Source organism: Arthrobacter sp. AG1021, assembly GCF_003633665.1.
Taxonomy (GTDB): Bacteria; Actinomycetota; Actinomycetes; order Actinomycetales; family Micrococcaceae; genus Glutamicibacter; species Glutamicibacter soli.
The window spans coordinates 1-42,733 of sequence record NZ_RBLB01000013.1; the positions used below are offsets into that span (position 1 = coordinate 1).

38 protein-coding genes, 1 pseudogene, 1 CRISPR repeat array and 1 riboswitch (1 of these 41 cut by a window edge) are annotated in these 42,733 nt (G+C 64.7%); of the genes and pseudogenes, 15 read left to right on the plus strand and 24 right to left on the minus strand.

Annotated elements, in window-relative coordinates; all coding sequences use genetic code 11:
* From DFO58_RS17385 to DFO58_RS17410, 6 genes and pseudogenes are all read right to left on the minus strand, one after another.
* Positions 1–154 (minus strand): annotated as a pseudogene (locus DFO58_RS17385) (serine hydroxymethyltransferase); the annotation flags it as partial.
* Entirely contained in the window at positions 154–534 is a 381-nt protein-coding gene (gcvH, locus tag DFO58_RS17390; RefSeq protein ID WP_113608166.1) for a glycine cleavage system protein GcvH, read from the minus strand. The pseudogene DFO58_RS17385 and the gene gcvH, both read right to left, overlap by 1 nt.
* 59 nt (positions 535–593) lie before the next feature.
* Positions 594–1,715 (minus strand): glycine cleavage system aminomethyltransferase GcvT, encoded by a 1,122-nt coding sequence (gene gcvT, locus DFO58_RS17395; RefSeq protein WP_120991857.1) that lies wholly within the window; start codon positions 1,713–1,715, stop codon positions 594–596.
* 10 nt (positions 1,716–1,725) lie between these two features.
* Positions 1,726–4,572 (minus strand): aminomethyl-transferring glycine dehydrogenase, encoded by a 2,847-nt coding sequence (gene gcvP / locus DFO58_RS17400; RefSeq protein WP_183043256.1) that lies wholly within the window; start codon positions 4,570–4,572, stop codon positions 1,726–1,728.
* A gap of 165 nt (positions 4,573–4,737) precedes the next feature.
* Positions 4,738–4,835: riboswitch (glycine riboswitch) on the minus strand.
* A gap of 106 nt (positions 4,836–4,941) precedes the next feature.
* Positions 4,942–5,730 (minus strand): SGNH/GDSL hydrolase family protein, encoded by a 789-nt coding sequence (locus tag DFO58_RS17405; protein ID WP_120991858.1) that lies wholly within the window; start codon positions 5,728–5,730, stop codon positions 4,942–4,944.
* 10 nt (positions 5,731–5,740) lie between these two features.
* The gene (locus DFO58_RS17410) at positions 5,741–6,898 is read right to left on the minus strand and encodes a serine hydrolase domain-containing protein (protein WP_047119951.1); all 1,158 of its coding nucleotides are present in this window, start codon (positions 6,896–6,898) and stop codon (positions 5,741–5,743) included.
* Positions 6,899–7,161: 263 nt separating this feature from the next.
* On the opposite strand from DFO58_RS17410, the gene DFO58_RS17415 reads away from it, so the two are divergent.
* Entirely contained in the window at positions 7,162–8,604 is a 1,443-nt protein-coding gene (locus DFO58_RS17415; RefSeq protein WP_047119952.1) for an APC family permease, read from the plus strand.
* Positions 8,605–8,691: 87 nt separating this feature from the next.
* On the opposite strand, the gene DFO58_RS17420 is transcribed toward DFO58_RS17415, so the two are convergent.
* On the minus strand, positions 8,692–9,582 hold the full coding sequence (locus DFO58_RS17420) for an RNase H family protein (RefSeq protein WP_120991859.1): 891 nt from the start codon (positions 9,580–9,582) through the stop codon (positions 8,692–8,694).
* Between the two features lie 116 nt (positions 9,583–9,698).
* On the opposite strand from DFO58_RS17420, the gene DFO58_RS17425 reads away from it, so the two are divergent.
* Positions 9,699–10,010 carry a hypothetical protein gene (locus DFO58_RS17425; protein ID WP_047119954.1) on the plus strand — a complete coding sequence of 104 codons (312 nt, stop codon included), beginning with the start codon at positions 9,699–9,701 and terminating at the stop codon, positions 10,008–10,010.
* 15 nt (positions 10,011–10,025) lie between these two features.
* Here DFO58_RS17425 and DFO58_RS17430 read toward each other — a convergent pair whose 3' ends face one another.
* Complete coding sequence (locus DFO58_RS17430; RefSeq protein ID WP_120991860.1) at positions 10,026–11,144, minus strand: glutathione S-transferase C-terminal domain-containing protein; 1,119 nt, start codon at positions 11,142–11,144, stop codon at positions 10,026–10,028.
* 137 nt (positions 11,145–11,281) lie between these two features.
* Complete coding sequence (locus DFO58_RS17435) at positions 11,282–11,857, minus strand: NAD(P)H-dependent oxidoreductase (protein ID WP_053798680.1); 576 nt, start codon at positions 11,855–11,857, stop codon at positions 11,282–11,284.
* 159 nt (positions 11,858–12,016) lie between these two features.
* Between DFO58_RS17435 and DFO58_RS17440 the strand changes: the two genes are divergently transcribed.
* Positions 12,017–12,541: a MarR family winged helix-turn-helix transcriptional regulator gene (locus tag DFO58_RS17440; RefSeq protein WP_120991861.1), complete on the plus strand. Its 525-nt coding sequence runs from the start codon at positions 12,017–12,019 to the stop codon at positions 12,539–12,541.
* Here DFO58_RS17440 and DFO58_RS17445 read toward each other — a convergent pair.
* Positions 12,538–14,373 carry an ABC transporter ATP-binding protein gene (locus DFO58_RS17445; protein WP_120991862.1) on the minus strand — a complete coding sequence of 612 codons (1,836 nt, stop codon included), beginning with the start codon at positions 14,371–14,373 and terminating at the stop codon, positions 12,538–12,540. The genes DFO58_RS17440 and DFO58_RS17445 overlap by 4 nt on opposite strands.
* A gap of 111 nt (positions 14,374–14,484) precedes the next feature.
* On the opposite strand from DFO58_RS17445, the gene DFO58_RS17450 reads away from it, so the two are divergent.
* Positions 14,485–14,973, plus strand: coding sequence for a MarR family transcriptional regulator (locus DFO58_RS17450; RefSeq protein WP_120991863.1), 489 nt, complete (start codon positions 14,485–14,487; stop codon positions 14,971–14,973).
* An 87-nt stretch (positions 14,974–15,060) separates the two neighbouring features.
* Here DFO58_RS17450 and DFO58_RS17455 read toward each other — a convergent pair whose 3' ends face one another.
* Genes DFO58_RS17455 through DFO58_RS17465 form a run of 3 tightly spaced genes read right to left on the minus strand, consistent with a single transcriptional unit; the run spans position 15,061 to position 19,106 of the window.
* Positions 15,061–16,998, minus strand: coding sequence for an SIP domain-containing protein (locus tag DFO58_RS17455; protein WP_120991864.1), 1,938 nt, complete (start codon positions 16,996–16,998; stop codon positions 15,061–15,063).
* A gap of 3 nt (positions 16,999–17,001) precedes the next feature.
* Positions 17,002–18,060 carry an iron ABC transporter permease gene (locus tag DFO58_RS17460; RefSeq protein ID WP_120991865.1) on the minus strand — a complete coding sequence of 353 codons (1,059 nt, stop codon included), beginning with the start codon at positions 18,058–18,060 and terminating at the stop codon, positions 17,002–17,004.
* Positions 18,057–19,106: an iron ABC transporter permease gene (locus DFO58_RS17465; RefSeq protein ID WP_047119961.1), complete on the minus strand. Its 1,050-nt coding sequence runs from the start codon at positions 19,104–19,106 to the stop codon at positions 18,057–18,059. Before DFO58_RS17465 ends, DFO58_RS17460 begins: the two co-directional genes overlap by 4 nt.
* A gap of 20 nt (positions 19,107–19,126) precedes the next feature.
* Here DFO58_RS17465 and DFO58_RS17470 point away from each other — a divergent pair, with 20 nt between their 5' ends.
* Complete coding sequence (locus tag DFO58_RS17470) at positions 19,127–19,924, plus strand: MBL fold metallo-hydrolase (protein WP_047119962.1); 798 nt, start codon at positions 19,127–19,129, stop codon at positions 19,922–19,924.
* 3 nt (positions 19,925–19,927) lie between these two features.
* On the opposite strand, the gene DFO58_RS17475 is transcribed toward DFO58_RS17470, so the two are convergent.
* From DFO58_RS17475 to DFO58_RS17485, 3 genes are all read right to left on the minus strand, one after another.
* Entirely contained in the window at positions 19,928–20,983 is a 1,056-nt protein-coding gene (locus DFO58_RS17475) for an ABC transporter substrate-binding protein (protein WP_120991866.1), read from the minus strand.
* Positions 20,984–21,171: 188 nt separating this feature from the next.
* Entirely contained in the window at positions 21,172–22,497 is a 1,326-nt protein-coding gene (locus DFO58_RS17480) for an FtsX-like permease family protein (RefSeq protein ID WP_120991867.1), read from the minus strand.
* A complete protein-coding gene (locus DFO58_RS17485) occupies positions 22,494–23,231 on the minus strand; it encodes an ABC transporter ATP-binding protein (protein WP_047119965.1) in 738 nt (245 codons plus the stop codon). Before DFO58_RS17485 ends, DFO58_RS17480 begins: the two co-directional genes overlap by 4 nt.
* Before the next feature lie 130 nt (positions 23,232–23,361).
* On the opposite strand from DFO58_RS17485, the gene DFO58_RS17490 reads away from it, so the two are divergent.
* Both DFO58_RS17490 and DFO58_RS17495 read left to right on the plus strand, forming a co-directional pair.
* Positions 23,362–23,622: a thioredoxin family protein gene (locus DFO58_RS17490; RefSeq protein WP_120991868.1), complete on the plus strand. Its 261-nt coding sequence runs from the start codon at positions 23,362–23,364 to the stop codon at positions 23,620–23,622.
* Positions 23,623–23,686: 64 nt separating this feature from the next.
* Entirely contained in the window at positions 23,687–24,331 is a 645-nt protein-coding gene (locus DFO58_RS17495; RefSeq protein WP_231735906.1) for a YqaJ viral recombinase family protein, read from the plus strand.
* A gap of 95 nt (positions 24,332–24,426) precedes the next feature.
* On the opposite strand, the gene DFO58_RS17500 is transcribed toward DFO58_RS17495, so the two are convergent.
* Complete coding sequence (locus tag DFO58_RS17500; RefSeq protein WP_120991869.1) at positions 24,427–25,524, minus strand: mechanosensitive ion channel family protein; 1,098 nt, start codon at positions 25,522–25,524, stop codon at positions 24,427–24,429.
* A gap of 204 nt (positions 25,525–25,728) precedes the next feature.
* On the opposite strand from DFO58_RS17500, the gene DFO58_RS17505 reads away from it, so the two are divergent.
* The 3 genes from DFO58_RS17505 (at position 25,729) to DFO58_RS17515 (ending at position 28,886) form a co-directional block, all read left to right on the plus strand.
* Positions 25,729–26,268, plus strand: a complete 540-nt coding sequence (locus DFO58_RS17505) for a hypothetical protein (protein WP_286163660.1) — start codon at positions 25,729–25,731, stop codon at positions 26,266–26,268.
* Between the two features lie 94 nt (positions 26,269–26,362).
* Positions 26,363–27,361: a PhzF family phenazine biosynthesis protein gene (locus DFO58_RS17510; protein WP_231735905.1), complete on the plus strand. Its 999-nt coding sequence runs from the start codon at positions 26,363–26,365 to the stop codon at positions 27,359–27,361.
* 61 nt (positions 27,362–27,422) lie between these two features.
* The gene (locus DFO58_RS17515; protein ID WP_120991870.1) at positions 27,423–28,886 is read left to right on the plus strand and encodes an MFS transporter; all 1,464 of its coding nucleotides are present in this window, start codon (positions 27,423–27,425) and stop codon (positions 28,884–28,886) included.
* 131 nt (positions 28,887–29,017) lie between these two features.
* Here DFO58_RS17515 and DFO58_RS17520 read toward each other — a convergent pair whose 3' ends face one another.
* Both DFO58_RS17520 and DFO58_RS17525 read right to left on the minus strand, forming a co-directional pair.
* Positions 29,018–29,257 carry a hypothetical protein gene (locus tag DFO58_RS17520; RefSeq protein ID WP_120991871.1) on the minus strand — a complete coding sequence of 80 codons (240 nt, stop codon included), beginning with the start codon at positions 29,255–29,257 and terminating at the stop codon, positions 29,018–29,020.
* A gap of 101 nt (positions 29,258–29,358) precedes the next feature.
* Positions 29,359–29,793 carry a hypothetical protein gene (locus DFO58_RS17525; RefSeq protein WP_120991872.1) on the minus strand — a complete coding sequence of 145 codons (435 nt, stop codon included), beginning with the start codon at positions 29,791–29,793 and terminating at the stop codon, positions 29,359–29,361.
* A 153-nt stretch (positions 29,794–29,946) separates the two neighbouring features.
* Here DFO58_RS17525 and DFO58_RS17530 point away from each other — a divergent pair, with 153 nt between their 5' ends.
* Together DFO58_RS17530 and DFO58_RS17535 are read left to right on the plus strand one after the other, a co-directional pair.
* On the plus strand, positions 29,947–30,636 hold the full coding sequence (locus DFO58_RS17530) for a TetR family transcriptional regulator (RefSeq protein ID WP_120991873.1): 690 nt from the start codon (positions 29,947–29,949) through the stop codon (positions 30,634–30,636).
* Between the two features lie 112 nt (positions 30,637–30,748).
* Complete coding sequence (locus DFO58_RS17535; protein ID WP_053798692.1) at positions 30,749–31,981, plus strand: acyl-CoA dehydrogenase family protein; 1,233 nt, start codon at positions 30,749–30,751, stop codon at positions 31,979–31,981.
* Positions 31,982–32,041: 60 nt separating this feature from the next.
* On the opposite strand, the gene hrpB is transcribed toward DFO58_RS17535, so the two are convergent.
* Positions 32,042–34,615, minus strand: coding sequence for an ATP-dependent helicase HrpB (gene hrpB / locus DFO58_RS17540; protein WP_120991874.1), 2,574 nt, complete (start codon positions 34,613–34,615; stop codon positions 32,042–32,044).
* On the minus strand, positions 34,612–35,397 hold the full coding sequence (locus tag DFO58_RS17545; protein WP_052772588.1) for an alpha/beta hydrolase: 786 nt from the start codon (positions 35,395–35,397) through the stop codon (positions 34,612–34,614). The genes hrpB and DFO58_RS17545 overlap by 4 nt, the downstream gene beginning before the upstream one ends.
* Before the next feature lie 153 nt (positions 35,398–35,550).
* On the opposite strand from DFO58_RS17545, the gene DFO58_RS18850 reads away from it, so the two are divergent.
* The 3 genes from DFO58_RS18850 to DFO58_RS17555 all read left to right on the plus strand — a co-directional run bounded on the left by DFO58_RS18850 (position 35,551) and on the right by DFO58_RS17555 (position 38,918).
* Positions 35,551–35,673 carry a hypothetical protein gene (locus DFO58_RS18850; RefSeq protein ID WP_272926234.1) on the plus strand — a complete coding sequence of 41 codons (123 nt, stop codon included), beginning with the start codon at positions 35,551–35,553 and terminating at the stop codon, positions 35,671–35,673.
* A 529-nt stretch (positions 35,674–36,202) separates the two neighbouring features.
* Entirely contained in the window at positions 36,203–37,264 is a 1,062-nt protein-coding gene (gene mgrA / locus DFO58_RS17550) for an L-glyceraldehyde 3-phosphate reductase (protein ID WP_120991875.1), read from the plus strand.
* Positions 37,265–37,535: 271 nt separating this feature from the next.
* On the plus strand, positions 37,536–38,918 hold the full coding sequence (locus DFO58_RS17555; RefSeq protein ID WP_120991876.1) for an NAD-dependent succinate-semialdehyde dehydrogenase: 1,383 nt from the start codon (positions 37,536–37,538) through the stop codon (positions 38,916–38,918).
* A gap of 90 nt (positions 38,919–39,008) precedes the next feature.
* Here the strand turns inward: DFO58_RS17555 and DFO58_RS17560 are convergent, their stop codons facing one another.
* The 3 genes from DFO58_RS17560 to DFO58_RS17570 form a co-directional block, all read right to left on the minus strand.
* Positions 39,009–40,088 (minus strand): HTTM domain-containing protein, encoded by a 1,080-nt coding sequence (locus DFO58_RS17560; protein ID WP_113608152.1) that lies wholly within the window; start codon positions 40,086–40,088, stop codon positions 39,009–39,011.
* Complete coding sequence (locus DFO58_RS17565) at positions 40,079–40,798, minus strand: DUF5819 family protein (protein ID WP_120991877.1); 720 nt, start codon at positions 40,796–40,798, stop codon at positions 40,079–40,081. Before DFO58_RS17565 ends, DFO58_RS17560 begins: the two co-directional genes overlap by 10 nt.
* 154 nt (positions 40,799–40,952) lie before the next feature.
* Entirely contained in the window at positions 40,953–41,939 is a 987-nt protein-coding gene (locus tag DFO58_RS17570; protein ID WP_147407330.1) for a hypothetical protein, read from the minus strand.
* Positions 41,940–42,004: 65 nt separating this feature from the next.
* Positions 42,005–42,733: direct repeats of the CRISPR family, unit length 29 nt; unit sequence TGTTCACATCCGTGTTCGCATCGGTGTTC (it continues 212 nt past the right edge of the window).

The window sequence follows — 42,733 nt, forward strand, 5'->3', positions numbered from 1 at the left end:
CCTGGGCCGTGTGGTTTTCCGAGGCGATCATTTCCAGGCCGCGCTGCTGGCGGGCCAGCTCAGCATCGATCCGCTGCGCCACCTCCGGATCCAGCTCGGCCAGGGACTGGGTCAGCGATGCCGGTGCCAGTGATTCATAAGTCTTGTTGCTCATTACTCGACGTTTCCACCGTTCGCGCTTGCGTAGTCGGCTGCGGAAAGCAGCGGGCCTTCGGACTCGACCTCGACGGTGAACAGCCAGCCTGCGCCGTATGGATCCTCGTTCAGGATGGCAGGGTTGTCCGCTGCTTCCTGGTTGACCTCGACGATGGTGCCGGTGACCGGCGAGTACAGGTCGGAGACCGACTTGGTGGACTCGACTTCGCCGCAGGTCTCGCCGGCGGTGACGGTGTCTCCGACCTCTGGCAGGTCTACGTAGACAACGTCGCCCAGCGCGTCGGCAGCAATCTGGGTGATGCCGATCTTGGCTGGGGACGATGCGTCGATCCACTCGTGCTCGGCCGAGTAGCGCAACGATGACAGAACTTTACTCACGATTTTTCCTCTCCCAAGGGGAAATAGGGGGCGTTAGGCTATGCCCTCTTTGTTCAACGTTACTTGGCGCGCGTGTAGAACGGCAGTTCCACGACAACAAATGGCAAAGTCTTACCTCGCAGGTCGACTTCCAGCTCGGTGCCCACTTCGCTGAAGGCCGCATCGACGTAGCCCAGGCCGACCGGGTAGCCCAGGGTCGGCGAAGGTTGACCGGAGGTGATCTCTCCGATGACGGCGCCGTCCTTGACGATGGCGTAGCCGCCGCGGCCTGCGCGCTTGCCCAGGCCCTTCAGGCCCACCAGCTTGCGGGCAGGGGTCTGCTCGCGCACTGCCTCCAGCGCGGAGCGGCCGACGAAGTCCTCTTCCTTCTTGAAGGAGACCACCGCGCCGAGGCCCGCGTCGAACGGGGTGCGCTCCAGCGAGAGCTCGTTGCCGTACAGCGGCATGCCGGCTTCCAGTCGCAGCGAGTCGCGTGCGGCCAGGCCGCACGGAACCAGCTCATGGTCCTTGCCGATCTCCACGATGGTGTCCCACAGGCCGGCGGCGTCGGCGTTCTTGATGATCAGCTCGAAGCCATCCTCGCCGGTGTAGCCGGTGCGGGCCAGGATGGCGTCCACCCCGCCGAGCTTCGTGTAGGCGGCCGAGTAGTACTTCATCTCGGTGACGCTAGCTGCGCCGGCCTCGTCGGCGGCGAGCTTGGCCACGATGGCCTCGGCGTTCGGTCCCTGGACCGCGATCAGCGATTCATCAGCGGAAGCGTCCTGCACCTGCGCGTCGAAGCCCTCGGCGCGCTTGGCCAGCTCGGCGGCGACCACCGGGGCGTTGCCGGCGTTCGGCACCACCAGGTACTTTTCGTCTTCCATGCGGTAGACGATCAGGTCGTCGATGATCTTGCCAGCTTCGTTCAGGATCAGCGAGTACTTGGCCTTGCCGACCTTCATCAGGGCGAAGTTGCCGGCCAGCGCGGTGTTCAGCGCGCTGGCTGCCTGCGGGCCGGAAACCCAGACCTCGCCCATGTGGGACAGGTCGAACAGGCCCGCGGTGGAGCGCACCGCCTTGTGCTCTGCCAGTTCCGAACCGTACTTCAGCGGCATGTCCCAGCCGCCGAAGTCGGTGAAGCTCGCGTCCAGGGCTTCGTGCTTGCCGTGCAGCGCGGTGTGCTTGGTGATGGTTTCAGTCATTGCGATGTTCCTAGTCTTCGAAGGCTTCTGGAGCAGGGCAGGAGCAGATGAGGTTGCGGTCGCCGCCGGCGCCGTCGATGCGGCCCACAGCAGGGAAGTACTTGTCCACCTTGAGGCTGGCGACCGGGAAGGCTGCCTGCTCGACGGTGTACTTGCGGTCCCAACCGCTGTTGACCACTGCCGCCACGGTGTGCGGGGCACGGCGCAGCGGGGATTCGGCCAGCTCGTAGACGCCGGCCAGCACTTCTTCCATTTCCTGGCGGATGGTGATCATGGCTTCGATGAAGCGCTCGATCTCTGCCAGGTCCTCCGACTCGGTCGGCTCCACCATCAGGGTGCCGGCGACCGGGAAAGCCAGGGTCGGTGCGTGGAAGCCGAAGTCGATCAGTCGCTTGGCCACGTCTTCTGCGGTGACGCCGGTCTTGGCGGTGACTTCGCGCAGGTCCAGGATGCACTCGTGCGCAACCAGTTCCTTGTTGCCGGTGAACAGGATCGGGAAGTGCTCATTCAGGCGCTTGGCGATGTAGTTCGCGTTCAAGATCGCGTGCTTGGTGGCGCTGGTCAGGCCCTCGCCGCCCATCATCGCGATGTAGGCCCAGGAGATCGGCAGCACGCCGGCCGAGCCGAAGGCGGTGGCGACCACTGGCACGCCGTCGCGCTCGGAGTAGGTGCCCGAGGCGTCGCCCGGCAGGAACGGCACCAGGTGCTCGCCCACGCCGATCGGGCCGACGCCCGGACCGCCGCCGCCGTGCGGGATGCAGAAGGTCTTGTGCAGGTTCAGGTGCGAGACGTCGCCGCCGAACTTGCCCGGCTGGGCGAGACCCACCAGGGCGTTCATGTTCGCGCCGTCGATGTAGACCTGTCCCCCGGCGTCGTGGATCTTGCCGCAGACCTCGCGCACGTCGGCGTCGTACACGCCGTGGGTGGACGGGTAGGTGATCATGATCGCGGCCAGCACGTCCTTGTTGGCCTCGATCTTGGCATCCAGGTCGCCGGCGTCGATGGTGCCGTCGGCTGCGGTCTTGACGACCACAACCTTCATGCCGGCCAGCACTGCCGAGGCGGCGTTGGTGCCGTGGGCCGAGGCGGGGATCAGGCAGACGTTGCGCTGCGACTCGCCGCGCGAAGCATGGTAGTCGGAGATCGCCAGCAGGCCTGCGTACTCGCCCTGGGACCCGGCGTTCGGCTGGATGGAGACGCCGGCGTAGCCGGTGATCGCGGTCAGGCGGCCTTCCAGGTCGGTGATCAGCTCGCGCCAGCCGGCGGTCTGCGCTGCCGGGGCGTACGGGTGGATGGAGGCGAACTCAGGCCAGGTGATGGATTCCATCTCGGCGGCCGAGTTCAGCTTCATGGTGCACGAGCCCAGCGGGATCATGGTGCGGTCCAGGGCCAGGTCGCGGTCCGAGAGGCGGCGCAGGTAGCGCATCATCTGGGTCTCGGAGGAGATGGTGTTGAAGATCGGGTGGGTCAGGTAGGCGCTGGTGCGCACCTGGCCCTCGGGGATCTCGAAGCCTTCCGGTGCTGACAGTTCCACGCCGAAGACGCCGGCCAGGGCCTTGACGGTGGCGGAGGTCGTGGTCTCGTCGGTGGAGATGCCGACCTGGGTGCCGGAGACCTTGCGCAGGTTGATGCCTGCATCGTTGGCCTTTGCAATGACTTCCTCGGCGTCTTTGACGGTCACGACCACGGTGTCGAAGAAGGCCTGCGATGCCAGTTCGAAGCCGCCGGCGACCAGGGAGCTGGCCAGCACGCGGGCGTGGTTGTGGGCGCGGGTGGCGATCTGCTTCAGGCCTGCAGGGCCGTGGTAGACGGCGTACATCGAGGCGCAGATGGCCAGCAGCGCCTGGGCGGTGCAGATGTTGGAGGTGGCCTTCTCGCGGCGGATGTGCTGCTCGCGGGTCTGCAGGGCCAGGCGATAGGCGTTGGTGCCGGCGTCGTCGGTGGAGACACCCACCAGGCGGCCCGGCATGGAACGCTCAAGTCCCTTGGCCACGGCCATGTAGGCGGCGTGCGGGCCGCCGAAGAACAGCGGCACGCCGAAGCGCTGGGTGCTGCCGACCGCGATGTCGGCTCCCTGCTCGCCCGGGGCGGCGATCATGGTCAGCGAGAGCAGGTCGGCGATCACGGTGACCATCGCGCCGGCGGCCTTGGCGGCGGCGATGACCTCGGCGTGGTCGGCGATCGAGCCGTCGTTGCCCGGCTGCTGCAGCACGATGCCGGAGATGTCGCCTTCCGGCAAGCCTGCGGACAGGTCGGCGACCTCGACCTCGAAGCCCAGCGCATCGGCACGGCCCTGCACGACCTTGATGGTCTGCGGGAAGATATTGGAGTCCAGCACGGTCTTGCCGTTGGACTTCTTCTTGTTGGCGCGGCGCATCATCAGCACGGCTTCGGCGGCGGCGGAGGATTCGTCCAGCAGCGAGGCGTTGGCGATCGGCATGCCGGTCAAGTCCATGACCATGGTCTGGAAGTTCAGCAGGGCTTCGAGGCGGCCCTGGGAGATCTCAGGCTGGTACGGGGTGTAGGCGGTGTACCAGGCCGGGTTCTCGACGATGTTGCGGCGGATGACTGCCGGGGTGATGGTGTCGTAGAAACCCTGGCCGATCATCTGGGTCTTCATGACGTTCTTGGACGCCAGCTCACGCAGGTGGGCCAGTGCCTCGGTCTCGGTCAGTGCATCCGGGATGTCCAGAGCGGCATCTTGGCGGATGTCGGCGGGAACTGCCGTGTCGATCAGCTCGTCCAGGCTGTTGTAGCCAAGGGTCTGGAGCATGGTCTCGACGTCGGACTGACGCGGGCCGATATGGCGGGACACGAATTCGCTGTTCGTGTTAGCAGAAGTCTGCGTGATGGTCATGGTGCAGGTGTCTCCATGGGGATCTGTCTTGGCGCATGCCAAAGGAAGGTCGCTGTCCCTCCCCATCCCTGTTGCACAACCTGAGAGTTTTACGCAGCCGGCCTACCAAACCGGTTGCTTGCACCTTCGGTGAACCGGAACAGGCCGGTTACTTTCCAGAGTTGCCTCTTGATGGCGGTACGGGTGCCTGAGAGTTTCCTGGGGAGGAATTGCTCCTACGGCGCCCGTCCATGGTGTGAACGGGACTCTCCCGCCATCCTTCTACGGCGTCGGTTGCGGGCCAATGATCCACAACACACCTCCCATGGTACCCGCCCCGGGGCCAACTGCAAACAATCTTTCGGCCCCGGAGCCCCTGCATGACGCGCGCTAGCTGCTTTCCGCGCCCAGCCGGATGTAGTCCGGGTATTTTGCGCTCAGGCTGTCCCCCGAGGAAGTGCCTGTCAGGCGGCGTTTGACCCATGGAGCCAGGTATTCCCGGGCCCAGCCGAGGTCCTGGCGCAGCTTCTGACCGGGGGCGTTCACCGCAGCCGCTGGCAGCACCGGAACTTCGATGTCGGAGGACCAATTGCCCTCGGTGACGCCATGGGTTCCGAGCACATCCAGCACCTTGGCGGCCATGAGCGTGTGGCCGGCGGTGCCCATGTGCAGGCGGTCCACGGCCCAGTAGCGCACGTCCGAGAATTCGCGCCAACGCCAGTAGTCGGCGACCAGCGTGTTGTAGCGGTCGGCGATCTCGCGCACCTTTTCGTTGTAGATCGCGGTGCGCGGGCGGGTCTTGGAGAACAGCGGCGAGTCGACGGTGTCGAAGCCGGTGAACAGCAGCACGGTGATCCCGGCATCGGCGAAGCGCTTGACCATGCTGTCGTAGCTGCGCATCAGCGCCTCGAGGTCGGCCTTGGGCCGCAGGATGTCGTTGCCGCCGGCGTAGAGGGAGACCACGTCGGGCTTCATGGACAGCGCCTGGTCCATCTGCTGGTTGATCACCTGCCCGATCTTCTTGCCGCGGATCGCGAGGTTCGCGTATTCCCAGTCGCCGCGGGCGCACAGCACCTCGGCCACCCGGTCCGCCCAGCCGCGCACCTGGTTGGGGCGCAGCGGATCGTCGTCGCCAACGCCTTCGGTGAAGGAGTCCCCCATTGCCAGAAACTTTGCCATGCTCTTCCTCCTAGCCCTTGGCCTGCATCATTTTGCCGATAACCACCTGGCGCGCCAGCTGGCTGAGCTGCACGCCCGTGGAAATGCTCTTCTCGCCCTCGTTGCGCGACGGAATGTAGGCGAAGCCGAGCTGGTAGGCCGGATCGGCGAAGGCCAGCGAGGAGTTCGCCCCGTCGTGGCCGTAGGCGAAGATCGAACCGTAGTCGTTGCGGGCGGTGGCTTTCATGAATCCCAGGGCAAAGGCCTGGAGCAGCCCGTTGGTGCGGTCGTGCCCGTAGACGAGCTCCGCGGATACCCGGGACCAGGTGTCCTCGCTCAGGAACCCCCGGGCGGCGCCAAGTGAGGGCACCGGGCCGAAGGAGGCCGCGTAGATGGCCGCCAGCGACTGGGCATCGGCAACGCCGCCCATGGAGGCCGGGCCGAGCCTACGGACCTGCCGGGAGTTGGCCAGCTCGTGCCAGTTGTAGACCGGACCGCTGTCCAGCGCGAACCCGGAGGCCGAGTTTACTGCCAGGCCTGCCGGGGAGAAGGGGTCGAAGAATGCCGGTTCGGCCGGGGCGGCGGGGAGCACGTCACGGTAGCGCGGTTCCAGCGAGTCGTCCTGCCCGATATACGCGTCCACACCCAGGGGCTTGCGGATGCGTTCCTCGAAGACCTCTTTCAGCTCTTTGCCGGTGACCCGGCGGACCAGTTCCTCCATGAGCACACCCATGGTGATGGCGTGGTAGCCCACGATGTTCTGGCCCAGCGGCCAGATGCTCGGCATGGTGGCGAGGATCTTGGCATATTCCGAGGAGTTCAGCAACACCTGACTGGGCACCCCGCCGGGGACGCCCAGCACTCCGGCCTGGTGGCTGAGCACTTCCCCGACGCTCAGTTTGCCCTTGCCGTGGGTGCCGAATTCGGGCCAGTAGTCGGTGATCGGGGCGACCGGATCGATCAGCCCGTCCTGGACCAGCAGGGCGATGACCAGTGCGCTGAGCCCTTTGGTGCAGGAGAACACGCAGGTGAGCGCATCCCCCGAAAGGTGCTCCCCCACGCTGTGGCTCAACACCAGGGCGCCGCGGTGGTACACGGCCAGCTGCGCCGAGTAGCCGTCCTCCACTGCGGCACGGTCCTGCAGCGCCTGCGCGAGCGGGGCAAAGTCGTCAGTTATGACCGATTCCATCTAAATCCTTCGAAAGCATGTCTCTTTGCAACTAACACTAGTAGCCGCAGCGGAAATTCGCGTTCTCCGGCGAAATCATGCCTGAACCATAAGTTCCTCAAAGAGCCATTCTCAATAAACGGAGGAATAACCTCCGAAAAAGGCCGGAACGACAAGCATTTATTGCTGTTAGCATAGTGATCGATTTCGCCCATTGAATAGACGACGACAAAATATGTCGCATTCTTCAGCTCGAATCGAAGATTGGAAAGGCTCATCCGCCTATGACTGCAACCCGAGAAGACTCAACTCCAGGCGGACAACCCGCCGAACTCAAGCGGGTCATCGGCCCCAAACTCCTGATGTTCCTCATCATCGGCGACATCATCGGCGCAGGCATCTTCGCGATCACCGGCAAGGTCGCCGGACAGGTCGGCGGCGCCGCCTGGCTGCCGTTCCTGATCGCCTTCGCCATTGCGACGCTGACCGCCTTCAGCTACATGGAGCTGGTCACCAAGTATCCCCACGCGGCGGGCGCTGCTTTGTATATCCACAAGGCTTTCGGCATCCATTTCGTCACCTTTCTGGTGGCCTTCACGGTGGCCTGCTCCGGCATCACCAGCGCCGCGACCTCGGCCACCCTGGTTGGGCAGAACCTGCTGATCGGCTTCGGCCAATTCATCGAGGGCGTGCCGACCACACCCGAAGCCGGTATGTTCGCCGCCATCGCGATCATCGTGATCCTGGCCCTGATCAACCTGCGCGGCGTCGGGGAATCGGTCAAGTTCAACATGGTGCTCACGGTGATCTCCCTGGGCATCATGGCAGTGATCATCTCCATCGGCATCGGCGCCATCGCCAGCGGCCACGGCGACATCAGCCGACTGGTGGTCTTCGAGGCCCCCGAGGACCGCAGCCTGTTCGCAGCGGTCACCATGGGCACCGCCATCGCGTTCTTCGCGATGGTCGGCTTCGAGGATTCGGTGAATCTGGTCGAGGAAACCAAGAACCCCAACAAGACCTTCCCGCGCATCATGCTCATCAGCCTGGGCATCTGCGCCGTGATCTACATGCTCGTCGCGGTCACCATCATCATGGTGATCCCCACCGGCGACCTGCTGAACCCGAAGAATCCTGACGCGGGCATCCTGCTCGATGTCGTGCGCATCGGCGCCCCGGGCCTGCCGGTGGACGCGATCTTCCCGTTCCTGACGGTCTTCGCCGTGGTCAACACCGCCTTGATGAACATGCTCATGGCCAGCCGCCTACTCTACGGCATGGCCCGCCAGGGTGTGCTGCCGCAGGTGCTGGGCAAGGTGCATTCCAAGCGTCGCACCCCGACGCTATCGATCATCTTCACCACGCTGCTGGCCATCGCGCTGGTGGTCTACGTGAACCTGGATACCGAAAGCGGGATCGTCGGCTCGCTCGGCGGCACCACCGCCCTGTTGCTGCTGGTGGTCTTCACGATGGTCAATATCGCACTGCTGGTGCTGCGCCGCGACAAGGCGCCGGAGGATTCCTTCCGCGCACCGACGATCATCCCGATCCTCGGCGCCGCCACCAGCGCTTTCCTGATCGGGCCATGGGCCCGCTCGCGCGCGGACTGGGTGCAGTATGAGATTGCGGGGCTGCTGCTGGCCCTTGGCGTCGCGCTCTGGGCGGTCAACTGGCTGGCCAACCGCATCAACTACAAAAAGGGCAACATCTCCTCGGGGCACTTCTAGCAATCCGCCCCGGCAAAACGGCAAAGGCACGAACCCTGCGGGGTTCGTGCCTTCGCCGTTTGGGGCGGGATGCCCATCGCCTTGCGGCTACTGCTGGACGGTTTCCTGGCGGAAGCGCAGCTTCCAGCCGCTCTCGGTGCGCTGCCACCATGAGGAGACCACGAGGATCGGCAAGCCCTCGACCTTCATGCGGTAGGCCAGCAGGGCCAGATCCCTGTCGACCTCGCGGGCGGTGAGCACCTGCACCTCGCCGGTGGCAGGCAGCTGCGCCCCGGCTTCGAGCTGGGTGCGCACCGTGGCGACATCCAGCAGCCCCCCGCCGCGAGTGACTTCCTGGTATCCCGGATGCAGGAAATCGCTCAGCTCGGCGAAGCTGGTGCGGATCTGCGGGTCGAGGAAGCCCAGTTCAAGTTCATAGATCGTGGCAGCCGTATCCTGGGCGGACTTGGGAGCGGTTGCTTCAGCGGGGGCGGCAGGGGCTGCGGTGGAAGCTGCCGCGGCAGATGCCGCTCCGGCGGTGTAACCGGGGCCCGGGTCCGGCGCAGTGCCTTGCTGGTGCGCGGTGGCGGCGGCACGGGCACGGTCGTCGGCAGCTTCGTTCAGGTCATGCCCGGCGTGGCCCTTGACCCATTCAAAGGTGTACTTGCGGTCCTTGATCGCCGCATCCAATTCCTTGAGGATCTCCTGGTTCAGCACCGGTTTGCCGTCGGCCTTTTTCCAGCCGCGCTTTTTCCATCCCGGCATCCACTTGCTGATGCAGTTGATGGCGTACTGGGAGTCGCACAGGATCTTCAGTTCCTGCTCCGGGTACTGGGCGGTGGCGCGGAAGAGTTCGAGGACCGCCTGCAGCTCGCCCATGTTGTTGGTTCCATGGTCCCAGCCGCCGGAGGCCCAGTTCGCCTCGTCGATGTACCAGGCCCAGCCTGCCGGGCCGGGGTTTCCTAGGGCTGATCCGTCTGCCGCTGCGGTGATCGTCATGGCTTTAATCCTGCCACCTGACCTCCCCCGCCGCCTAAAGAGACGTGCGAAGGCTCCGGAGTCCTTGCGCCGCGCCAACGCCGCGGCGCTGGCGATGGTCCGTAGGATGGTGAACTGTGAAAAAGATTCTGCCGCTCCTCGTTGTTGCGACCCTGGGCCTGGCCGCCTGCTCGGGTCCGTCGCCCGACGACCTGCGCCGCAGCGATCCCGAGGGCAGCACCGCGTGCATCCACTACGGCGGCAGCCTGACCGCCCCGGGCGATATCGGGCAGACGAATCGGCAAAAGGCCGCCGAGCATGGCTCGGCGGCCTCCACCGATTCGATCCGCAACGCGGTATCGACAGATGCATCAGGTCAGCCCGTGATCACCGACGACGAGGCGTTTGCCGCGGCGTGCGAGCAGCAGGGCTTCGACTTCAAGAGGTAGCCCGGCCGCTGCCGGCTATTTTCCTTCCAGCGGGTACAGCGGGTTGTGGCCTGCTGCGACGCGTTCCTCGGTGCGGACTTCGCCCGGAGCGGTGCCGCCCAGGAATGGGCCGTTGTCCGCCAGCTCGTCGCGGTTATGGGATTCGAGCCAGTTGGACAGGTCCGGGCCTTTGGGCACGATCTGCGTTGGATTGATGTCCTCGTGGACCTTGTAGTAGTGGTCCTTGATCTGCTCGAAGTCCACGGTGTCGCCGAAGCCCGGGGTCTGGAACAGGTCGCGGGCGTAGCCCCAGAGGTTCGGCATCTCGATCAGGTTGTTGCGGTTGGCCTTGAAGTGTCCGTGGTAGACCGGGTCGAAGCGGGTCAGCGTGGTGAACAGGCGCACGTCGGCTTCGGAGATGTAGTCGCCCATGAGGAAGCGGCGGGTGGCCAGGCGTTCTTCGAGGTAGTCGAGGGTGGTGAAGATCCGGTCGTAGGCGTCCTCATAGGCGGCCTGCGTACCGGCGAAGCCCGCACGGTAGACGCCGTTGTTGACCTCGGTGAAGATGCGCTTGATCAGCGGGAGCATCTCGTCGAGCTGGTCCTCCATGACCAGGTCCGGGGCTCCTTCGCGGTGGAACTGCTTCCACTGCGTGGAGAAGTCCCAGGTGATCTGCGGGTAGTCGTTGGTGACCACCGCGCCGCTGGGGATGTCCACGATGGCCGGGACGGTGATGCCACGGGGATAGTCGGCGAAGCGCTTGAAGTAGTTCTCCTGCAGGCGTTCGGTGCCCAGCACCGGGTCCTTGCCGCCCTCGTCCAGATCAAACCGCCAGCTGCGCACGTCGTGGGTCGGACCTGGCAGGCCCACCGAAATCGCATCCTCCAGGCCCAGCAGGCGGCGCACGATCAGCGTGCGGTTGGCCCACGGGCAGGCGCGGGCGGCCACCAAGCGGTAGCGCCCTGCTTCGACCTGCCAGAGCTGGGCGCCTTCGCCCAGGGCCGCATTCGGGTGCCCGATCTTGCTTACCGGCTCCCCGTGGGAGAACGCCTCTGGCCGCGGATCGGCAACGATGCGGTCCTGGATGTAGTTGGTATCGCGCGTGAATTCACTGCCCGTGACGTACGCGCCCTTGGTTGAATAGTCCTGCGACATGCTCGATCCTCCACAATCTTTGGCTTGGTTGCCCGCTCTGGGGCAAGTTCTCGGGTGATACGGCAAACGGCGGGAAGGCCTGGTACAAGCTTCCCGCCGTTTGCACTTGAACGCTAGGCCGTTCAGGCAGCGTGCAATTAGGCGCTGACGGATGCGGCGGCGCGCACCGAATTCATGGCTTCGGTCCAGGCCAGCAGCTGCTCGAACATCGGCTGCACCGAAGCGGCGCCCTCCGCGGTCGGCTTGAAGTTCGAGAAGTTCTCGAAGTCGGTGAACAGGGAGAACAGGCCGGTCTTCTGCACGTGGGCTACCTGCAGCTCGGAGAGGATGCCGCGCAGGTGCTCGATGGAGCGGGCGCCCAGGGCCGAACCGTAGCCCACCAGGCCGGCGGCCTTGTTGTTCAGCTCGACGTTGATGTAGCTCAGCGCGTTGGCCAGCGCCGGGGAGACCGAGTGGTTGTACTCCGGGGTGACGAAGATGTAGCCGTCGAACTCGTTCATCTTGGCGGCCCAGGCCTTGGCATGCTCGCCCTGGTAGTTCTGGTAGGCGGCCGGGAAGGCTTCGTCCAGCACCGGCAGGTTGAAGTCCGCGATGTCTACAAGCTCGAAGTCGGCGCCGCCGAATGCCTGCGCCTGCTCCAGCACCCACTGGGCAACGCTGATGTTGTTGCGGCCTGGACGAGTAGAACCGGTAACGATGGCGATCTTCGACATAGTATTTTCTCCTTGGGGAAGTTCGTGCGCCGAACTCTTTAGTTGATGCGTCAGCAACTCTTGCTAAATCCAATAATACCAGAGATAATTGATACGTCAACAAATGAGCGCGGACCCGCAGCATGCCGGGTACGCCACGTAGAGAAGGAGCGCCCACGCATGGCTGCCGATGAGACCCGCTGGCTCGATGAGAAGGAACAGGCCCTCTGGCGGATTATCCGCGAGTTCCTGTGGCAGTTCCCCAGCGCCATGGACCGCCAGTTGAGCGTGGATTCGAGCATGCAGACCGGCGAGTACTCGGTGCTCGCGGTGCTCTCCGAAGGACCCGCCACCTCCCTGCGCCCGGCGGACATCGCCGACAACCTGCGCTGGGACCGCTCGCGACTGTCCCACCTGCTGCGCCGCATGGAAGCCAAGGGCATGATCACCCGCTGCTCGGATTCAACCGACCGCCGCGGGCAGCAGATCGAACTGACAGAGGCCGGATGGAAGACCATCCGCGAAGCCGCCCCGAGCCACGTCACCTTCATCCGCGAAAAGCTGTTCGACTCGCTGGACCAGCACGAACGCGCAGCGCTCGAAACCGCGCTGCCCAAGATCCTCGGCGCCCTGGAGACTTGCGAGTCCGACCCGTCCTGCAAGGCGTCCGTCCCCGGCGGCCCGCAGGACTGCGAAGAGGACTAGCCGACCCTGTCGGCGAACTCGCTGTTCGCCACGAGCCGGGCGAAGCGCCCGCCCTGCTCCACCAGCTCGGCGAAGGTTCCGGATTCGACAATCCGCCCGCTATCGAGCACCACGATGCGGTCGGCCCGCAGCACCGTGCTCAGCCGGTGCGCGATCAGCAGCGTAGTGCGCCCGACCGCCAGCTCGTCCAGCGCCTGCTGCACCAGCGCCTCGGTGACGGTATCCAGCGCACTGGTCGCCTCGTCGAGAACCAGCACCTTGGGCCGGCGCAGCATGGTGCGCGCGATGGCAAGGCGCTGCTGTTCCCCGCCGGAGAAGCGGTGTCCGCGCTGGCCCACCGCGGTTTCCAGCCCGTCGGGCAGCGAGCGGATCAGCTCGGCGATCTGCGCCGCTTCCAGCGCCTGCCACAGCTCGGCCTCGCTGGCCCCCGGCGCCGCCCACAACAGGTTCTCACGCACCGTGGTGTGCAGCAGGTAGCTTTCCTGCGCCACCACCGACACCGCCCGGGAAACCTGCTCGGGGTCCAGCTCGCGCAGGTCGACCCCGTCGAGCAGCACCCGCCCCGAGGTCGGATCCAGCAGCCGCGGAAGCAGCGAGCCCATGGTGGATTTGCCCGCCCCGGTCGCCCCGACCACCGCTGTCATGGTTCCCGGTTCCAGCACCAGGTCCAGCGCCTCCAGCGTCGGCGCGGCAGCCCCGGGGTAGCGGAAACCTACCCGCTCCAGCACCACTTCCCCGCGCATCGCCGCGGGATCCAGCCGGCGCGGATGCTCCGGCAGCGGCAGCGCCTGGTCGGTATCCAGGTATTCGAAGACCCTGCCGAACAGCGCCATCGCGGAGATCCACTGCACCGAGATCTGCATCAGCCCCATGACAGGCCGGAAGATGCCTGCCTGCAGCCCGGTGAAGGCCACCAGCGTGCCGATGCTCATCCCGTCGCCGGTGGCCGGCAGCCCCGCCACCAGGTACAGGACCGCGGGAATCACCGCGAAGATGATGCTCATGGCCGCCATGCGCCACCGTCCGGCCAGCGCGCTTTTCATTTCAAGGTCGATCAGCCGGTGGCTGGACTGCGCAAAAGCCGACGCGTCGGCGGCGCCGGTGCCCATGATCTTGGACAGCCGCACCCCGGAGATGCTCAGGCGTTCCTCGATCAGCGAGGTCAGGTTCGACATTTCACGCTGGCGCCGGCCCGTGACGGCGCGGCGCAGCCGGGCGGTCTGCCGGGCCAGGATGATCGCCGGCGGCAGCACCACCAGGGATATCAGGCTCAGTTTCCAGGAGATCGCGACCATGGCGCAGGCCGTGGCGACCACGGTGGTCAGGTTGGAGGCGATGCTGGTCGCCGAGTTCGTGATCACCGACTGCATCTGGCCAACGTCGTTGATAAGCCGCGACTGCACGTCGCCGGATTTGGAGTTGGTGAAGAATCCCAGCGACTGCTTCTGCAGGTGGGTGAAGAGCCCAGTGCGCAGCCCGTGCATGACCCTCTGCCCCATCAGGGTGGCGCGCCAGGTCTGGACCACCTCCAGCACCGAGGAGACCAGGGCGATCAGCACCAGTCCCCCGGCGCCGGCGAGCAGCAAGTCCACCTCCCGGTTCGGGATGGCGACGTCGATCAGCTCGCGGATGATGAAGGGCTGGGCCAGTCCGATGAGCGAGGAGGCGACGATCAGCAGCACCACCACGATGACCGTGCCCAGATGCGGGCGGAAGAGCGCGGCGATGCGCTTGACGGAGACCGGGTGCTCAGCCAGCCACTTCTTGTCGTCGGCGCTGCGCGCCGCCGAAGCCGGCGGCCTTCCGCCGCCCATTGGCGCCATCGGGTGCATGGGTGCTCCCTTCCACTGGTTGTTCCACTGTGGATTACAGAATAGCAGAGGTTACCTCACTATGTGGTTACATCTTGAAACTGTTCGGGAAAACACACTATCCTTGACCCTATGCACACCGATGAGTCCAAGCCTGACTTGACCGATCTATTCCTGCAGGCGTCCCGGACCATCCGCGGCCGCTGGCGCGACAGCCTGATCCCCGCGGGCGTCACCCCGCACCAGTCCCGGGTGCTGTCCATCCTGGGCCGCGCCGAGGAGCAGGGGCTGCGCAACTCCCAGCTGGCCGAGCGCCTGCACATCGCTGCGCGTTCGACCACCGAGGTGGTGGACCAGCTAGCTGCCAAGTCATTGGTGCTCCGCACCCCCGATCCGGGCGACCGCCGCGCTACCTTGATTGTGCTCAGCGACGCCGGCCGGGAGCTGCTCGGCGAGCTCTCGGCGCTGCGCAAGAGCAGCATGGACGGCTACTTCGACAAGCTCGGCGCCGAGGACCGCGAGGAGCTCACCCGTCTGCTGGGCATCCTGAACCGAGAGAACCCCCGCCCTCCGCGCACCGGCACCTGCAAGCCGGGCACCGCAGACCGGACCGCCAACTGACCCCGTCCCGGCGTGGAATGCGCAGAGGCCCCGCCTGCCGGCGATGTTTCCGGCGGGCGGGAGCCCCTTCCAGCGTGCGGAGGAAGGCTAGTTCTCCTGCTTGCCCCGGCGCCAGTAGCCCATGAACGCCACCTGCTTGCGGTCGATGCCCGCGTCGCGCACCAGGTAGCGGCGCAGCTCCTTCACGGTGCCAGCCTCCCCGGCGATCCAGGCGTAGAACGGGGCGGACTGGGCCTGGCCGGTTTCCCACAGGATGTCCTCGTCCACGTTGATGTCCTCCGGGTCCGCGGTGGTCTGCACCACGCCGGCACCCGGGATGGCCACGGCGCCGCGGACCGCGTCGCGCAGCAGCGAGCCGTGCTCCGCGGTGCCGCGGGTCAGCCACTGCACGGAAATGCCCGAGCGGGTGGTGGTGCCCAGGATGTCGGTGGTTTCCGGCACCTCGATCAGCGCGTGACCGGTGACGTTGGCCGGCAGCGATTCAAGGATCGCGCAGATGGCCGGGGCCGCGGTCTCGTCGCCGGCCAGCACGATGCGGGACGCGGCACCCGGGCGGAATTCGATGCCGCCATAGCTGTCGTCGGTCAACGCCTTGTTCGGACCCAGCAGCAGCAGCGGGTCGCCCGGCTGCGCGCGGTCGCCGAACTCGGTGGCAGGACCGCCCTGCAGCCGCCCGTCCACCACCTTGCCGTGCAGCACGAAGTCGATGTCCAGCTCCGGGGTCGTCCCCAGGTTGTCGCGGTGCCCGGCTGCGCGGAACGCGCGCACGGTGTAGGTGCGCATGTAGCCGCGCTGCGCGGGGTCGATGGCCAGCCAACGCTGGTACCAGCCCAGCTGCTCGGCCGGGCTGGTCAGCGCATCCGGGCGCAGGCTGGCGATTTCGCTGTTCGGCCCGAAGCCTGCCTCCGGCGGCAGCAGCAGCTTGATGCGCATGTCCAGCGGGTGGCTGTTGGTGCCGAAGTCCTCCAGGTCCGCGCCGCCCACGGTGAGCCGGCGGAAGGACGGGGACAGCTGCTGGCTGCGCAGGACCGTGGTCTGGAAAGCCAGGGTCTGCAGATGCTCGCGCGCCGGGCGGGCGAGGTTCGGGTCCGCCTCGGCGACGGCCCGGGTGGCGGCCTGCGCCTCCTCCTCGATCACCGCAGAGTCCCGCTCCAGGCCTTCGGCCAGCGCCCGCGGCTCGTTGACCGGCGCGTCGCCGCGGAAGATGCCGTTGGCGGCGAGCACCGATTCGGTGCGCAGCACACGCTGGCGGCCGATGGGCAGCACCAGCGGGGTGCCTGCCACCGGGTCCGGGATGACGCGGCTGGGCATGCCGAACACCGCCTTGACCGTCTTCTCCGTGACCACCTCGGTGGGGTGCCCGGCGGCGTAGATCTTGCCGTCCTTCAGCGCCACCAGATAGTCGGCGTAGCGGGCTGCCAGGTTCAGATCGTGCAGCACGATGACCACGGTGATGCCGCGGGTGCGGTTCAGCTCGCTGACCACGTCCAGCACTTCCAGCTGGTGGGCCACGTCCAGGAAGGTGGTGGGCTCGTCGAGCAGCAGCAGGTCGGTTTCCTGGGCCAGGGCCATGGCGATCCATACGCGCTGGCGCTGGCCGCCGGAGAGCTCGTCCACCGGGCGGTCGGCCAGGCCGGCGGTGCCGGTCAGCTCCATGGCGCGGTTCACCGCCGCCTCGTCCTCGGCCGAGAAGCGCTTGAACAGGCCCTGGTGCGGGTAGCGGCCGCGGCTGATCAATTCGCGGGAGGTGATCCCGTCCGGGGCGGTGGGCGACTGCGGCAGCAGACCCAGGGTCTTTGCAACCTCTTTGGCCGGCTTGGAGTGGATGTCCGCACCGTCCAGCAGCACCTGTCCCCCGGCCGGCTTCAGCAGCCGAGACAGGGCGCGCAGCAGCGTGGACTTGCCGCAGCCGTTGGCCCCGACCACGATGCTCACCTGCCCGGCGGGGATGTCCAGTGACAATTCATCGACGATGGTGACCTTGTCGTAGGCCAAGGTCAGCCCGCTAGCCTGCAAAGTGGCCATGGGTTATCCCCCGTTTCCAGTAGAGTTGGCGCGCACCAGCACCCAAATGAGGAACGGTGCGCCGAATGCGCCGGTGATAACTCCCACCGGCAGGCTGATCTGCGCGAACAGGTTCGCGGCAAAGAAATTGGCGACCACTACCAGTGTCGCACCGGTCAGCCCGGCCAGCGGCACATGGATCGCAGAGCGGGACAGCGCGGCGGTGATCGGGCCGGCCAGGAAGGCAACGAAGGCCAGCGGCCCGGTGACGGCGATGGGGATCGCACCCAGGGCCACCGCGGTGAAGACCAGCAGCACGCGGGCCCGTCCCACGTGCAAGCCCAGCGCCGCCGCGGCGTCCTCGCCCAGCTCCAGCAGCTTCAGCTGCCGCAGCACCACCGGCAGCAGGAAGATTCCCGCCGCGCCGAGGCCGATGCCCAGCACCGCCGCGCGTTCCCAGGTGCTGGCGGACAGCGAACCGGTCAGCCAGCGCATCGCGTCGCTGGCGGTGTTCACCTCGGCCTGGGTCAGCAGGAACTGGATCAGCGCCTGCAGCATGGCCCCGATGGCCAGGCCGGCCAGGATCAGCCGGGAACCGGTGCGCTGACCCGAGGCCGACAGCCAGTAGATCACCGCGGCCACGGCCAGGCCCCCGGCGAGCGCGAAGGCGCTCAGCTTCCAGTCGTTCACGCCGAAGACGATCATCGCGGCGATCGCGGCGGCCGAGGCGCCGAAGCCCACGCCGATCACGTCGGGGCTGGCCAGCGGATTGCCCAGCCAGCGCTGGAAGAGCGCGCCGGAGATGCCCAGCCCGGCCCCGGCCAGCGCCCCGACCACCAGCCGCGGCAGCCGGTCCTCCATAAGGATGAAGCTGGTGCCGGGCACGCTCGCCCCGCCCAGCACCTGCAGGACCTCGTCCACCGGGAGCCGGTCGCGGCCCCAGAAGATGTAGGCGGCGGCGGTGGCCAGCAGCACCAGGAGCATCCACAGCGCCGCGATGCGCACCCGTGCGGAGCGGCGGGCCGCGACGCCGGTGGGCCGCCCCGGCTCGTGCCGCCGCGTGGACTGCTCGATGGCGCTCATAGCTTCACCGACTTCATGCCGCTGCGCATCATGATGATGAAGATCGGCCCGCCGAGCATGGCGCACATGACACCGACCTGGATCTCGCTTGGCGGGAGGACCAGCCGTCCGGCGGTGTCCGCGAGCAGCAGCAGGATCGGCCCTGCAAGCAGGCTGGCGGGCATGATCCAGCGGTAGTCCCCGCCCACCAGCAGGCGCACCGCATGCGGGATCATCAGGCCGACGAAGGCGATGGGCCCGGCCACGGCGGTGGCGGTGCCGGCCAGCAGCACCACGCCGACCGAGCCGAGCAGGCGCGCACGGTTCACGTTGATGCCCAGGGCGATCGCGGTGTCCTCGCCCATGGCCACGGCGTTGCAGGCGCGGGCGGTGGACAGCACAACCAGCGCGCCGACGGCGATGACCGGCACTGCCAGCAGGTAGGTTTCCAGGCTTCCGCCGGACAGCGAGCCGATCTGCCACATGCGGAATTCATCCAGCGTGGACTTGGAGATCATCAGAATGGTGTTGGTGATCGAGCCGACGCCCACGGCCAGCGCCGCACCGCCCAGGGCGAGCTTGATCGGGGTGGCGCCCTCGCGCCCCACGCTGGCGACCACGTAGACCAGCGTCATGACCAGCGCCGCGCCGAGGAAGGCCGCCGCCATGACCAGCGGCAGCGAGGCCGCCCCGGCGAGCGCGACCACAACCACCACGGCCAGCGAGGAGCCGGCGTTCAGGCCCAGGATCCCGGTGTCCGCCAGCGGGTTGCGGGTCAGCCCCTGCAACCCGGCGCCGGCCAGGCCCAGGGCGGCGCCCACCACGATGGCCCCGACGGTGCGCGCCATTCGTGATTGCACCACCACTTGGTCCCCGTCTGCGGGGTCGACATTGGACAACGCGGCCAGCACGCTGTCCAGGCCGACGTTGCGGGCCCCGAGCAGCAGCGAAGCGAGGACGGCAGCTGCCAGCACCAGCACCAGCAGCGCGAGGGCACCGAGTTTACCTCCCAGCCCGGGGCCGGAACGTTGCGCTGCGGGGCGCAATGTACTTTCGGTTGCGGTCATTGCTTCCTACACTCGTTGTCATGGATCATGTTTCTGCGCCCACAGTTCTGGCGCCCGGCATTGCCGTGCTGCGTGCCGACAACCCTTCGGAAATGACGCTCGACGGGACCAATACCTATCTGCTGTTCGCCCCCGAGGCGAGCCTTGCGCCCGGGACCCCGGTGATCGTGATCGATCCCGGCCCCGAGCTGGAGCCGCACCTGCAGGCGCTGGCCGCCTACGACGTGCAGCTGGTGCTGATCACGCACCGCCATCCGGACCACACCGAGGGCATCGACCGCCTGAGTGAACTGACCGGGGCCCCGGTGCGTGCCTTCCTGGAGCAGTTCTGCCGCGGGGCCGAGGTGTTCGCGGACCGGGAGGCCATCGAGGCTGCCGGCACCGCGGTGCGGGTGGAATTCACTCCCGGGCACACCTCGGACTCGGTCTGCTTTGTGCGCATCGGCGCCGAGGAGCACCTGTTCACCGGGGATACCGTGCTGGGCCGGGGCACCACCATCCTGGAGCACCCCGATGGAACGCTGTACGACTACCTGTCCTCGCTGGAGCGCCTGCTGGAGCTGCCGGACATGCCGCTGCATCCCGCCCACGGCGAGCAGCACCGGCAATCCCACCCACTGCTGGAGGGATACCTGGCGCACCGGGAGGACCGGCTGAACCAGGTGCGCGCCGCGCTGGAGAAGCTCGGCAAGGCCGGGGCGGACGCAAAGCCAGCAGAGCTGCTGGATCTGGTCTACCCCGACCTTGATCCGCGCCTGGCCGGCGCGGCGAGTCATTCCCTTGAGGCGCAATTGCACTACTTGTCGCGAACTGCCTAAGGGCTACTTGGCGGCCGCCGCGTTCTCGGCGGCCTTCACGATATTCGGTACCACGTGCTCCAGCGCCCATTCGATGGACAGCGGGGAGGCCGCGGAGATGGACAAGGTGGCCTGGTCGGTACCCGGCAGGGCCACCGCGTCATTCTTCACGGCGGGGATCTGGCCGTACAGCGGCTGGGCCTTGACGATGTCGTCCACGGAGTTTCCTGCCACGGCGGAGGCGAAGACGACGTCCGCGTCCCATTCGTTGACCTTTTCCGGGGAAACGGTGAAGTAGAAGGCGTCCTTGGCGGCGTTCTCATCCACATACGGCGCCTGCTTCATGCCCAGCGCGGTCAGGAATCGCGGACGGGTGTCCCCGGTGGAGTACACGTAGGAGGTCTCCGGCGAGGAGAGGTCGGCCGCGATGAAGGTGGAATCCTTCAGCACCGGGTTCTGGTCCCCCACGGCCGCCATCTTGCCCTCGATCTCCGAGATCAAGGCGGTGGCCTGGTCCTGCTTGCCCAGCATCTGGCCCGCCGCTTCGGTGGCGTCCTGCCAGCTGGTGGTGTAGTTGGCTTCGATCGGCCCGACGACCTTGGCGATCTTTTCCAGCTTTTCGTATTCTTCCTGCGTCATGCCCGAGTACGGGGCGAAGATGACGTCCGGCTTGAGCTCGGCGATGCCGGTGAAGTCGATGCCGTCGGCGATGTCGAACTGCTTCGGGGCCTTCTCGGAGCCGATGGACGCGCCCAGCTCGGCCAGCGCGGCGTCCTTCCAGTCCGTGGAGTTGTTGGCGTTCTGCCCGTAGGTGTCGGTGTCCATGCCGGCCGGCACGGTGTCCAGTGCCAGCAGGGTGTCGGCGTTGACCCAGGAGATGGTCGCGATGGTTTCCGGCACCTCGGTGATTTCGGTTTCCCCGTAGATGTTCTTGATGGTCACCGGGCTGAAGTCTGCCGAGGCCGACGGCGCGGCCGAGGAATTGGCGCCGGGTTCGGCGCTGGAGCCGCAGGCGGTCAGGCTCAGGGCGAGGATGGCGGCGGAGGCGGCGAAGATGCCGGTGCGGCGCGAGATATTCATGGGCGGGGTTATCCAGACTATGCGAGGTTCCGTGAACTGTGAATTCGAATAGGTAAGGCATGCCTACCCGAACCACAGGTCACAATACGCGTTTTCGTCCGCATTACGCAACACGGTTAATCCCTAATCGCAGAAAATCTGGGCTTTTCGGGTATCCGTCCCCTACCTTGGAGCCCCGGAAATACCTGCTAGGCGCGCTCGGCGAGCAGCCGGCGGGGGTTGGCCACGCTGATGGCCGCGCGGATCAGCACCAGGCCCAGCACCACGGCCAGGATGACCACCAGCACCGTCAGCGGCTTGATCAGCACCGCAACGCCGGCCAGCGGCAGGACCAGCACCACCGAGGCGATGGCAAAGCCGATCGAAGCGGTCAGCGCCGGGATCATCAGCGATTTGGTACGGGCCGCATTCATCACCTCGTAGCCCATGCCCAGCTTGTGCAGTCCGTCATAGAGGTCCGCGCGGTCCAGGGTGCTGGCGCTCTGCGAAATCGAGGCCGACGCGGCCACGCAAACAAAAGTAATAACCAGGGTCAGCAGCACGCCGGTGAGGATGTCCTGCGGCAGGTAGTCGAACCAGGTGCCGGTCGACTCCTGACCGTTGCCCATGCTCATCAGCGCCGCCCCGCTGCCGCCGACCACGGCGACGAAGGAGGCCATCGCGACGCCTGACACCTGGCGCCAGGATTCGCCGGGGTTCTCCAGGATCATGCGGGCCGCCAGCAGCTGCTCCGGCTTGACCGCTTTCTTCAGCTTGCTCCGTCCGACCGTGGCCACCAGCCACGGCCCTGCCAGGTTCAGCACCAGCAGGCCGAAGCCGAAGCCCAGGATGATCACCGCGATGATGGTGCCGAATTCCTGGCTCACCACACTGATGTTGGTGAAGACGAAGTAGAGCAGCGCCACCGAGCCCACCGTGACCAGCACCCGGATCCAGCTGGGCACCGGCACGCTTTGCCGGGTGGCCACGGCCAGCGGGGTGATGATGAGCTTGCGCAGCCCGGCCAGCGAGCTGATCACCGCCAGCAGCACGATGACCACCACCGCGATGGCCACCGCCCACCAGGGCAGGTAGATGGCGTCACCCAGCGGCGCGCCCTGGAAGCGGATCATCGCCACCAGCGGCGAGGAGGCCAGGTACAGCACCACGCCCGCCAAGGCCCCGGCCAAGGCGGTGCCGGCGGCCTGCAGCAGCGAGACGCTGAGGATCTGGCCGCCGGTCGCGCCCAGCAGCCGCAGAGAGGACAACGCGCGGTCCTGCGTGCGCGCCGACAGCCGGGCAGCGGCCGAGCCGAGCACCATCAGCGGCACGGCCAGCAGCACCACCGCGAATCCCGCCAGCGGCAGGTAGGTCGCCTGGGCTTCGCGTTCGAAGCTGGTGAACGAGTAGGCGCCGCCCAGCACGATCAGCAGCATCGCGTTGACCATGGCGTAGGCGCTGACGGTCAGGATCTGCGACGAGCTGCGCGTCGAGGAGGGACGGCCCAGCATCCAGGCCAGGTGCACCGAATTCATGACCAGGCTCCTGCCTGGCGCTCCTGGCGCGCCGTGCCGTCCAGCAACCGGCCGTCGCTCAGGTGCACGATCCGGTCGCAGCGTTCGGCCACCGTGCGGTCGTGGGTGACCATGACCAGCGACTTGCCGGCGCCGACGGTGCAGTCCAGCAGGGTTTCCAGCACCTCGGCGCCGGTGGCCGAGTCCAGCGCTCCGGTCGGCTCGTCGGCGAAGACCACGCTGGCACCGGTCACCTGGGCGCGGGCGATGGCCACACGCTGCTGCTGGCCGCCGGAGAGCTGCCCGATGCGGCGCTCCTCCATGCCCGCCAGCCCCAGCTGCGCCAGCGCCCGGGCGGCGCGGTCCATCGCGTTGGAACGCGGCACCGCGTTGATCATCAGCGCCATGGCCACGTTCTCGATGGCTGTCAGCTCCGGGATCAGCAGCCCGGATTGGAATACGAAGCCGAAGGCCTCGCGGCGCAGCTTGGTGCGGGGCTTGTCCTTGAGCGATTCGATCTGCACCGGGGCGCTCCCCGGCAAATTCAGCGTGATCTGCCCGGAGTCCGGCAGGTCGATTCCGGCCAGCGCGTGCAGCAGGGTGGACTTGCCGGATCCCGACGGGCCCATGATGGCCAGCGACTGGCCCAGCTGGATGTCGAGGTTCACGTTGTCCAGGGCAGCGGTGCTGCCGAAGTTGCGGTACAGGCCGCGGGCGGAGATGACTGCCGGGCGTCCCAAGGAATTTTCTAGCATGCTTCCATGTTTTCAATGTCGGCGGCCGGGCGCATCGTCTCGGGGAGCGAAACCGGCCGGCCCGGGCACATACCCTGGTATGAGGCCCGCACCTCGCGCTCCATCCCCCGGCAGGAGGAACACCGGATCCATGAAGCTGGAACTGTATTCGCAGCCGTTCTGCGCGCCCTGCGTCAGCACCAGGTCGCTGGTCCGCCGCGTTCAGCGGCTGCTGCCGGACCTGGAGGTCGAGGAAATCAACGTGGTCGAGCAGGTGCGGCGCGGCGAGGAGCTGGGCATCACTTCGACCCCGGTGATCCGCCTGCTGGTCGACGGGCAGGAGCGGTTCCGCGGCGAGCAGCCGCCCACCCTGAACCAGCTGCTGGCCGCCATCGCCCGCGCCAGCGACTAGCCTCACGCGGGATTGGATGCGCAGATGCACGGTTGCGCCCCTTTTGTGGGGGAGAATAGAGCACGTGATTACAGTGCCCGGTGTCAGCCATGAATGCTTCGAACGAGTTCTCGCCGATTCGTCCAACCGCATCGAGTGGCTCCGGGCCCGGTCGCAGGGCATCACCGCGACCGACGTGGCCAAGCTTTCCACCGAGAAGTCGATCAAGAACGCCGCATGGGACAAGCTCTACGGCAACGGCTTCTCCGGGAACCCCTACACGGACCACGGCCGCAAGCGCGAGCCGGTGATCGCCGCCTGGGTCCAGGAGAACTTCAACATCTTCCCTTCCACCCAGCTGTTCCACGCCCAGCACTCCCGACTGCACCTGGCCACCCCCGACGGCCTCGGGTTCGACGCGGCAGGGGTGCCGGTGCTCGCGGAAATCAAGACCACCAACAAGCCGTTCAAGAAGATCCCGAAGAACTACCTGCGCCAGGTGCTCTGGCAGCAGCACGTCATCGGTGCCGAGCGCACCCTGTTCGTCTGGGAGGAGCACGACAACTTCGTCCCGCTGCGCGACACCCCGGAGTACCTGTGGGTCGAACGCGATGATGACCTCATCCGGGACCTGATCGACAAGGCCGAGTCGCTGATCTCGGCCCTGCGCGACGCCACCGCCCGGCAGCAGCGCTACAACGACTACGGGCCGGCCGCGCTGCGGCTCTAGTCCAGGCCGGCCGCCTCAGCCGTGCTCGTAGCCGCAATGGCCCCGTGGAACGCACCGCAGAAGCGGCGGTTCCACGGGGCCATCTGCATATATCGCTACACGGTCGGGGCGTTTGGCAGCGTGCGCGGATCCGGCAGGCATTCGGGATAGCTCTGCACCAGTTCGCCCAGCAGCTTCTCGCGGACCATGTTGCGCAGCTCCCACAGGTCCGAGGGGTTGCGCGCCGATAAAAATATGGTCAATGTCTGCAGGCCGCCCTGGACGTCGGTCACGTTTAGGGCATTGGTGCGGCCGTCCCACCAATCGGAGGATTCAAGCAGTTCGGTGGTGCGCTGGCGCAGGTACTCGATCGGGGCGTTCAGCTTCAGCTGCAGCACCACATTGCCGGAGATCTCGCTGCTGCGGCGCGACCAGTTCTCGAACGGGGTGGTGGTGAAGTAGGTGGAAGGCAGGATCATGCGACGCCCGTCCAGCAGCAGCACCACCACGTAGGACAGGGTGATTTCCTCGACCGTGCCGCGTTCTTCTTCCACCACCACGGTGTCCTCCACACGGATCGAATCGGTGAACGCGATCTGGATGCCGGCGAAGACATTGGCCAACGTGGACTGCACGGCCAGGCCGACAACCACCGAAGCCAGGCCGGCGGAGGCGAGAATACCGGCGCCAAGCGCCCTGACCTGCTCGATGGACAGGAGCACCGCCCCGATCGCCAGCACGCACAGCACCGCGGTCAGCACCCGGCGCAGCAGGCCCACCTGGGTGCGCACCTTGGCCAGCTTGCGTCCCGGACCGAACCTGACTTCCACCCGGGTCAGCACCGAGGTCTCGATGACCGTGACGACGCTGATGATGAACCAGGTGAGGAAGAAGATCAGCAAGGCGAGGATGACAAACTGCCAGGCGTTGTACCAGGGCCTGTCCCGGTAGAAGATCGAGAACACCGATTTGACGACGATCGAGGTCATCGTGGCGAAGAACGGAGTCCTGGTCGGTTTCACGGTCCCGGCCGGAATGCCCATGCGCCCCAGGATGCGGCGCGCGACACCGCTGAAGACGACCGTCAGGATCCCGGCAACGACTGCACCAATAGCTATAACCACCCAGAATTGCAACGATTCGGGTAGGAAGCTTGAGGCCTGAATGACATCTTCAACAGTTTCGTCGATGGGTGCGGTAGGTGTTGGAGTCATCCTTAAAGCATGTCATAGGGCTCTGGCCGGGAGCTGTGTAGCCGCTTGTGTCATTCCGAACTTCTCGGCCTCCGTCACAGATCAATATCGGTATCGTTCCGTTTTCTCCAGACTCTTGCCTTTTCCCCGGCCGCGGCGCTTTAGTAGTGTGACCGGCCACGTGAATCGGCCGGCTGGCGCAACCACAGAAAGCCGGTGATCACCGTGCGCCGAACAAAATTCGGAATCGTCGCCGCCACGGCGACGGCAGCCATGCTGGCAATGACGCCCGCAGCAGTAGCAGTACCCACCTCCACCGCAGCCTCGACCTGCGCAACCGTTTACTGGGGTTCCTTGGCCAAGACCAAGACCTTGTCCACCACGTCCGTCCTGACCAACGTGCGCACCGGCCAGCACACGTGCTACGACCGCATGGTCATCGACCTGAAGTCCAAGCCGGCCGGCTACACCGTGAAGTACGTCGACAAGTTCGTCGGCATCGCTTCCGGAATTGAAGTGAAGACCACCGGCGGGGCGAAGCTGCAGATCCAGCTCCATGCCCCGGCAAGCACCTCGTACAATCCAGGTGCCCAGGTCAAGACCCTGAACTACAAGACGTTCAAGCAGCAGGTCTGGCTGGGAAGCTTCGAAGGGGAAACCCTGCTCGGCGTCTCCACCCGGGCACGGCTTCCGATGCGTGCATTCCTGCTCAACGGCCCGGGGACATCCTCCCGGCTCGTGATCGACGTCGCCCACCAGTGGTGACCGCAAAAAATATTCGGTGCGGTTCGGCACTTTTTGCATGACGTTCCGCGTAACACCCCGTCAACCTGCTGACGAATGTGCCACGATGCTATGTATGAGCAGCACATTTGCCTATCAGCAGGTTGACGTTTTTGCGGCCACCGAATTCAACGGCAACGGCTTGGCCGTGGTCTTCGACGCCGACCATCTCAGCGACGACCAGATGCAGCGTTTCGCCAAGTGGGTCAATATGGCCGAGACCGTGTTCTTCGTCGAGCCGACCGAGGAGGAGGCTGACTACGCGATCCGCATTTTCACCCCGACGACGGAGCTGCCCTTCGCCGGCCATCCCACGCTCGGGGCCGCCCACGCCTGGCTGGAATCCGGCGGCGAACCGGGCCCCAGCGGCTCCCTGATCCAGGAGTGCCGCAGCGGCTTGATCCGGCTGCGCGTCGAGCGGAAAGGCACCGCCGAGCACTCCCAGCGCATCGCCTTCCTCGCTCCCCCGCTGACCCGTTCGGGCCCGCTGGAGCCCGACGTCCTGCAGTGGGCAATCTCCGGCCTGGGCCTGCAGCCCGAGGACGTCATCGACCATTCCTGGCTGGTCAACGGCCCCCAGCCGGCAGGCCTGGTGCTGCGCGACGCCGACGTGGTGCTGGCCATCGAACCGGATTTCGACGCCTTGGAAGGCCTCGAAGTCGGAGTCATCGGCCCGTACACCGCATCCAGCGTCTCCAACGGCAGCTGGCAACCGCGCCAGTCGGTCCTGCCGCGCCTGGCAGGCACCCGCGAGGAGCTGCTCCCGCTGGACTCCTCGGACCTCGAACGCTCCGAGGAACGGTTCGGCTCCGTGGTGATGCAGCCGCCGGCGGATTTCGAGGTCCGCAACTTCGTTCCCGGCGAAGCCGTCCCCGAGGACCCCGCCACCGGCAGCCTGAACGCCGCCTTCGGCGTCTGGCTGACCGAGACCGGCTACGCCCCGCAGCGCTACACGGTGCGCCAGGGCACCAGGGTGGGACGCGATGCGATCCTGCACGTCGAGGCCGACGACCAGGGCGTCTGGGTCAGCGGCGACGTGGTGACCAGGGTCTGCGGAACTGTGAGCTTCGACTGATTCAGCTTCAATAGTCTTCCTATTTATTTCGCATTGCGCCCGAACGCACTAGTCTTGACCAGTGCCACAAACAGCGAACACCCCCACTGAATTCAACAAGAAAGCCGCGTGGAACGCCCTCTGGGCGCTGGTCATCGGCTTCTTCATGATCCTTCTCGACACCACCATCGTCCATACGGCCATGCCGGCGATCATGGAGGACCTGGACGCCGACATCTCCAGCATCCTGTGGATCAATAGCGCCTACCTGCTGACCTTTGCGGTGCCGCTGCTGGTCACCGGGCGGCTGGGCGACCGCTTCGGTCCGCGCAACATCTACCTGATCGGCATGGTCATCTTCACCATCGCCTCGCTGTGGAGCGGCCTGTCCACGTCGCTGGCCTCGCTGATCCTGGCCCGTGCCGTCCAGGGGCTGGGCGCGGCACTGATCTCGCCGCAGTCCATGACCATGATTACCCGCTTGTTCCCCTATGCCCACCGCGGAGCGGCCATGGGCGTGTGGGGCGCGGTGGCCGGCATCGCCTCGCTGGTGGGCCCGATCGCCGGCGGCCTGCTGGTCGACTCGGCCGGCTGGGAATGGATCTTCTTCATCAACATCCCGATCGCCGTGGTCAGCATCGCCATGGTGCTCAAGTTCGTGCCCAAGCTCAAGCCGCAGGCGCACTCCTTCGACTGGATCGGCGTGGCGCTGTCCGCCATCGGCATGTTCAGCCTTGTCTACGGCATCCAGGAAGGCGACGCGACCAACTGGGAGCCGTTCATCGGCCCGATCAGCGCCTGGCACCTGATCATCTTCGGCATCCTGATGATGGCGCTGTTCGTCTGGTGGCAGTCCAAGACCAAGGCCGAGCCGCTGGTCCCGCTGCGCCTGTTCACGGTGCGCAACTTCTCGCTGGCGAATATCGCGATCACCTTCATGGGCTTGGCGATCGCCACCATCAGCCTGCCTATGGTGTTCTTCCTCCAGGATGTTCGCGGACTGACCCCGACCGAGTCAGCGCTGATGATCTCCCCCATGGCCGTGGTGGGCATCATCATGGCGCCGATGATCGGCAAGCACATCAACAAGTTCAACCCGCGCACCTTCGCCCTGCCGGGGTTCTTCCTGATGGGCGGTGGAACCATCGCCTACGCGTTGATGATGCACGCCGATATGCCGCTTTGGCTGCTGCTGATTCCTTCCGCGGTCCAGGGCTTCGGCTCGGCCATGATCTGGCCTTCGCTCTCGCTGGCCGCCACCCGGGACTTGACCGCCGTCGATGCGGGAGCAGGCTCCGGCATCTACAACACGACCAGGCAGATCGGTTCGGTGCTGGGATCGGCGCTGATCGCGTTCATGATGGATTCGAGGATCACCGCGCAGATCGGTGAACTGAATCAGCCCGCCGACCAAGCCGCGATCTTCGAAGCCACCTCGGTCGGGCTGGGCCAGGCGCTGATGCTGCCTGGCATCGTGGCGCTGGCCGCGATCTTCTCGGTGTTCTTCTTCAAGTCTCATCCGTCGGAGAGGAAGCTGCGCGGATAACGCCCCGGCTGGCTAAACCTCGCTTCACGCACACTGCCCCTGGCCACGAGTTCGTACTCGTGGTCAGGGGCAGTGTGTTCTGCTCTATTCCTGATCAAAAAATTTGATCAGGACAATGCCGATAAACAGGTTCAGGCTTCGCCGTTCGGCTTGTTGCCGCCCTTGAATTCCTCGACCTTCTCGCCGATCTTCTCCTGCGCGTCGGCGGCGAACTCCTTGACGTTCTCGCTGGCGTCGGCGGCGAACTCCTTGACATTTTCCGTCGCGTCCTCGGCGAACTCCTTCACGTTCTCCGCAGCGTCCTCCGCGAATTCCTTCACGTTCTCGACGGCCTCGCCCAGCTTCTTCTTCGCATCATCCAAGAAACCCATGCAACTCTCCTCATCACTAGAATCGGTTGTGACCACGGAAAATTAGTAGCCCAAGTATCAACTTATGCTGTCGCTCCGGGGCACCCAAGAACTTTGGCGAATTACTTCTTCTTGTTCTTGGCCTTCTTGGCGGAACGACGTCCGAAAATCAGCGCCACTGCCATGCCCGCAAGCCAGACGTCCTTGGCGAGGGCCGTGCCGTCCTGGGTCGGGCGGATGCCGTCGGATTCGGTGAGCCCCGGAGTGCGCAGATAGGAAGCCAGGATGACTCCGGAGAACGCTCCCAGCCCCAGGCCGGCGAGCCGCGAAGGAATCAGGGGCAACAGCAGCGCGCTGCCCAGCGAGATCTCTCCGATCGAGAGCATCTTGCCAAAGGCCGCCGGCTCCATTTCGCCCAGCTGCGGGACGCCGTTGGCCGCCATCTGCTGCAGGCCTGCGGCGCTGGCCTCGTCCAGGCGCAGCTTGTTGATGCCGCTATTGAGAATGAATGCGCCACTGACCAAACGTAGCGCTGCGTTTGCGATCGAGATTCCCATGGGGCCTCATTCCTTAGGTTCGTCATTGGCCGCCCGAACGGGTTGCCTTGTTGCTCAGCGTAGTCATCGACTTGGGTGTTCACAATCTTTTGCGTGTCGTTTTCAGCCAAGGGCAAGAATCCCGCTGCGGGAATCATGCTAGATTTTTGAATCATGATCCCCTCCTCCGCTGTGCCTTCCGCCGCCCTGAATCTGCTGATCACCCAAGGCTTCGATGCTACGAGTGTCGACGAGTTGGCGACCGCGGCGGGAATCTCGCGTTCAACCTTTTTCCGCCGTTTCGGCTCCAAGGAGAACATGGTGTTCGCGGATCAGGAAATGATCATCACGCATGTCGAAACGACCCTTGCCGCGTCCTCCGTGGATGCCACGCAGACGCTGATCGATGCCGCGCACGTGGTTTTCGACCAGTACACGGCCAATCCGGAGGCCGCCCAATTGCGCCACAAGCTGCTGTCCTCGGTGCCTTCGCTGCGCGAGCGCGAACTGGTATCCACGCATCGCTACGAACGGGCGTTCTACCAGTTCCTGGCCCGCCGCGATCTGGTGTCCACCCCGGCCGCCCACGCCCTGGGACTGGGGGTCAGCGCCGGCCTGGTGGCGATCCACAACGACCACCTGCGCATGTGGCTGCGCGAGCCGCACAGCACCGACCGCACGAAGCTCGCCCACGACGTTTTGATCTTCCTTGAACGCTTCTCCGACGTGCTCAATCCGAACGACGAATCGCGCAAACCAGCCAGCGCCGCCCCGAGCGTGGTGGTTTCAGTGCTGCCCGCCGGCGCGGACGAGCAGTCGATCCTGGACGCCGTCGCCAAGGCGCTGCGAGAACGCCAGCACTGACCTCGTCTCCGACGCAACACACCACATTTGAAACCTAGTATCTTGACATGACACTGCGTTCCACTACGCTTGGGGTAGAACATTATCTCCCAGGCCCCTAAGGAGCGCCCACATGACCCAGCAGCAGACCGGTTTCGCCTTCCCTTCCGGAGTCACCGAGCCGCAATACGACCTGTGGTCAGACGGGGTCAACATCGATCCCACCGGCATCTTCTCCGAGCTGTCCGAGGCTGACGCGGCCTGGCGCGCCAAGGCCCGCAAGTTCGTGCTCGACGAGGTCAAGGACGACATCCACGAGTACTGGGACAAGGCCGACTACCCGCTGCACCTGGTCAAGAAGCTGGGCGACGCCGATCTGCTGCGCGACGGCCTAGCGATCGAGGGCCGCCAGGAGATGAGCCCGCTGGCCGCTGGCCTGATCAATATGGAGATGGCCCGCGGCGACGGCTCGGTGGCCACGATCATCGGCGTGCAGGGCGGCCTGGCCCTGCGTTCGGTCATCTACTGCGGCAGCCCGGAGCAGATCGCCAAGTACGGCATGCCGATGCTCGCCGGCGAGCTGCCCGGCGCCTTCGCGCTGACCGAGCCGACCCATGGTTCGGACTCGGTGTCGCTGGAGACCGCAGCGCGCAAGGTCGAGGGCGGCTACGCCCTGAGCGGCGAGAAGAAGTGGATCGGCAACGGTTCCATCGGCGGGGTTTCCATCGTGTGGGCCCGCGACGAGGAGGGCAAGGTCCGCGGCTTCATTGTCCACCAGGAGGCCGAGGGATACCAGGCCGCCAACATCGAGAACAAGCTCTCTCTGCGCGCCATCTGGCAGGCGCACATCCGCATGGACGAGGTCTTCGTCCCCGACGAGGACGTGCTGCCCGAGGCCAAGAGCTTCAAGGACACCTCGCGCGTGCTGTTCGCGACCCGCCTGGGTGTCGCCTGGGCCGCCGTGGGGCACGCCACGGCCTGCTACGAAAGCGCGGTGAACTACGCCAAGCAGCGCATCCAGTTCGGCCGCCCGCTGGCCGCCAGCCAGATCGTGCAGGAGCGCCTGGCGCGCATGCAGTCCGAGCTGGCCACCATCCAGCTGCTGGTCATGCAGGCCACCAAGCGCGAAGCATCCGGCGAGCTGACCGGCCCGCAGGCTTCGCTCGCCAAATACACCGCGACCCGCACCGCGCGATCGATCGCCTCTAACGCCCGGGACCTGCTGGGCGGCAACGGCATCCTGACCAGCAACCGCGTGGCGCGCCACTTCGCCGATGTGGAGGCAATCCACACCTACGAAGGCACCGAGACCGTCCAGGCCCTGATCATGGGCCGCGACATCACCGGCATCTCCGCCTTCGCCTAAGCCGCCCTACGGCACACCGGCTTCCGGGCTCCGCGCACCTCGCGCGGGGCCCGGCTCGCTTTAAGCCCTGCCTCCGGCCTCGCGCTTCAGCCTGTTCTTGGTCGACGCGGTCGCCACGTGCTCCCAGGGGTTCTCCGGCCAGGGGTGGCGCGGATAGCGCCCACGCATTTCGGAGCGGACCTGCGCATAGGGGCCATTGAAGAAGCTGACCAGGTCGTCGGTGACCGCCAGCGGCCGTCCCGCGGGCGAGAGCAGGTGGAACTGCACCGGCAGCTTCTGGCGCACCAGCTTGGGCGAATTCTCCATCCCGAAGCATTCCTGCAGCTTCACCGAGACCACCGCCGGTCCGGCGTCGCCCACCGGCGGGTAGGCCACGGTGATCCGCGATCCGGAGGGCACCTGCAGGCGCTGCGGCACCAGCTCATCGAAGTCGTGGGCGTGCTCCCAGGGCAACAGCGTGCGCAGCGCGGAATGCAGCTCGATCTTCGCCGCGCTCTTGCCGGCGGCCAGCTGGCGCAGCGCCGGGGTCAGCCAGTCCTCGGCGCGGGCGATCAGCGAGGCCTCGTCCATCGGGGCGAAGGGCTCGCCCAGCAGCCGGTGCGCCACCGCCATCCGCCGGCGCAGCGCCTCGAAACCTTCTTGCGTCCCGAACACCGCCAGGCCCTGTTCGGCGAGCGCTGCCTGCGCCGCCTGCAGCCCCAGCTCCCCGGTCACCTTGATCGGCTTGGAAGACAGTTCGATCTCGCCGAAGGACTCGATCCTGCGGGCGCTGATCCTGCCGTCGAGCAGCTGCGCGGTGTCGCGGATCCGGTGCATTTGCGGCAGCAGCTCGCAGGCCGTGTCGAAGTCGATGCCCGCGGCCTTGCGGATCATCGCTCCCCCGCCGGTTCGGGAGACCTCGGCCACCGCCAGGTATTCGAAATGCTCCAGATGGCTGCCGCGCGGCAGCGAGGCCCTGGTGCCGGAGGCCAGCAGGTATTCGGCCGGCCCCATGCGGCGCGCGATCCACTGCGGATAGGCCAGTGCGCAGATCCCAGCCACGGCGTCCGCCGCCGCCTGCGGCCGGGCCGCGTTGCCGTCTTTCCCTGCCGGGGCCAGCGCGGCCAGCCGCTTGGCCTCCCGGGCCCAACTGCGGTGCCCGGGGTGGGAGGTGCGCCGCAGCGCCGCGAGCAGCTCGCCGAGGTCGGCGCTGGCCACCCGTTCGGATCCCGCCAGCATCGCGACCACCTCTGCGGCGGCCTTCGCGCCGAAGCGCGCGGTGCCTTCCAGCAGCGCCCTGGCGGTACGGGGATCGGTGGGGATCTTGGACATGCGTTCGCCCAGCGCGGTGATCCGGCCGGATTCGTCCACGGCGTCCAGCGCGTGGAGCACCTGCTCGTCGGCGCGCATGGTCGCGACCGGAGGCTGCTCCCACATGGACAGTCCTTCCCCGCGTGGAGCGCCCCAGGCGGCCAGGGTCAGCCCGGCGTCCACCAGGTCCGCGGTGCGGATCTCGGGGGTCGAGTGCGCCGGGGCCGCGGCGAAGGACTTCGCATCCAGGGTGCGCACCACCGTGCCGGGTCCCAGGCGTCCGGCGCGGCCGGCCCGTTGGGTGGCGGCGGCACGGCTTGACACCACGGTGACCAGGCCGCTGAAACCGCGGCCTTCGTCACGGCGCGGTTCCCGGGAGTAGCCTGCATCCACCACCAGGTGCACCCGCGGCACGGTCACCGAGGATTCGGCGATGGATGTGGACACGATGATGCGCGCCGGTTCCGCAACGTCGGGGACGCCGAGGATCGAGTCCTGCTCGCGGGAGGAGATCTGCGAGTGCAGCGCGAAGCTGCGCGCGCCGGAGGCTTCGAGGTACGAGCAGACCCGCTGCACCTCCCCGGCGCCGGGCAGGAACACCAGGGTGTCCAGCGGCTGCCCGGCAGCGCGGTTGGCCAGCTCGGAGTGCTTGAGCGCGCTGCGGGCCACATGCCTCAGGTAGTCGTGGGAGAGCCCGCGCTCGGTATTGCGCTGGCCGGAGAAGCTATCGAACAGTTCCTGGACCGGGAACTGGGCGCTCTGGGCGCTGAGCACCGGTGCCGGGGCGTCCCGGGCGAGCAGCTGGGAGAGCTCCTGCGCGTGCAGGGTGGCGCTCATGACCACCAAGCTCAGGTCGTCGCGCAGTTCGGATACCTGGTTGGCCATGGCCAGCAGCAGGTCTGTGTCGATGGAGCGCTCGTGGACCTCGTCGATGATCAGCGCGCTGACGCCGTCCAGGTCCGGGTCGGCCAGCAGGCGGCGCAGCATCAGGCCCGCGGTGGCGAATTCGACCTTGGTGCGGTCGCTGAGCATGCGTTCGCCGCGAACGGAGAAGCCCACCCGGTCCCCGAGCTTGGAGCCGTCGAGCTGCGCCAGGCGCCGGGCCGCGGCGCGTGCTGCCACGCGGCGCGGCTGGGTGACGACGACCCGTCCGTCAAGCCCGCGGCCTGCCAGCGCATTGGCCACGGTGGGCGGCACGATGGTCGTTTTGCCGGATCCAGGGGGTGCCTGGATCACCAGCGGCTGGGCCGGGTCGGCCTTGACGCTGTTGAACAGCTCGTGGCGGCTCGGGCCGAAGGCCAGGCCGCGGGAGACCGCGTCGAGGTCGAATAGCGCTGAACTCATCGCCGACGGCCGTTCCAGAAGGACTCGATGGCTTGGACCACCGGTTCGATGGGGAACAGCGTGCTGCCGTGGGTGCGCCCGGGCAGGGCGACCATGCGTGCGTTGGGCAACGTGTGGGCCATGATCTTGTTCTGGTCGAAGCGCGGCTGGTCGCGGGTGCCGATCAGCAGCAGGGTAGGGACGCGGATCTGGGCCAGCTCGGCCAGCTCGACGTTCTGGACCGTTTCCGCCGCCTCGTAGTAGGCGGCCAGGGCCAGCGGGTCGTTGGACTTGAACGCCATCCGGGTGGCGGGATCCAGGCGTCCGCGCGTTTCCTGGCCGGTGACGAAGCCTTCGATGTCCCCGTCGCGCAGCACCTGAAGGTAGCCGGGAAAAAAGAGCTTGCCGATTTCGCCCGGGGTGATTTCGAAGGTGCCGCCGAGCATGATCAACGACAGCACCGAGGCCGGAGAGGTCATTGCCAGATGCAGCCCGGTGCGCGCGCCGAACGAGTACCCGACCACGTGAACGGATTCCAGGCCTAGATGGTCCAGGAGCGCATGGATGTCCCCCATAACCTTTTCCATCGTGTAGTCGGCGACGTCGTGGGACTTGGAGGAGCGGCCGTGGCCGCGCAGGTCCATCCGGATGTTGCGATGACCCGCGCCCAAGGTCTTGGTGTAGCCCAGACCGCGCCAGATGGATCGCGAAAGGGCGGAACCGTGCAGGTACAGGATCGGCTCGCCATCGGCAGCATCGTCGTCGAAGAAGATTTCTGCACCGTCAGCGGGGTTCTTGATCATCGGCATACCCTCGATTAAATCCCTTCCTTTCCTCCGAAGGAAATCGCCTGTCCTTCCCAACCCTCGACAACCTGGGCTAGAAGGAGAACACTGAGGTTACAGTGGCTTGGCCATTTGCCGGCCACGCGTTGAGAGCTATGAAAGGGGCATGACATGAGCGAGCAACCCAATGGAGAGGATCTCGAGAAGAAGCTGCACGACGAGCATGACGAGCAGCTGGTCGAGGAATGGGAAGACGAGTCATTCCCGGCCTCCGACCCACCCTCGAATTACTAGCCACCAATCGTTCAAGCTGTCGCACACGCGACTCTCAGGTTATCTCAAGCCTTCGCTCCTAGTGTTGGTACTACCTTCTCAAGGTGCGAGTGATCTGGAAGAACCGATCTGCGCAGGCGTTACCTCCTTGGCCTGACAGATCGGTTCTTCATTTAATCCGGCAACCAGCCCCGAACCAATAGCCAACTGGTTAGAACCATCGGTCCACCAGCCACTCTTGGTTGTCATAAAGCCCTAGCTGATCTGCACAAAGATAGACTTCAAGAACCGGCTAAGCTGGCCGTGGCTGCATGGTACCCCCCATAAACCATGCAGTTGCGGGATGCGGAAGCGCCCCCAAGCTTTCGTATCACAGGGCCCATCGCATGCCACGCGCAGGCGGTGGGTCCGCTCATCCCCACATTCCTTCCGCATATTCCTTCCGAGAGATTCGGTTTCCACCCTGAAATGTCTCAAAAATCTGACATATGGTGGAGCAGAGAGATTTCTCCATCGCACTGATCGGCTTCAGCCGGCAGAAAGGTTTTTCGTGGAATACGAGATCGTCAACCCCGTCAACGACACCCACCGCCCCTATGTGGCCGCGGCGGACCGCTACGAGCACTTCGGATACCGTCGCGTCGGCGAGTCGGGCCTCATGCTGCCACCCCTCTCCCTCGGTCTGTGGTGGAACTTCGGCGACAACCGGACCTTTGATTCGCAGCGCGAGATCCTGCGTCATGCGTTCGACCACGGAATCACGCACTTCGACCTGGCCAATAACTACGGTCCGCCGGCGGGATCGGCCGAGGAGAACTTCGGCCGCATGCTGCGCAAGGACTTCAAGCCTTACCGCAACGAACTGGTCATCTCTTCCAAAGCCGGTTGGGACATGTGGGCCGGCCCCTTCGGAACCCTGGGATCACGCAAGTACCTGACCGCCTCCTGCGACGCCTCGCTGGAGAAACTGGGTCTGGACTACGTGGATATCTTCTATTCCCACCGCTTCGATCCAAAGACGCCACTTGAGGAAACCATCGGGGCGCTGGATACGCTGGTGCGTTCCGGCAAGGCGCTGTACGTCGGCATTTCGTCCTACTCAGCCGAGCGCACGGCTCAGGCCAAGGCGATCGCGAAGGATCTGGGGACCCCGCTGGTGATCCACCAGCCGTCCTACAACATCCTGAACCCATGGGTGGAGCACGGTCTGCTGCAAACGCTGGCAGAAGAGAACATGGGAGCCATCGCCTTCACCCCGCTGGCACAGGGGCTACTGACCGACAAGTACCTGACCACGACCGACGTCCAGCGCCAAGGCGGCCGCCGGGCGCTGACCGAGCAGCTGACCGATGAGAACCTGGCCAAGATCCGCCGCCTGAACGACGTGGCTCAGCGCCGTGGCCAGTCACTGGCCCAAATGGCCATCGCCTGGCTGCTGCGCGACGGAGCCGCAACCTCGGTGCTGATCGGAGCTTCATCCACCAAGCAGCTGGACGAGAACCTCGGCGCCTTGAAGAACGTCGATTTCACGCAAGCCGAGCTGGACGAAATCGCGCAGATCGCCCAGGGCGATGCAGGCATCGACTGGTGGCGCAGCTCCGCCATCGGCTAAATGAGGACTGCGCGAACCCGCATGGTGATCTGAAAGTGTCGCGCTGGTCTGGAGAATTTTCCGGTCAGTGCGACATTTTCTGTCTCTCCATCACTTCCTAGTGAAAGTTCGTTTAGCGCAGCGATTCCATGCTGGCAGATTCTGCATTGTATGGATAAGCTCAGAGTGGACGCGATATGAAGTGAATTACATTCATTTATTGGTTATAGTTCAATAACAACCAGCTACGTTCGCGTAAAACCGACCAACATGCACAAAGACAGGAGCATCGATGAGCGCCCCAACCTACAAGGTCTTGAACCCGGCGACCGGCGAGGTAGTCGAGGAATTCGACGTTGCCACCGATGAGCAGATCGAGCAGGCACTAGCTTCCGCGCAGTCCGCATACGAGTCCTGGCAGAACGTTGACATCGACGAGCGCGCCAAGGTCGTTTCCAAGGTCGGTGCGCTCTTCGCCGAGCGCGCGGAAGAACTAGGCAAGATCATGACCACCGAGATGGGCAAACCGCTGTCCGAGGCGGTGGGCGAGGCCCAGTTCTGCCAGGAGATCTTCGAATACTTCGCTTCCGAGGGCCCGACCCTCGCGGCGGACCAGGAGATCAAGTCCTTCTCCGGCGGCAAGGCCATCGTCCAGAAGCTGCCCGTAGGCCCGCTTCTGGGCATCATGCCGTGGAACTTCCCGCTGTACCAGGTCGCACGCTTCGCCGCACCGAACCTGATGCTGGGCAATACCATTCTGCTGAAGCATGCAGAATCCTGCCCACGTTCGGCTCTGGCCATCCAGGAAATCATGGATGAAGCCGGCGTTCCGGCAGGCGTGTACAACAACGTGTTCGCCACCCACGACCAGATCTCCACCATCATCGCCGACAGCCGTATCCAGGGTGTTTCCCTGACCGGTTCGGAGCGCGCAGGCGCCATCATCGGCGAGCAGGCAGGCCGCAACCTGAAGAAGGCAGTGCTGGAGCTCGGCGGTTCTGATCCGTTCGTGGTTCTGGATTCGGATGACGTGGCCGGCATTGCCGAAACAGCCTGGGGCTTCCGCATCGACAACACCGGCCAGGCATGCAATTCGAACAAGCGCATGATCGTCATGGAAGACATCTACGACGAGTTCGTCTCCGAGCTGACCAAGCGTGCCGAGGGCCTGAAGCCCGGCGACCCGATGAAGGAAGAGGACGGATCGTTCGCACCGATGTCCTCGCGCAAGGCCGCCGAAGACCTGCACGCACAAGTACAGGACGCAGTTTCCAAGGGCGCAACCCTGCACGCCGGTGGCGTGCTGCATGACGGTCCTTCAGCGTACTACTCCCCTGCCGTGCTCACCGGTGTCACCAAGGAAATGCGCGCCTACTACGAGGAGCTGTTCGGCCCGGTCGCAGTGGTCTACAAGGTAACCAGCGACGAGGAAGCTGCGGAGCTGGCCAACGACACCATCTACGGCCTGGGCGGCTCGGTGCACTCCACCGACGAAGCCCGCGCCGCAAAGGTTGCCCAGAAGCTTCAGGTCGGCATGTCCAACGTCAATGCCGCCAGCGCAGAAGGCGCTGAAATGCCATTCGGCGGAGTCAAGCGCTCGGGCTTCGGCCGCGAGCTTGGCCCGCTGGGCATGGAAGAGTTCGTCAACAAGCGTCTGTTCTACGTAGGCGAGTAGCCCGTTCTACATAGGCTGATATTCGCCTAACGGCCACTAAATAGAAGGTGCGCTCCTGAGGAGGAGCGCACCTTCTGCCTATTCGGTCATTCAAGCTGAAACAGGTATCTTCGCTGTTTCTAATTCATCCTGCTTTGTTTCTCCGGTTTGAATTTGTTCCGGCATAGGGCGTCGACCCCCGAATACCTTTCTCCAGCAGCCTGCCAGCCAAGCCTGCACGGTAAGCCATGAAGTGCTGGATACCAAAACTGCGTCGGCGGACGCCATGATTCCGGAGAAGAACGGCAGTCCCATGACGACCGCAATACCGAGGTGCATCCCCAAGACCAGCACTAGTGCGATACGCCGACTGAGCTTGTTAAATAGCATGAAGGGAAAAGCAATCTGGATGATAACGGTCATGTAGGTAATCAGCACTACGACCCATGCATTCCACGTGATCAGCGAGCTTAGCCACGGAAATACGCCGTAGGCTTCCGAGCTGATCGGATAGTACATAGCCGTGCCTTCTTGCCATAGCGCACCCTGAACCTTGTACATCCCGGCTTCGAAGTACACAATGCATAACTGGGCAACCACAAGACACAGCGACAAGTTATGGAGAATCGTCGCGAATTCACGCTCACGCTTCTTTTTTGCCTTTCGATTCGTAAGCCATGAATCGAGTGACCAACGCTTAGATAAGTCCGCGAAGATCAGATAAATGAGCATGATTCGGATAAAGTAGTTCCCGCCATCTGAAATGGGCGTGTTTTGAGCATTGATGGCGGTATAGAAGACAAAGAGCAACGGCGTGACAAACCGAGTCTTCCAGCCAATCATGAACGCCACAGCCAGCAGGATCGCTGCAACATACCAGGTTACGAACAGCCCCATGCTTGCATCTCGAAGAATGTCCAAGGGCCATGGGTAACCCAGCACTGAACGGTATGGTTCCATATAGGCTGATCCGGGACCCCAGATCTTGGCAGCGACCGGCGCATTTACCAATAGCCAACCGAGAATCAAGGCACCAGAAACCATTCGCATTACGGCCAGCCCATACGAGGCTTTCCGATCGACCGAGAACCAATCATAAATCCACTTCAAGCCATCGGTTGGTAGTCCTCGATGGCTCTTGATCCATGCAAGAACTGATGGATACTGATTCGGTGTATTATTCATTTCCATACCGCCAGAGTCTGCTCGTCGAATTCTTTCGCATCGCGCCAACCGATGTACACCTCTGAGACCTTGTTTTTATGCCCTTCCTCGTGGCGCAGGTTAAAAGGTGTCACGGACTCGCGCCGCAATTTAATTTCGACCATCGAGGCTCCGCCCCATTGCTCTTGCGCATAGAGCGTCGCGAACCCAACAGCGGTGTCTTCCATGCGTTTGTATGCACGGAGGCTAGTCCGCTCAGATGCCGAATATTTCTCGGCCGCTTCGCCAGAATCTAGGTCCGTTCCGAATACGGGGACACCGAGTACAAAGGGTTTCTCGATTTCTTTCTTGGCTTCAGAGCTGAGATCGGAAACTGCACCCCACAATCGTCCGTGGATTGCTTTTGATTGCTTGGCTTCTCTATTCGAAAACACGTTCCCTGCTCGGGACACCATTTCTTCAGCAGTGACATCCCTCCACTCGGTGAATTCAGCACCGTTCTTTGCGCCTGCCGCACAGGTTTTCCCATCCGACACGCAAGCTCGCATGGTGAAGTATTCGTCTTGGGAGTATGGCCCTGGAGCGAACAAGCTCCATCCTTGATCGAGTGGACCCAGAAAGTACTTGTTGAGCTCGGGTTGCAGCGAACTCTTAATAGGAGTCGAGGGGCCCGTAAACGCGAGTGTTGCACCGATGTGTGCCATCGCCAACAATCCAGCAATCAGCAGCACAGCCATAGATAGGATCTTCGGTTTATTTTTTCTTTGCCGCATGGGGCCCTTCTTTGTTACAAACATTCACACAAAAGTCGTGAACACTCGAGGAGTAAACTGCGAAGCGGAAGGGGCATCCGAAGATGCCCCTTCCTCTTACTGACTAATTCCTAATGCCCTATGCCTTTCGCTTGCGGGCCAATAGGCGAGCTGCAACCCCTAGGAGAACCAGCAAGAGAGCTCCTGCTCCAAGGACAAGTGCCCCGTTGGAACCAGTGTTCGCAAGTTGGTCGCCCTTAGCGTCGTTATCCTTAGAACCATTTCCGTTCTCGGAAGCATTCTCACCCGCGTTATCCGCAGTGTTCACATCGGTGTTCTCAACCGCGTTATCCGCAGTGTTCACATCGGTGTTCTCAACCGCGTTATCCGCAGTATTCACATCGGTGTTCTCAACCGCGTTATCCGCAGTATTCACATCGGTGTTCTCAGCCGCGTTATCCGCAGTATTCACGTCCGTGTTCGCATCGGTGTTCGCATCGGTGTTCTCAACCGCGTTATCCGCAGTATTCACATCGGCGTTCTCAACCGCGTTATCCGCAGTGTTGTCAGCGCCGCTCTCGGCTTCCACGACGCTGAACGTGGTGAAAGCATACGAGCCAGTTTCCACGTCCGTAAGAATCAAGATGTAATTGCCTAACTCGATATCAGCGGTATCCACCATGAAGGAGATATCGCCAGCATCATCGGCAGTTATTTCTGGTGGCAGTGCTGCGGCCATGGCCTTAGTCATTGAGGTTTCGGTTGCACCAAGAGCACTCTGCTGGATGCTCACACTTCCGCCAGGCGTAAAGCCCTTAGCCGTCACTTCGCCCGACTCGCCCTTGATCAAGCGGTTCGGTGTAATGTCTACGGCGACATCAAGTGGTGCTTCATCCGACAGCTTGACTTCGAAGTATTCGTTGTAGGTTTTGCCAGTTTCAGGATCGGTGACTTCAATGATGTAGATTCCTTCTGGCAGTCCTTCGGTGCTGAAGTTGTGCTTGAAGTGTCCCTTGCCATCAGCTGAGAGCCTGAGGTCCAGGACAGGATCGCCCTCACCATTGACATTCTTTACCTTGAGTTCCACTGGGGCATCCGGAGCGAATTTGTCACCGATGAAGGTCACGTCATCCCCTGCTTCGACACTGTTTGGCAGCACAGTAAGTGTCGGATGCTCCGTATTATCCGCGGTGTTGTCTGCGGTGTTCGCATCGGTGTTCTCAGCCGCGTTATCCGCAGTGTTCACATCCGTGTTCGCATCGGTGTTCGCAGCCGCGTTATCCGCAGTGTTCACATCCGTGTTCGCATCGGTGTTCGCAGCCGCGTTATCCGCAGTGTTCACATCCGTGTTCGCATCGGTGTTCGCATCGGTGTTCGCAGCCGCGTTATCCGCAGTGTTCGCATCCGTGTTCGCATCGGTGTTCGCAGCCGCGTTATCCGCAGTGTTCACATCCGTGTTCGCATCGGTGTTCGCATCGGTGTTCGCAGCCGCGTTATCCGCAGTGTTCGCATCCGTGTTCGCATCGGTGTTCGCAGCCGCGTTATCCGCAGTGTTCACATCCGTGTTCGCATCGGTGTTCGCAGCCGCGTTATCCGCAGTGTTCACATCCGTGTTCGCATCGGTGTTCTCAGCCGCGTTATCCGCAGTGTTCACATCCGTGTTCGCATCGGTGTTCGCAGCCGCGTTATCCGCAGTGTTCACATCCGTGTTCGCATCGGTGTTCTCAGCCGCGTTATCCGCAGTGTTCACATCCGTGTTCGCATCGGTGTTCGCAGCCGCGTTATCCGCAGTGTTCACATCCGTGTTCGCATCGGTGTTCGCAGCCGCGTTATCCGCAGTGTTCACATCCGTGTTCGCATCGGTGTTCGCAGCCGCGTTATCCGCAGTGTTCACATCCGTGTTCGCATCGGTGTTCGCAG

Coding starts and splice junctions, on each gene's coding strand:
- DFO58_RS17565 (WP_120991877.1), bottom strand. CDS start 40,798: ATGGCTGTGCTGCTGATTGCTGGATTGTTGGCGATGGCACACATCGGT.
- DFO58_RS17500 (WP_120991869.1), bottom strand. CDS start 25,524: ATGACTCCAACACCTACCGCACCCATCGACGAAACTGTTGAAGATGTC.
- DFO58_RS17545 (WP_052772588.1), bottom strand. CDS start 35,397: ATGATCAAGAACCCCGCTGACGGTGCAGAAATCTTCTTCGACGACGAT.
- DFO58_RS17455 (WP_120991864.1), bottom strand. CDS start 16,998: ATGGCCACTTTGCAGGCTAGCGGGCTGACCTTGGCCTACGACAAGGTC.
- DFO58_RS17450 (WP_120991863.1), top strand. CDS start 14,485: ATGCACACCGATGAGTCCAAGCCTGACTTGACCGATCTATTCCTGCAG.
- DFO58_RS17535 (WP_053798692.1), top strand. CDS start 30,749: ATGACCCAGCAGCAGACCGGTTTCGCCTTCCCTTCCGGAGTCACCGAG.
- DFO58_RS17485 (WP_047119965.1), bottom strand. CDS start 23,231: ATGCTAGAAAATTCCTTGGGACGCCCGGCAGTCATCTCCGCCCGCGGC.
- hrpB (WP_120991874.1), bottom strand. CDS start 34,615: ATGAGTTCAGCGCTATTCGACCTCGACGCGGTCTCCCGCGGCCTGGCC.
- DFO58_RS17445 (WP_120991862.1), bottom strand. CDS start 14,373: ATGCACCCGATGGCGCCAATGGGCGGCGGAAGGCCGCCGGCTTCGGCG.
- DFO58_RS18850 (WP_272926234.1), top strand. CDS start 35,551: ATGAGCGAGCAACCCAATGGAGAGGATCTCGAGAAGAAGCTGCACGAC.
- DFO58_RS17420 (WP_120991859.1), bottom strand. CDS start 9,582: ATGACGATCACCGCAGCGGCAGACGGATCAGCCCTAGGAAACCCCGGC.
- DFO58_RS17525 (WP_120991872.1), bottom strand. CDS start 29,793: ATGGGAATCTCGATCGCAAACGCAGCGCTACGTTTGGTCAGTGGCGCA.
- DFO58_RS17470 (WP_047119962.1), top strand. CDS start 19,127: ATGGATCATGTTTCTGCGCCCACAGTTCTGGCGCCCGGCATTGCCGTG.
- DFO58_RS17480 (WP_120991867.1), bottom strand. CDS start 22,497: ATGAATTCGGTGCACCTGGCCTGGATGCTGGGCCGTCCCTCCTCGACG.
- DFO58_RS17410 (WP_047119951.1), bottom strand. CDS start 6,898: ATGGAATCGGTCATAACTGACGACTTTGCCCCGCTCGCGCAGGCGCTG.
- DFO58_RS17430 (WP_120991860.1), bottom strand. CDS start 11,144: ATGTCGCAGGACTATTCAACCAAGGGCGCGTACGTCACGGGCAGTGAA.
- DFO58_RS17490 (WP_120991868.1), top strand. CDS start 23,362: ATGAAGCTGGAACTGTATTCGCAGCCGTTCTGCGCGCCCTGCGTCAGC.
- DFO58_RS17510 (WP_231735905.1), top strand. CDS start 26,363: ATGAGCAGCACATTTGCCTATCAGCAGGTTGACGTTTTTGCGGCCACC.
- DFO58_RS17415 (WP_047119952.1), top strand. CDS start 7,162: ATGACTGCAACCCGAGAAGACTCAACTCCAGGCGGACAACCCGCCGAA.
- gcvP (WP_183043256.1), bottom strand. CDS start 4,572: ATGACCATCACGCAGACTTCTGCTAACACGAACAGCGAATTCGTGTCC.
- DFO58_RS17520 (WP_120991871.1), bottom strand. CDS start 29,257: ATGGGTTTCTTGGATGATGCGAAGAAGAAGCTGGGCGAGGCCGTCGAG.
- DFO58_RS17555 (WP_120991876.1), top strand. CDS start 37,536: ATGAGCGCCCCAACCTACAAGGTCTTGAACCCGGCGACCGGCGAGGTA.
- DFO58_RS17405 (WP_120991858.1), bottom strand. CDS start 5,730: ATGGCAAAGTTTCTGGCAATGGGGGACTCCTTCACCGAAGGCGTTGGC.
- DFO58_RS17460 (WP_120991865.1), bottom strand. CDS start 18,060: ATGAGCGCCATCGAGCAGTCCACGCGGCGGCACGAGCCGGGGCGGCCC.
- DFO58_RS17530 (WP_120991873.1), top strand. CDS start 29,947: ATGATCCCCTCCTCCGCTGTGCCTTCCGCCGCCCTGAATCTGCTGATC.
- DFO58_RS17475 (WP_120991866.1), bottom strand. CDS start 20,983: ATGAATATCTCGCGCCGCACCGGCATCTTCGCCGCCTCCGCCGCCATC.
- DFO58_RS17560 (WP_113608152.1), bottom strand. CDS start 40,088: ATGGAAATGAATAATACACCGAATCAGTATCCATCAGTTCTTGCATGG.
- DFO58_RS17435 (WP_053798680.1), bottom strand. CDS start 11,857: ATGTCGAAGATCGCCATCGTTACCGGTTCTACTCGTCCAGGCCGCAAC.
- DFO58_RS17465 (WP_047119961.1), bottom strand. CDS start 19,106: ATGACCGCAACCGAAAGTACATTGCGCCCCGCAGCGCAACGTTCCGGC.
- DFO58_RS17440 (WP_120991861.1), top strand. CDS start 12,017: ATGGCTGCCGATGAGACCCGCTGGCTCGATGAGAAGGAACAGGCCCTC.
- gcvT (WP_120991857.1), bottom strand. CDS start 1,715: ATGACTGAAACCATCACCAAGCACACCGCGCTGCACGGCAAGCACGAA.